This is a genomic window from Enterobacter sp. PGRG2, assembly GCF_030291195.1.
Classification (GTDB): Bacteria; Pseudomonadota; Gammaproteobacteria; order Enterobacterales; family Enterobacteriaceae; genus Enterobacter_D.
Map to the genome: position 1 here is coordinate 4,299,133 of NZ_CP127837.1, position 54,839 is coordinate 4,353,971.

The following is a 54,839-nucleotide window of genomic DNA, read 5'->3' on the forward strand; positions in this document are numbered from 1 at the left end:
ACCGGAACGCATACCGCGCTCGTGACCGCCGCCGTGGATCTGGGATTCGATACGGATACGCGGCTTACGACGCACATACAGCGCGCCAATACCTTTCGGACCGTAGATTTTGTGACCGGAGAAGGACATCAGGTCAACTTTCAGCTGCGTCAGATCAACCGGGATTTTACCCACGCTCTGGGTGGCATCCACGTGGAAGATGATGCCACGCGAGCGGCACAGTTCGCCGATGGTCGCAATATCCTGCACCACGCCGATTTCGTTGTTCACGTGCATGATGGACACGAGGATAGTGTCCGGACGCATCGCCGCTTCCAGCTCTTTCAGGTCGATAATGCCGTTACGCTGCGGGGCAAGGTAGGTCACTTCAAAGCCTTCACGCTCCAGCTGACGACAGGTGTCGAGAACCGCTTTGTGTTCGGTTTTGCTGGTGATGATGTGCTTGCCTTTTTTCTGATAGAAGTTGGCAGCGCCTTTGATCGCCAGGTTATCGGATTCTGTCGCGCCCGAGGTGAAAACGATCTCACGCGGGTCTGCGCCAACCAGTTCAGCGATCTGGTTACGGGCGATATCAACAGCTTCTTCCGCCTGCCAGCCGAAACGGTGGGAACGGGAGGCCGGGTTACCAAAGGTCCCGTCCATGGTCAGAAACTGCATCATCTTCTCGGCAACACGCGGGTCCACCGGCGTGGTTGCGGAGTAGTCGAGATAAATTGGTAATTTCATTGCTTTTAAGCTCCGTACATCACTCTAATGCAAGGAATCAGGCAATCGGCTGGATGTACGACCGAAGGGGCGGAACACGCGGTCCCGGCCTGATTCAGAAATTCTTTATTTTTTATGTATTATCCGAATCGAGTCGGATAACTAGGCGCGCAGCTTAACGTCGATAGCGTCCTGCGCGCGGGTATTACGTTGTGATTCCTGGCTGTGCTGACGATCGGACACGTCCATGACTTCCTGGTTATTCACCAGTTCGCCCAGCGTAATATTGTTTAAGAAGCCGGTCAGACGGTCGCTCAGATCGCGCCACAGCGCGTGGGTCAGGCATTTATCGCCGCCCTGACAGCCGCCTTTACCCTGACAACGGGTGGCGTCTACGGATTCGTCAACGGCGCTGATCACTTCGCCTACGGCAATGCTGTTGGCGTCTTTGCCTAACAGGTAGCCGCCACCTGGACCGCGAACGCTGGCAACAAGGCCATTTTTGCGCAGGCGGGAGAACAGTTGTTCCAGGTAAGAAAGGGAAATACCCTGACGTTCAGAAATATCTGCCAACGGAACCGGGCCAGCTTCGGAGTTGAGTGCAACGTCCAGCATTGCGGTAACGGCATAACGGCCTTTAGATGTTAGTCTCATGTCTTACTTAACCTCAAACGCGCCCCTGCCCGGGGTTGTTATTAAAATATGTAGTGTTGCATAGCAGGCGCAAGTCTGACATTCCCGACTAAAATGGTCAACTATTTACTTGACTGTTTTAGTCAGGTATTTGACCTTCTGTGCCGTCGTTATTAACTTCCCCGGCAAGCCTGTGCCGCCGGGCAAGCAACCGTTACTTCTCTTTATTCTTCAGCTCAATAATCGACGCCAGCATGCCGCGCAGGATATTGAGTTCCTGCGCTTCAGGGCGCGCGCGGGTAAACAGGCGGCGCAGTTTATTCATCACCTGCCCCGGATGGTTCTCGCGGATAAAACCGGTGGTCAGCAGCGTCTGTTCCAGATGACCGTAAAAGCGCTCCAGATCGTCCACCAGCGGATAGGGGATTTCCTCCGGCTGCGCGTCACTGCTTTCCTGGGTGGCAAGCCACGCCATGCGCACTTCATAGGCGATTACCTGCACCGCCATCGCCAGGTTCAGCGAGCTGTATTCCGGGTTGGCGGCAATGGCCACATGATAGTGGCACTTCTGTAATTCTTCGTTGGTCAGACCGACGCGTTCACGGCCAAACACCAGCGCCACCGGCGCATGTTGCCCTTCGCTGACGCTTTTCAGGCCGCACTCGCGCGGATCCAGCATCGGCCACGGCAGGGTGCGGGAGCGCGCGCTGGTACCGACCACCAGGCTACAGCCCGCCAGCGCTTCATCCAGCGTGTCCACAATATTGGCGTTGCCGATCACGTCGCTGGCGCCTGCCGCCAGGGCGATGGCCTGCGAGTCAGGTTTAACCAGCGGATTCACCAGCCAGAGATTGGTCAGACCCATGGTTTTCATGGCGCGGGCGACCGAGCCCATGTTGCCGGTATGAGAAGTTTCAACCAGTACGATACGGATATTTTGCAGCATAAGTTTTCTACGGCTAAAGATTATTCACGCATATTATCATAAACCGAAGACAGATAACGAACTCGCTGCTATACTCTGCGCCGTTTTCCCCCGTTCTTTAACATCCAGTGAGAGAGACCGATGCATCCGATGCTGAACATCGCCGTGCGCGCAGCGCGCAAGGCGGGTAATTTAATTGCCAAACACTACGAAACTCCTGACTCTGTCGAAGCGAGCCAGAAAGGCAGCAATGATTTTGTGACTAACGTTGATAAAGCTGCTGAAGCAGTGATTATCGAAACCATTCGCAAATCTTACCCGCAGCACACCATCATCACCGAAGAAAGCGGTGAGCTTGAAGGCGAAGATCAGGATGTACAATGGGTTATCGATCCACTGGATGGCACTACCAACTTTATCAAACGTCTGCCGCACTTCGCGGTATCCATCGCTGTTCGTATTAAAGGCCGCACTGAAGTCGCTGTGGTTTACGATCCGATGCGTAACGAACTCTTCACCTCTACCCGTGGTCAGGGCGCACAGCTGAACGGCTACCGTCTGCGCGGCAGCACCGCCCGCGATCTGGACGGCACTATTCTGGCGACCGGTTTCCCGTTCAAAGCCAAACAGCATTCCAAATCCTATATCAATGTGATCGGTAAACTGTTCACCGAGTGCGCTGACTTCCGTCGCACCGGTTCTGCCGCGCTGGATCTGGCCTATGTTGCCGCCGGTCGCGTGGATGGTTTCTTTGAGATTGGCCTGAAGCCGTGGGATTTCGCCGCGGGCGAACTGCTGGTGCGTGAAGCAGGCGGCCTGGTGTGTGATTTCACCGGCAACCATAACTACATGCATACCGGCAACATCGTGGCAGGTAACCCGCGCGTGGTGAAAGCCATGCTGGCGAACATGCGTGACGAACTGAGCGATGCGCTGAAGCGTTAATTCGTCTGGTTTTGCCCGGTGGCGCTATGCTTACCGGGCCTACGGGACTGTCTGGTTCTGCCCGGTGGCGCTTCGCTTACCGGGCCTACGGAACTGTGTGGTTCTGCGGGTTTTGTAGGCCGGATAAGCGCAGCGCCATCCGGCGGTATCAAAACGGTCTTAACCCCCGCACCGGCGTTACCGCGCTCATCCACATCACCACTGCCGCTACCACCAGCACCGCCCCTCCGGCCAGCGCCAGCGTGCTCCAGCCGATCTGCCGCCACAATACCGGCGCTTTATTGCCGCCAAGCTTCACTGCTAACTGACGGAAACTGTGCACCAGCAGCGCCAGCGACGAAATGGTCAGCGAGGTGCCTGCCGCCATCGCCATTGCGGACGCCATACCCCAGCCAAACACCCCGATCACCTTACTGAACAGCAGCACCATCAGCGCGCCGGAACAGGGACGCATCCCCATCGACAGCACGATCATCAGCCGCGCCCGCCAGTCATCGCCGCTCTGTAACTGATCCGGCGTGGGCAGATGCTGATGCCCGCAACCGCAGTGCTCGTCATGGACATGATGCGGCGTGAAAGACTTAAAGGTCGGTCGCCGGAGTAAGCGGCGTAACTTTTTCAGCGCGCGAACGCATAACAGTACGCCCAGCACCCCCACCAGCGCATAGCTGGCTTTCTCAAGCCAGGCTCCGCTGATATGCAGTTGCCGTGCGGGAAACTCAAGTAGCGTCAGTACCACCACTACCAGCGCAATCGCTACCAGCCCCTGTAATAAGGAAGCAGCCAGCGTCAGGCCAATACTGGATCGTAGTTTTGACGGATGGGTGGCAAGCCAGGTGGCGATCACCACTTTGCCGTGTCCCGGCCCGAGCGCATGCAGCACGCCGTAGAGAAAACTGAATGCTAACAGCGAGCCGCCTGCCCTTGCCGGATTATCCGCCACAGCCTGTAACAGCCCGCTCATGCGTCTGTTGACATCCCGCTGCCAGCCAACGCTTTCATACAGGATCCATGACCAGTGCTGCCACAGCAAAATGCCGCACACGGCGGCCACCATAATAAACAGCGCCAGCGGCCAGAGCGCCGTCCAGCGTCGCGGGCGTTTCATCGTCTGGCCTGTCACTGACATATGACTGTCACCTTTTGCGCGAACTGTTGTCCCAGCGCCATGTCTTCAGGCGGCGCGTCCTCTTTATCCAGCGACTGCGCGAACTTCAGGGTTTCTTCGCCCGGCGTCGGCGTATCCACCTTCAGCTGACAGCTTTTTTGCAGCGCCGCGGGCAGCGTCACGTCCTGATCCCGGGCATAGCTCATGTCCACATAATAGGTGGGATCGAAGGTGGAAAAGGTGTAGGTCTGTCCGGCGAGCGGCTGCGGCTCGGCCAGCGGCAGTACGAATGTCAGCACCGCCTGATGCCTTTCCCGCGCCATACCGTACTGGCTGGGGCGATTGAGGAACTTCACCTTCTGGCCGTTGTGCCAGAATTCGGTGAAGTAGTGCTGCCCCAGCACATTGGCCATCACTTCGGCGGCGAGTTTTTTCCAGATCTCATCTCCTGGCTTTGCGTCTTTCGCGTCATACAACAGATCCGCTGAAGTGATCTCATCCATCGTCCAGCGCATTTGCAGCCCGGTAAGCTGGCCGTTGTCCGCCACCAGCGCCGTCTGCAGGCCGATAAAGCTGTGCGGATGCGCCTGCGCGGGCAGCGATAAAAGCGCGAGAAAGAGCGCACCGGCGCATTGTTTAACTGTTTGCATGTGTTCCTTACGTGAAAAATTCTGTGATGTTCCCCGGCATTCCTGAGGGAAAGCTCCCCGCTTGCGCTTTCGCCGTCGCATCCTTTAGCTATTCTTAACAAAAACCCCTAACTGGAGCCAACGCAGATGACCCTTGTGATGACCCCTCCATCTGTCCTCTCCAGCCCACAACGTCGCTGCCATGCTTTTCTGATGTTGTCGTTGCCCGGACACGCTCTGACGCCCGAAAGCCTTGGCGAACTGAACGGTGTGGATGGTGCCGTCACCCGGCAAGATATAGCCGACACGGGTCTGGAGATCCAGCGTTATCATCGGCTGAATATTATCACCCAGCCCGATGGCTGTTATCGCATCGAGGGCAGCGTTCTGGATCAGCGGCTGTGCCTGGTGCACTGGCTGCGGCGTGCGCTGCGCCTGTGCCCGCAATTTATCAACGATCATTTTACCCCGGCCTTAAAAACCGCCCTTAAACAGAGCGAGATTGCCCGCCCGTTGTATGACGATACCAATCTTCAGGCGCTGATTAATCTTTGCGCGCGCAATTTGCAGCGCCAGTTTGAATGCCGCGACGTGCAGTTTCTGCGTCTCTATTTGCAGTATTGCCTGCTGCAACATCAGCTTGGCTTTACTCCGGAGTTTAATCCCGTCCAGCAGGCCTGGGCGCAGAGCCGCGCAGAATACCGCGCCGCTCAGGACATTGTGCGTCACTGGCAACGCCGGGTGGCGAAGATGCCCCACGACAGCGAACACCTGTTCCTGGCGGTGATGTTTATGCTGTTGCGCACCCCGGATCCGCTGCGCGACGGGCATCAGCAGGACCTGCGGCTGCGCCGCGCGGTGAACCAGATGATTGGCCGCTTTCATGCACTTTCAGGTATGCGCTTCAGCGATGAGCAGGGGCTGGCGGATCAGCTCTATATCCATCTGGCGCAGGCGCTGGATCGCAGTCTGTTCGGCATCGGCATTGATGACACCCTGCCGGAGGAGATGCACCGCCTCTATCCGCGCCTGATGCGCACCACCACACAGGTAATGGGCGGCATGGAGCAGGAATATGGTCTGCGCTTTAGCCCGGAGGAGACCGGTCTGGTGGCGGTAATATTTGGCGCGTGGCTGATGCAGGAGAGCGATCTGCACGAAAAACAGGTGCTGATCCTCACCGGCGACGATCCGCAGCTTGAGCAGGAGATTGAGCTGCAACTGCGCGAACTGACGCTATTGCCGCTCAATATTAAGCACCTGAGCCTGGCAGCGTTTCAGGAGGAAGGCGCGCCGCGGGAAGTGGCGCTGATCGTCACGCCCTACGCCACCGCCCTGCCGCTGTTCTCCGCCCCGCTAATCCATGCCGCCGGATCCCTGAGCGAGCAGCAGCAGAGCCATATCCGCGTTATGCTTGAGGGCTGATGCGCGGACGCAGCACCATTGCCGGTAAGGCCACCAGCGCCATCACCCAGAAGACGCCCTGGTGCAGATGCTGGAACAGGAATCCGGCGAAGACGGTCATTACCGCGATGCTGCCGCCCATGGCGACGGCGGAGTAAACCGCCTGCAAGCGGATCACTTCAGCGCCCTGACGGGCGGCGATATAGCGCATGGCTGCCAGATGGCAGACGGTGAAGGTGCCGCAGTGCAGGATCTGGATCAGCACCAGTCCCGGCAGCGCCGTCGTCCAGCCCATCAGCCCCCAGCGCACCACCCCGCACACCGCCGAAAGCAGCAGCAGATCGCGGGCGCTCCAGCGGCGGAACAGTTTATTGCTCAGGGTAAAGACCACCACTTCCGCCACCACGCCCAGCGACCAGAGATAGCCCACCGTTGAGGCGGAATAGCCCGCCTCCTGCCAGTAAATGGCGCTGAAGCCGTAATAGGCGGCGTGCGCTCCCTGTAACAACGATACGCAGGCCAAAAAACGCCAGCTCTGGCGGATCAGGCTTTTCCACGCCGGCCAGCCTGCGGCCTCCTGCTGGCGGCTTTGCCCCTGCGGCATTACCGTCGGGCGCAGCAGCATTCCCAGCAGCATGGAGATCAGGCCAAGCGTGAGCATCGCCAGAATCGCCTGATGATCGTACAGACTCACCAGCTTGCCGGTCACCGCCGAGCCAATCACAAAAGCGATGGATCCCCATACCCGCACCCGGCCATAGTCCATGGTGATCTGCTTTTGCCAGGTGTTGGCGAGCGCATCCGTGAGCGGCACCAGCGGCGAGAAAAACAGGTTAAAGCCGATCATCACCACCATCAGCCAGGCGACGCTACGTCCTGCCCAGAATGCCAGCGCAAACAGCAGCGTAAGCAATGCCAGCACCCGCAGCGCGGTAATAAGTCTGGAAGGATCGCTGACGCGCGGGGCGATCAGCAGACTTCCAAGGAAGCGCGCCACCAGGCCTGCGCCCAGTAAAATACCGATGGTTTCCGGCGTTAAACCGGTGCCCTTGAGCCAGACGCTCCAGAAAGGCAGAAAGATGCCGTAGCTAAAGAAATAGGTGAAGTAGGCGAGCGCCAGCCAGCGCGTGGAGTGCAGAACCATGATTTCCTCCTGAATGGTGGCGACAGTCTGGCGATAAACGGCGGTAAACACAAGTGAGCGCTTAACAGGTTTTTAACATCACCGGTAAAAAACCGCCCAGGGCAGGCTTATCGTTTCAGCTCACATATTTGAAACATTCCCGGCGGCTGGCGCGCAGAAATCCGGCAAAAAAGCCGCTTCAACCCATCAAATGATAAATAATTGTTAATTTATAGTTAATAAAAAATCCGAATTTAACAAAGACAGCCTTACTCATTGTGAAGCTAATGTTATTTTTTAACTATAATTTAACTAAATTAGATCTAAAAAATAACAAAAATGGGCAGTCATCACATTTAAAAAATCTACGATTCATCTCCTCTTCCCTTCGTTGTTAATCTCTGTGCGTGACATGCCCGTACCCTACATAAGGTAAAACTATGAAATTCAAACTCGCCTTACTCAGTGCAGCCCTGGTTTCTGTCAGCATGTTGTCCGGTAACGTTGCGGCGGCGGAAAAGTATGAAATTGCCGTGGTGGCGAAAGTCACCGGCATTCCCTGGTTCAACCGCATGGAAACCGGCGTGAACGACGCCGCCAAAAAGCTGAATGTGAATGCGTATCAGACTGGCCCTTCCACACCCGATCCTGCCCAGCAGGTGAAGGTGATTGAGGATCTGATCGCCAAGAACGTCAACGCCATTATCGTGGTGCCTAACGATGCGAAGGTGCTGGAGCCGGTGCTGAAAAAAGCGCGCGACAAAGGCATTGTGGTGCTGACCCACGAATCCCCGGATCAGCAGATCGGCCAGTGGGATATTGAAACCATCGACAGCGAAAAATATGCGCAGGCTAACGTCGATGAGCTGGCGAAAAGCATGGGCGGCAAAGGCGGCTACGCCATTTACGTGGGATCGTTAACGGTGCCGCTGCATAACGCCTGGGCGGACTACGCCATCAAATATCAGAAAGAAAAATACCCCGAGATGTTTGAAGTCACCTCCCGCCTGCCGGTGGCGGAAAGCATTGATAAATCCTACTCCACTACCCTAGATCTGATGAAAACCTATCCGCAGATGAAAGGTATTATCGGCTTTGGCTCCCTTGGCCCAATCGGTGCCGGTCAGGCGGTGCAGAAGAAACGCGCTAAAGAAAAAATGGCGGTTGTCGGTATTGCCATGCCTGCCCAGGCCGCGCCGTACCTGATGCGCGGCGACATTAAAAAGGCGCTGCTGTGGGATCCGAAAGATGCCGGTTATGCGCTGGTTACCGTTGCCGATCAGCTGTTGCAGGGCAAGGAAGTGACGCCGGATCTGACCATCGATGGTTTAGGCAAAGCCGATGTGGATATGGACAAAAAAGTGATCCGCTTTAACAAGATCCTCGAAGTCACCAAAGATAACGCGCAATCACTCGGTTTCTGAGGCACTCCGCCCGCACCAGGGAAACCGAATAACTAAAACAATTCACACTCAGCGCCCGTAAGGGCGCTTGCAGGAGTATTGCCCATGGCAGACACCGCCGCATTTATCTCACTTGAGAATATCAGCAAGCAATTTCCGGGCGTGCTGGCGCTGGATAACGTGAACCTGACGCTGAAAAAAGGCGAAGTTCACTGTCTGGCAGGGCAGAACGGCTGCGGAAAAAGCACCATCATTAAAGTGATTTCCGGCGTCTACCACCCGGAAAAAGGCGCGCAGATTATGCTCGACGGCAAGCTGTTCCATCAGCTGACGCCGCAGCTCTCCGCCCATTACGGTATTCAGGTGATTTACCAGGATCTGTCGCTGTTTCCGAACTTCAGCGTGGCGGAAAACATTGCCGTTAACCGTTATCTGCCGGGGGGCGATATCTGGGTGCGCCGCGAGGCGATGAAAGCCCAGGCGCTGGCCGCCATGAAACGCATTGGCGTGGCCCTCGACCCGGATAAAAAAGTCGAAAAACTCTCCATTGCTGACCGCCAGCTGGTGGCGATCTGCCGCGCCATCGCCGCCGATGCCCGGCTGGTGATCATGGATGAGCCCACCGCCTCGCTGACGCGCCAGGAGGTGAACGGCCTGCTGCGGGTGGTGAATGAACTGAAAGCGGCGGGCATCTGCGTGGTCTTTGTCAGCCACCGTCTGGATGAGGTGATGGAAGTGGCAGATCGCATCAGCGTGATGCGCGACGGTAAGCTTGTCGGCACCTGGCCTGCGCAGGAGCTGGACAGCCACGAGCTGGCGTTCCTGATGACCGGGCAGCGTTTCCACTACAGCCCGCTGCCGGAAAAACCGCCCGCCGATCAGCCGCCGATGCTGGAGTTACGTAACCTGAGCCGCAAAGGAAAATACCAGAACATCGATCTGTCATTACGCAGCGGCGAGATTGTTTCTGTTGTCGGCCTGCTGGGCGCGGGCCGTACCGAGCTGTGCCTGAGCCTGTTTGGCATGACGCAGCCGGAGAGCGGCGAAATACGCATCAACGGTCAGCCGGTGCGCCTGCGTAATAATCACGACGCCATCAGACACGGCATCGGTTATGTGTCGGAAGATCGCCTGACGCAGGGGCTGATCATGGAGCAGTCGATCTATGACAACACCATCGTCACGGTCTTCGACAAACTCCATACCCGCAGCGGCCTGCTCGATCATGCCAAAGCGCAAAAGCTGGTAAGCGATCTGATCCGCGATCTGAACATTAAAGTTTCCGATCCACACCTGCCGGTGAAAACCCTCTCCGGCGGCAACGCCCAGCGTATCGCCATCGCCAAATGGGTGGCGACTAACCCGCGCATTCTCATCCTGGACTCCCCCACCGTCGGCGTGGATATCGCCAATAAAGAGGGCATTTATCAGATTGCCCGCGATCTGGCGGAACAGGGTATGGCGGTGCTGATGATTTGCGATGAGATCCCGGAAGCCTACTACAACAGCCATCGCGTGCTGGTGATGCGCCGCGGCGAGCTGGTCGCTGAATTTAACCCCCATCGCTGTACCGAAGCGGAAATTGCTGAAGTGGTCGAGGTCATCAATGAATAACGTGCGTCTTTCCCGCCTCGTCGGGCAACATGAGTTCTGGCTGGGGCTGTTAGTGATCGCCCTGATCGTCGGGCTGAGCGTCAGCACCGATGAGTTTCTTTCGCTGGGCAACCTGACGGATGTCGCCACCAGCTATGCCATTCTGGGCATTCTGGCCTGCGGACTGTTTGTGGTGCTGATTTCCGGCGGCATCGATATCTCTTTTCCGGCGATGACCGCCATCGCGCAGTATGCAATGGCAAGCTGGATGATCGCCCACGGCGGCAACTTTGTGCTGGCGCTGGCGATGGCTATTGCCGTCGGCCTGCTGCTCGGGCTGATTAACGGCTTTCTGGTCTACTGGCTGCGCGTACCGGCGATCATCATCACCATCGCCACCCTCAACGTCTATTACGGTCTGCTGGTCTACGCCACCAAAGGCACCTGGCTGTACGGCTTCCCGGACTGGTTTATGAACGGCATCAACTGGTTCTCCTTTACCGCTGCCGACGGCTACGACTATGGCCTGACGCTGCCGCTGCTCTGTCTCGCCGCAGTGATAATATTCACTGCCATTCTGATGAACTACACCCGGCTGGGCCGCCAGATTTACGCCATGGGCGGCAACCGTGACGCCGCCTCCCGCCTCGGGCTGAACCTGCTGAAGCTGCACTTCTGCGTTTACGGCTATATGGGCATTCTCGCCGGTATTGCCGCCGTGGTGCAGGCGCAGATCACTCAGTCGGTTGCGCCTAACTCCCTGCTCGGCTTTGAGCTGACGGTGCTGGCCGCCGTGGTGCTGGGCGGCACCAGCATGACCGGCGGCCGCGGCACGCTGACCGGCACGCTGCTCGGGGTGATCCTGCTGGCCTTCCTGCAAAACGGCCTGACGCTGTTAAGCGTCTCCTCTTACTGGCACACCGTGTTCAGCGGCACCATTATCCTGATCAGCATCAGCGCGACGGCGTGGAACGAAAAACGCAAACTTGCAGGGGAACTTTAAGATGAAAACCTTCGCCCGTTATCTGCCTGGTGATGCCATCATTCGCCTCCAGTGCGTGATCATTATTGTCGTCGCCGTGGTCTTCTCGGCGCTGCTGGGCAGTCGCTTTTTCAGCGTGGCGAATTTCCAGTCCATCAGCTCGCAGCTGCCGATCCTCGGCATGCTGGCGCTGGGCATGGGGCTGACCATGCTCACCGGCGGCATTAACCTGTCGATTATTGCCGGTGCCAACGCCTGTTCGCTGGTGATGGCGGCGATTATTGTCAGCCATCCGGATAACCCCCTCTTCTTTATGCTGGCGCTGCTGGCAGGGCTGGCCGTCGCGGTGGCAATAGGCGTGCTTAACGGCGCGCTCATCGCGTGGGTGGGCGTTTCGCCTATTCTTGCGACCCTCGGCACCATGACGCTGATCTCCGGGCTGAACATTCTGTTTTCTAACGGCACGGTGATCTCCGGCTTCCCGGCGGCGATCCAGTATTTAGGTAACGCCACCCTCGCGGGGATCCCCGTCGCCCTGCTGCTGTTTATTCTTGTAGCCGTGCTGCTGTGGGTGTTACTGGAGCACACGACGCTTGGACGCAGCCTCTATCTGGTGGGTTCGAACGAGCAGGCCACGCGCTATTCCGGGGTGAATACCGTGCGGGTGCAGATTTCCGTCTATGTGATTTCCGCCCTGCTCGGCTGGGTGGCGGCCATCCTGATGATGGCGAAGTTCAACTCGGCGAAGGCCGGTTATGGCGAATCCTATCTGCTGGTGACCATTCTTGCCTCGGTGCTTGGCGGCATAAACCCGGACGGCGGCTTTGGTCGCGTCATCGGCCTGGTGCTGGCGCTGGTCGTGCTGCAAATGCTGGAAAGCGGCTTCAATCTGCTGGGGATCAGCAGCTATCTGACGATGGCGCTCTGGGGCGCGGTGCTGATCCTCTTTATTGCCTTACAGAATCGTAAAGCCTGATTTCAGGAGAAAAAAGATGGCGAGTTACTTCATTGGTGTGGATGTCGGAACCGGAAGCGCCCGCGCGGGCGTATTTGACCTGAACGGCAGAATGGTCGGCCAGGCGAGCCGGGCCATTGAAATGTATCGCCCGCAGGCGGATTTCGTTGAGCAGTCTTCTGACAATATCTGGCAGGCGGTGTGTAATGCAGTGCGCGATGCCATTAACCAGTCGGACGTCAATCCGATCCAGGTGAAGGGGCTGGGATTCGACGCCACCTGTTCGCTGGTGGTGCTGGATAAAGAGGGCAAGCCGCTGACCGTCAGCCCCTCCGGGCGCAGCGAGCAGAATATCATTGTGTGGATGGATCACCGCGCTATTACGCAGGCCGACCGCATCAACGCCCTGCACCATCGGGTGCTGGATTACGTCGGCGGCATCATTTCCCCGGAAATGCAGACGCCGAAACTGCTGTGGCTGAAGCAGCATATGCCGAACACCTGGGCCAATGCCGGTTACTATTTTGACCTGCCGGACTTCCTGACCTGGCGCGCCACCGACGATGATACCCGCTCCCTCTGCTCCACCGTCTGCAAGTGGACCTACATGGGCCATGAAGATAAGTGGGACGGCAGCTATTTCCGCGAGATAGGGCTTGAGGATCTCCTTGAGCACGACGCGGAAAAAATTGGCCGCTATGTAAAAACCATGGGCGAACCGCTCGGCCACGGCCTGACGCCGCGCGCCGCCAGCGAAATGGGGCTGATCCCGGGCACGGCGGTCAGCGTGTCTATTATTGATGCCCACGCCGGTACGCTCGGTACGCTGGGCGCCTGCGGCGTGTCAGGGGAAGTGGCGGATTTTGATCGCCGCGTGGCGCTGATCGGCGGGACTTCCACCGGGCATATGGCTATCTCGAAAGCGCCGCGTTTTATCGGCGGCGTCTGGGGGCCGTACTATTCGGCGGTGCTGCCTGGCTACTGGCTGAACGAAGGCGGCCAGTCGGCGACAGGCGCGCTTATCGATCATGTGATCCAGTCGCATCCCTGCTATGAAACGCTGCTGGCGCAGGCAAAAACCCAGGGGCAGACCATTTATGAACTGCTGAATGCCCTGCTGCGTAAAATGGCGGGCGAGCCGGAAAACATCGCCTTTCTGACCCGCGATATGCATATCCTCCCCTACTTCCACGGCAACCGCTCGCCGCGCGCTAATCCGACGCTCACCGGGGCGATCACCGGCCTGAAGCTTTCCCGCACGCCCGAGGACATGGCGCTGCAATATCTGGCGACCATTCAGGCGATTGCGCTGGGCACCCGCCATATTATTGAAACCATGAATCAGACCGGTTACGCCATTGATACCGTGATGGCCAGCGGCGGCGGCACCAAAAATCCGGTGTTCGTGCAGGAGCACGCCAACGCCACCGGCTGCGCCATGCTGTTACCGGAAGAGAGCGAAGCCATGCTGCTGGGCAGTGCGATGATGGGCACCGTGGCCGCAGGCGTCTTCGACAGCTTCCCGGAGGCGATGTCAGTGATGAGCCGCATCGGTAAAACGGTGACGCCGCAAACCAACCGTATCAAGCAGTATTACGATCGTAAATATCAGGTGTTCCATGAGATGTACCTCGATCATATGAAATACCGTCAGTTGATGCAGGAGGTCGAATGAACAGCGCCTGGCGTCAGGCAAACGAGGCCTGGCAAACCTACAGCGACGCGCTGGCCGGACTGGGCCAGCATCTGACCGCTGAACAGTGGGACGCCCTGCTGGCAGAGCTGCGCGGCTGTACGGGGAAAATCGTGGTCACCGGGGTGGGAACCTCCGGCATCGCGGCGCGCAAAATCGCCCATATGCTGGCCTGCGTGGAGCGTCCGGCGATCTATTTGAACGCCACCGATGCCGCCCACGGCGATCTGGGTTTTTTACGGGCGGGGGATCTGATGATCATGCTGTCCCGCGGCGGAAACTCCGACGAACTGACCCGCCTGCTGCCGGGGCTGGCGGCCAGACAAGTGCCGCTGATCAGCGTCACGGAAAACCGCGGGTCGGCGATTGCTCAGGCGGCGCGGCTGGTGATCTCAACGGGCGTGCAGCGGGAAGTGGATCCGCTGAATATGCTGGCAACCACCTCAATCATTCTGGTGCTGGCGATTTTTGATGCGGCCTGCGCCTGTCTGATGAGCGAGAGCGGGTATACGAAGGAGACGCTGCTGGCGGTGCATCCGGGCGGGGATGTGGGTGTGACGCTGCGCGGGGAGCGGTGATAKYGCCCGGCGGCGCTGCGCTTGCACGGGCCTACATGAACTGGTTATGCCCGGCGGCGCTGCGCTTGCGCGGGCCTACATTAACGGCTGGCGGGTTATGCCCGGCGGCGCTGCGCTTGCGCGGGCCTGGATTAACCCGAAGAACCAAAGACAAGTAGGCCGGGTAAGCGCAGCGCCACCCGGCAATAAAAAAGGCCGCTTACGCGGCCTTTTCAGGGTTTATCGCGGATCAGGCATAAACCGGGAAGCGGGCGCAGATTTCCAGCACTTTCTGTTTCGTGCGTTCAATCACCGCTTCATCATTGATGCTGTCCAGCACGTCACACATCCAGCCAGCCAGTTCCTGGGCTTCCGCTTCTTTGAAGCCGCGACGGGTGATGGCCGGGCTGCCGATACGGATACCGGAGGTCACGAACGGGCTTTTCGGATCGTTCGGCACGCTGTTTTTGTTCACCGTGATGTTAGCGCGACCCAGCGCGGCGTCAGCTTCTTTACCGGTCAGGTTTTTGTCCACCAGATCCAGCAGGAACAGGTGGTTATCGGTACCGCCGGACACCACGTTGTAGCCGCGATCGAGGAATACCTGCACCATCGCTTTCGCGTTTTTCGCCACCTGCTGCTGGTAGGTTTTGAATTCCGGCTCCAGCGCTTCTTTCAGCGCTACGGCTTTACCGGCGATCACGTGCATCAGCGGGCCGCCCTGCGCGCCAGGGAAGACCGCAGAGTTCAGTTTTTTGTACAGCTCTTCGCTGCCGCCTTTCGCGAGGATCAGACCACCGCGCGGACCAGCCAGCGTTTTGTGGGTTGTGGTGGTCACCACGTGGGCATGCGGCACCGGGTTCGGGTAAACGCCCGCGGCAACCAGACCGGCCACGTGCGCCATGTCGACAAACAGGTAAGCGCCGATGCTGTCGGCGATTTCACGCATTTTCGCCCAGTCAACCACGCCGGAGTACGCGGAGAAGCCGCCGATGATCATTTTCGGCTTGTGGGTCTGCGCCTGTTTTTCGAGGTCTGCGTAATCAATATGACCGGTCTCATCAATGCCGTAAGGCACGATATTGTAGAGCTTGCCAGAGAAGTTAACCGGGGAGCCGTGAGTCAGGTGGCCGCCGTGCGCCAGGTTCATACCTAGCACGGTATCGCCCGGTTGCAGCAGTGTGGTGTATACCGCGAAGTTAGCCTGCGAGCCGGAGTGCGGCTGGACGTTAGCGTAGTCAGCGCCGAACAGTTCTTTCGCGCGGTCGATCGCCAGTTGCTCAACGATATCCACGTATTCACAACCGCCGTAGTAACGTTTACCCGGATAACCTTCCGCATATTTGTTGGTCAGCTGAGAGCCCTGAGCCTGCATCACGCGCGGGCTGGTGTAGTTTTCGGAGGCGATCAGTTCAATGTGTTCTTCCTGACGTACTTTTTCCTGCTCCATAGCCTGCCACAGTTCGGCATCATAATCGGCAATGTTCATTTCACGTTTTAACATCCGCATCTCCTGACTCAGCTAACGGTAATTACAGCTCTGAAGGGGGGCCCTTTTGGGCAACGGCGACCAGTATAACTGATTCATATCGTGATAACAGGTCTTGACAAAGGATTTTACGCAAACGATTGGCTGCCCGCCGTACAAGGGTTTGATGGAAAAGCCGTAACCCGGGGGATCCGGATTTCTTTTCAGCTTTGTGATGTAAATTTTTCATGACTGTGAGCCGCCATAACTAAAATGCATTAAATCATTTACAAGCGCAGGGTTATTTCTATAAGATGCATATAAAATACAACTTATAGTTCTGCTAAAAAGGAAGCTGCCATGCTAGACGCACAAACCATCGCTACCGTGAAATCCACCATTCCCCTGCTCGTCGAAACCGGCCCGAAACTTACCGCCCATTTCTATGACCGGATGTTTAAACATAATCCTGAGCTGAAAGAGATCTTCAATATGAGCAATCAGCGTAATGGCGATCAGCGTGAAGCGCTGTTCAATGCCATTGCCGCCTATGCCAGTAATATTGAAAATCTGCCTGCGCTGTTGCCGGCGGTGGAGAAGATCGCCCAGAAGCACACCAGTTTTCAGATCAAACCAGAACAGTACAATATTGTCGGTGAGCATCTGCTGGCGACGCTGGATGAGATGTTCAGTCCGGGCCAGGAAGTGCTGGATGCGTGGGGCAAAGCCTATGGCGTACTGGCAGGCGTGTTTGTAAATCGTGAAAGCGAACTGTATCAGGAGCACGCCAGCAAAACCGGCGGCTGGGAAGGCACACGAGCGTTTCGCATCACCGCAAAAAATCCGCAGAGTGCGCTTATCACCAGCTTTGAATTTGCGCCGGTGGATGGTCAGCCGGTGGCGGATTATCAGCCGGGGCAGTATCTCGGCGTATGGCTGAAGCCGGAAGGTTTTCCGCATCAGGAAATTCGTCAGTATTCCCTTACCCGCAAACCCAACGGGAAAAGCTACCGTATCGCTGTTAAGCGCGAGCCGGGCGGTCAGGTATCAAACTGGCTGCATAATGACGCGACTGTGGGTGACATCGTGCATCTGGCGGTACCGGCGGGTGATTTCTTCTTACAGGTGACGCCGGAAACACCGGTGACGCTGATTTCCGCGGGCGTCGGCCAGACGCCGATGCTGGCGATGCTCGATACCCTGGTCAGCCGTCAGCACGCCGCGCAGGTGAACTGGTTCCATGCGGCGGAGAATGGCGATGTGCATGCTTTTGCCGATGAAGTGGCGCAGCTTGGCGCACAGCTTGCTCACTTTAGTTCGCACACCTGGTATCGTCTGCCGACTGACACGGATCGCGCGGGGGCTGGCTATAACAGCGAAGGCCTGATGGATTTGAGTCAGACTGAAGGGTTGTATTCCGATTCGGCGATGCAGTTCTATCTGTGCGGACCTGTGGTGTTTATGCAGTTTGCCGCGCGACAGCTGGTGGAGTCGGGCGTGAATAAAGACAACATTCATTACGAATGCTTCGGGCCGCATAAAATGCTGTAATCGCCCGACGGCGCTTCGCCTGCACGGGCCTGCGAAGAGTTTTGCAGGCCGGGTAAGCGCAGCGCCACCCGGCAAGAATGCTAAATAGCCGCGTCGTCTTCTTCACCGGTACGGATACGCACCACGCGGGCGACGTCGAAGACAAAGATTTTGCCGTCGCCAATTTTACCGGTTTGCGCCGTGCGGATAATGGTATCCACGCAGGTATCAACAATATCGTCGGTGACGACAATTTCAATTTTCACTTTCGGCAGAAAGTCCACCATGTACTCAGCGCCGCGGTACAGTTCGGTATGCCCTTTCTGGCGGCCAAAGCCTTTCACTTCGGTCACGGTCATCCCGGTAATGCCCACTTCGGCCAGCGCTTCGCGCACATCATCCAGTTTGAAAGGTTTAATAATCGCATCAATCTTTTTCATGGTGGTTCCCTGAATTTTTGCCTGCAGGCGGCTACGTTATCGGTTGCTCACACTACCATATTCACTGCGCTTTGCGGATCACTCTTTAAAATCGTTCGCATCAAGTTCATGGCGCGATAACAATTTATAAAATTCGGTGCGGTTGCGCCCGGCCATGCGCGCGGCGTGAGTCACGTTACCTTTGGTGATTTGCAGCAGCTTGCGCAGATAGTTCAGCTCAAACTGGTTTCTGGCTTCGGCGAAGGTCGGCAGCGCGGTGTTCTCCCCTTCCAGCGCCTGCTCCACCAGCGCATCGCTGATCACCGGCGAGGAGGTGAGCGCCACGCACTGCTCGATAACGTTCACCAGCTGGCGCACGTTGCCGGGCCAGCTGGCGGTCATCAGCCGCTTCATGGCGTCGGTGGAAAAGGCGCGCACAAAGGGTTTATGACGATCCGCTGACTGGCGCAGAAGGTGATTCGCCAGCAGCGGGATATCTTCGGCACGCTCCGCCAGCGCCGGGATCTTCAGGTTCACCACGTTCAGGCGATAAAAGAGATCTTCACGGAATTCGCCGCGCTCCATCGCTTTCGGCAGATCGCGGTGGGTGGCGGAGATAATGCGCACGTTGATGTCGATATCGCGGTTGCTGCCGAGCGGGCGCACTTTGCGCTCCTGCAATACGCGCAGCAATTTCACCTGTAACGGAATGGGCATATCGCCGATTTCGTCGAGGAAAAGCGTGCCGCCTTCCGCCGCCTGAAACAGCCCTTCACGGCTGCTGACCGCGCCGGTAAAGGCGCCACGGGCATGACCAAAGAGCTCGGACTCCAGCAACTGTTCCGGCAAGGCACCGCAGTTGATGGCGATAAAAGCGTTTTTACTGCGCGGGCTGGCGTTATGGATTGCCTGCGCGAGGATCTCTTTGCCGGTGCCGCTCTGGCCGTTAATCAGCAGGCTGACGTCCGACTGCGCCACCATGCGCGCCTGCTCCAGCAGACGCAGCATCAGCGGGCTACGGGTAACAATGGTTTCCCGCCAGAGGTCATCCCCTGCCGGGGCGGAGTGCTCCAGCGCGCCGTCGATGGCTTTGTAGAGCGCGTCTTTATCCACCGGCTTGGTGAGGAAGCTGAATACGCCCTGCTGGGTGGCGGCCACCGCGTCGGGGATCGAGCCGTGCGCCGTCAGGATGATCACCGGCATGCCCGGCTGCTGACGCTGGATCTCGGCGAACAGCTGCATGCCGTCCATTTCATCCATCCGCAGGTCACTGATCACCAGATCGATTTTTTCTCGCGCCAGCACGCGCAACCCTTCCTGGCCACTTTCAGCAGTGACCACGCTGTGGCCTTCGCTGGTCAGACGCAGGCCGAGCAGTTTAAGTAAGCCGGGATCGTCGTCCACCAGCAGCAGACGGGCGGGTTTACGGCTTGTCATGGCTGGCATCCTCATTTTTCACGTCAGGGTTGGTGGAAGGCAGATCGTTACCGGCGGGTTTCCGCGTCGATAAACGCCGTTCGATATCGGTCAGGTTTTCCAGTTTGCGCGAGGTGGTTTCCAGCTGTTCACGCAGGTATTGCTGCTGCTGACGCAGGGTATCCAGTTCGCCATCGGCAGACTGCTGGAGCTTGCTGTAGCGGTAGCGCTCTTCTGACAGCTGTAATTGCAGCGCCTGCCCTTCGCGCCACACCTGATACAGCGGACGTACCTGGGCCGGTAGCTGCGGGCTGAGGGTGTCGAGACGGGTAACGAAGGCGCGACGTTCCACCGGCGAAATCTTGGCGCTGGCCAGCAGAATGCCGCGCTTGAAGGTATCCTGCCAGGTGTCATCCGGCCAGCTTCGCGCTTCGGCGCGGGCGGTCGCGGGCGCCAGGCGTTCCGCGCAGTCCATGCCGCGCAGCCAGTACAGCGGGTTAGTATCCACAGATTTTCCGTGCAGCGACCAGATGTCGTTGCAGTCGGTGGACAGGAAATCCGCCAGTTGATGCAGGGGAAGTTTCTCTTCCTGTTTTTCGTTGACGGCGCTTTTTGGCACATGGGCAATACAGCCCGTCAGCAGCAGACAGGGCAAGCCTGCGCGCAGAAGCCCTGACAACGACACCGCGTTAAGCACGCGATTAAAAATGTGCGACATACTCACCAGACGTAGATTCATTTTAGGGATTTTTCCGGCGCACTGAGCGGTAGCTCAATGCGGAAACAGACATCTGACTGGCTGTCGGCCACCAGATGCAGCTCACCTCGCATGCGATGAATACAGTCTCTGGCGATACTCAGCCCCAGCCCACTGCCTTTCACCGCCCCTTTTCGTTGATGACTTCCCTGGAAAAAGGGTTCAAAAATCATCGCCTGTTCCGCTTCGGGGATCGGCGTACCCGTGTTGGCTACCTCAATGGCTAAGCGTGCCCCATGAGTGTAGCTGCGAATATAAATGTTACCGGATTCAGCCCCATAGTGCACCGCGTTCGAGTAGAGATTATCGAGCACGCTCATCAGCAGCATCGGCTCCGCCAGGCAGTGCGTTTCCGGCAGTGAGATGTCGGTATGCATCATTTTAGCCCGTGCCGGTAAACTGTGTGCGGCGATCACCGCCTCCACCAGCGGCGCTAAATCAACCCTTTCCAGTTCGACCGCGCCATCCGCCAGCTTGCGGTTGTAATCCAGCAGTTGCTCAATGAGTTTTTGCAGGTTACGGCTGCTGTCATCCAGAATCGCCACCACCTCTTTTTGCTCCGGGGTGAGCGGGCCAACTACTTCATCGGCGAGCAGCTCCGTGCCTTCGCGCATACTGGCGAGCGGGGTTTTCAGTTCGTGGGAAAGATGGCGTAAAAACTGGTGACGCTGGGACTCAAGCCAGGCGAGGCGCTCGCTGAGCCAGAGAATGCGCTCGCCCACCGAACGTAATTCCCGCGGCCCTTTAAACAGCACCCGCTGCCCGAGCGTGCGCCCTTCGCCAAGACGATTGATCATCCGCTCAATGCCCTTCACGGGGCCGATGATCATGCGGGTAAACAGCAGTACCAGCCCCAGGCTGACCAGAAACAGCACCAGCGCCTGCCAGCCAAAGAACTGCCCGCGCTCGGCGATCTCCTGTTGCAGTTGTTGCCCGCGGGAAAACACCACCGCGCGCGTGGACTGCACCATCATGGTATTAGCGGCGGCAAAGGCCTCCAGCCGCGCTGAGGCGGCGTCGCCGGGGCCGCTGTTATGGCACTGCAACTGCGCCAGATCGTTCAGATCCTGGCGCAGCGCAAGATAGAGTTTTTCATCCGGCAGCACGCCTGCGTGGGCATCCAGCATATCGCTGTAGCGCTTACGCTGGCTCTGGTAGACGCGGGCCAGGGTGGGATCGTCCAGCACGCAATACTGGCGATAGCTGCGCTCCATTTCGAGGGCAACGTTGGTCATCGCCTCGCTACGACGGGCATCAATCAGCGTGGTACGGTTGGTCTGCGCCGCCTGGGCGCTGAGGGTATTAAGGCTCTGCCATGCCTGCCAGGCCAGCACTAACAGCGGCAGCAGGATCAGCAAAAAGGCCATCATAACCAGTTGTCGCAGGGAGCGGGGGAAGCCGGGCCAGGGTTTCAACGCACTATTCTCGTGAAAGCGGATTTTAGAGGATGCTAACTGAGTAACGCGCCGGGGGAAAGTTAAGATTACCGTGGGACAAAAACAACAAAGCCGGGAATTACCCGGCTTTATCTGGAATTAGGCGGTGCCTTACTCGACGTTTCGCCCGGGGTCTGAAATAGCAGCGCTATGATCAGCAGTTGGACGGCAGGCACCTTTTTGTGCGTCATTCTGAGTTTATGTAGCACGTCCCGAAGGGGCTGACATAAGAAGGTGAATGAGCCACTGCCTTATAATATGCACAACCCGTGCCAATGTACAGGGTTTATTATTTAAGCATTGAATTAAAAGGATTTAATTATTTAAACGGTGGTACTTAGCCTGCTCACTTTTACGCCATACTGTCGCCAAAAAGCAACACAGAGGAAGCGCAAAAGTCATCACCAATAAAATCAACGAGTTAAGTGTCGCCAAAAAGAGACAGGAAAATGCACCACTGTCGGCTAAAACCGACAGTGGCGTGTGAGCATTATCCCAGTTGCTTACGGGCGTTACGGAAGATACGCATCCACGGGCTGTCCTCGCCCCAGTTTTCCGGATGCCAGGAGTTGCTGACGGTACGGAATACGCGTTCCGGGTGCGGCATCATCAGCGTTACGCGACCGTTTTCCGAGGTCACGGCGGTGATGCCATTCGGCGAGCCGTTCGGGTTAGCCGGATAGGTCTGCGTCACCCTGCCGGTGTTATCCACGAAACGCAGCGCCACCAGGCCTTTGCTTTCCAGCGCCGCCAGATGGGCGTCATCGCGCACTTCCACACGACCTTCCCCGTGAGAAACGGCAATCGGCATCTGCGAGCCGACCATCCCCTGCAACAGCAGAGACGGGCTTTGCGTCACTTCCACCAGGCTGAAGCGGGCTTCAAAACGGTCGGAGTGGTTACGCACAAAGCGCGGCCACAGATCGCTGCCAGGGATCAGTTCGCGCAGGTTGGACATCATCTGGCAACCGTTACATACCCCCAGCGCCAGCGTCTGCGGGCGATGGAAGAAGGTTTCGAAGGTGTCACGTACGCGGCTGTTGAACAGAATGGATTTCGCCCAGCCTTCCCCTGCCCCCAGCACGTCACCATAGGAGAAACCGCCGCACGCCACCAGCGCCTGGAAATCATCCAGACCGGTACGGCCCGCCAGCAGGTCGCTCATGTGCACGTCGATGGCGTCGAAACCGGCGCGGTGAAACGCCGCCGCCATTTCAACATGGGAGTTCACGCCCTGCTCGCGCAGTACCGCCACTTTCGGACGCGCGCCTGTCGCGATATATGGCGCGGCGATGTCCTCGTTGATGTCGAAGGAGAGCTTCACGTTCAGACCCGGATCGGCATCGTTGGCTTTTGCCTGGTGCTCCTGGTCGGCGCATTCCGGGTTATCGCGCAGACGCTGCATCTGCCAGGTGGTTTCTGCCCACCACATACGCAGCGTGGTACGGCTTTCGCTGAACACCGGCTGTTGCCCGGCGGTAAGCGTAAAGCGATCTCCCGTTACGGCCTTGCCCAGATAGTGCACGCAGTCCGCCAGACCGTGTTTGCTTAAAATGTTTTCCACCGACTCGCGGTCAGCGGCGCGGATCTGGATCACCGCGCCCAGCTCTTCGTTGAACAGCGCGGCCAGACGATCGTCCCCCAGCGCGGCAATATCGGCTTCAATGCCGCAGTGACCGGCAAAGGCCATCTCTGCCAGCGTCACCAGCAGGCCGCCGTCAGAGCGGTCGTGATAGGCCAGCAGCTGGCGTCCCGCCACCAGCGCCTGGATGGCATCGTAGAAGCCTTTCAGCTGCGCCACGTCGCGTACGTCCGCCGGTTTGTCGCCCAACTGACGATACACCTGCGCCAGCGCCGTTGCGCCCAGGGCATTGTGACCTTTACCCAGGTCGATCAGCAGCAGGGCGTTATCGTCGGTGGAGAGCTGCGGCGTGATGGTATGGCGCACGTCTTCCACGCGGGCAAAGGCGGTGATCACCAGCGACAGCGGCGAGGTCATTTCGCGCTGTTCGTTGCCGTCCTGCCAGCGGGTTTTCATCGACATGGAGTCTTTACCCACCGGGATGGTCAGGCCGAGCGCCGGGCAGAGTTCTTCGCCCACCGCTTTGACCGCTTCATACAGCCCGGCGTCTTCGCCAGGGTGGCCGGCTGCCGCCATCCAGTTAGCGGAGAGCTTAATGCGTTTGATGTCGCCAATTTGCGTGGCGGCGATGTTGGTCAGGGCTTCGCCGACCGCCAGACGGGCAGAGGCGGCAAAGTCCAGCAGCGCCACCGGCGCGCGTTCGCCCAGCGACATGGCTTCGCCATAGTAGCTGTCGAGGCTGGCGGTAGTCACGGCACAGTTCGCCACCGGCACCTGCCACGGCCCCACCATCTGATCGCGGGCCACCATACCGGTGACGCTGCGGTCGCCGATGGTGACAAGGAAGGTTTTTTCCGCCACCGCAGGAAGATGCAGCACACGGTTAACCGCCTCCGCCACGGTGATGCTCTGACGGTTAAAGGCCTCGCCTGCCGCTTTTTGCGTCTGCACCGTGCGGGTCATTTTCGGCGTTTTGCCCAGCAGCACGTCCAGCGGCATGTCGATAGGCTGATTGCCGAAGTGGCTGTCGGCAAGGCTTAAGTGCATCTCTTCGGTGGCTTCGCCGATCACCGCATAAGGGGCGCGCTCGCGACGGCACAGGGCATCGAACAGCGGTAACTGATCGGCGGCGACCGCCAGCACGTAACGCTCCTGGGATTCGTTACACCAGATTTCCAGCGGGCTCATGCCAGGCTCATCGCTGAGGATTTTGCGCAGATCGAACCGACCGCCGCGGTTGCCGTCGCTCACCAGTTCCGGCATGGCGTTGGACAGACCGCCCGCGCCGACGTCATGAATAAAGAGGATTGGGTTAGCCTCGCCAAGCTGCCAGCAGCGGTCGATCACTTCCTGGCAACGACGTTCCATTTCAGGGTTGTCGCGCTGTACGGAGGCAAAATCGAGATCCGCATCGGACTGGCCGGAGGCCATAGAGGACGCCGCGCCGCCGCCCAGACCGATGTTCATCGCCGGACCGCCCAGCACGATCAGTTTCGCGCCAACGTTGATCTCGCCTTTTTGCACATGATCGGCGCGAATGTTGCCGATCCCACCCGCCAGCATGATCGGCTTATGATAGCCGCGCAGCTCTTCGCCGTTGTGGCTGTTCACTTTTTCTTCATAGGTACGGAAGTAGCCGTTCAGCGCCGGGCGACCGAATTCGTTATTAAAGGCCGCGCCGCCAAGCGGGCCGTCGGTCATAATATCCAGCGCGGTAACGATGCGATCCGGCTTGCCGAAATCTTCTTCCCACGGCTGTTCAAAGCCCGGTATACGCAGGTTGGAAACGGAGAATCCCACCAGCCCGGCTTTCGGCTTCGCACCGCGCCCGGTGGCGCCTTCATCACGAATTTCACCGCCGGAGCCGGTTGCCGCGCCCGGCCACGGCGAGATCGCCGTCGGGTGGTTATGGGTTTCCACTTTCATCAGGATATGCGTCGGCTCCTGGTGGAAGTCGTAGCGCCCTTCTTCGTGGCTGGCGTAGAAACGCCCCACCTCTGAACCTTCCATCACGGCGGCGTTGTCTTTATAAGCCGACAAGACGTGATCCGGGGTCTGTTCAAAGGTGTTCTTGATCATTTTAAACAGCGATTTCGGCTGCTGTTCGCCGTCGATCACCCAGTCAGCGTTAAAGATTTTGTGACGGCAGTGTTCGGAGTTCGCCTGGGCGAACATATAGAGCTCGATGTCGTTCGGGTTGCGGCCCAGACGGGTAAAGGCATCGAACAGGTAGTCAATTTCGTCTTCCGCCAGCGCCAGCCCCAGACGGAGGTTGGCATCGTTCAGCGCCTGACGCCCCTGCCCCAGCATATCAACGCTGGAAACCGGCGCAGGCTGGTGATGGGCAAACAGCTGCTGCGCGTCATCAAGCGCCGCGAACACCGTTTCCATCATGCGGTCATGCAATTCGTCCGCCACGGACTGCCACTGTTCCGCGCTCAATTCAGCAGCGTCAACATAATACGCCACACCGCGCTCAAGGCGGCTGATCAGCGCCAGCCCGCAGTTGTGGGCGATATCGGTGGCTTTGGATGACCAGGGTGAAATGGTGCCGGGACGCGGCGTCACCAGGATCAGCTTGCCTGCCGGGGTATGGCTGGCGAGCGCCGGGCCGTATTGCAGCAGACGCGCCAGTTGGGCGTGTTCATCGGCAGTTAACGGGGCGGTGAGATCGGCAAAATGGACATACTCGGCGTAAATGTTGCTTACAGGAAGGTCGGCCGCCTGAAAACGCGCCAGCAATTTGTTGATACGGAAGGCAGACAGGGCAGGCGAACCACGCAGAATTTCCATCATAAGTCTCTCGTCTTTAGCGCGTCGGTGACGCTTTACGTATGCGCAAGGTGGGGAAAACGGGCACATTATAGAGAATAGTGAGCGCCGACGAAACCGTTTGCGTGGAAATAAAATCGGCGCATTTTTTGCGCCGCTGCGCCTGCCGCTTTGCGAATTAGTTGCCAACTGCCTTATTGTTAAGCAAAATGCCGCTCATCCTTCATCACGCATTATTGTTATCAGGGCAGCATCTACTCAGGACTCGCGCGGCGCAGAGAATTAACTAATTGAAAAAATTAAAGCTTAATTATCTGCTTATCGGCATCGTTACCCTGCTGCTGGCAGCGGCGCTGTGGCCTTCCATTCCCTGGTCAACTAAAGCCGAAAACCGCATCGCCGCCATCCAGGCGCGCGGTGAGCTGCGCGTCAGTACCATTGTCTCCCCGCTGACCTGGTCTTCTGTGGAAGACAAACCTTCCGGTCTGGATTACGAACTGGCGCAGCAGTTTGCCGATTATCTGGGCGTGACGCTGAAAGTGACGGTGCGCCAGAATATCAGCCAGCTGTTTGACGATCTCGATCATGACCGCGCCGATATGCTGGCCGCCGGGCTGGTGTATAACAGCGAGCGCGTGCGTAATTATCAGGCCGGGCCAATCTACTATTCCGTCTCGCAACAGCTGGTGTACCGGGTGGGCAGCTATCGCCCGCGCTCGCTCGCGGAAGTGAACGCCTCGCAGCTGACCATTGCGCCGGGGCATGTCGCCATCAACGATTTGCAGGCGCTGAAAGCGCAGAAATTCCCGGATCTGAGCTGGACGGTGGATGAAAAACTTGGCACCAGCGCCCTGCTGCAACAGGTGGCGGACGGTAAGCTGGCGTACACAGTGGCGGATTCTGTCGCCATCAGCCTGTTCCAGCGGGTGCATCCGGAACTGGCGGTGGCGCTGGATATCAGCGATGAGCAGCCGGTAACCTGGTTTACTCACAAAGACAGCGACAACACCCTGTCTGCGGCGATGCTCGATTTCTTTAACGATATCAATGAAGACGGTACCCTGGCGCGGCTGGAGGAGAAGTATCTCGGCCACGGCGAGGGCTTTGACTATGTCGATACCCGCTTCTTCCTGCGGGCGGTGGACAATGTGCTGCCGGAACTGCAGCCGCTGTTTGAGAAATACGCGCAGAATATTGACTGGCGGCTGCTGGCGGCAATTTCGTATCAGGAATCCCACTGGGACACCCAGGCCACCTCGCCCACCGGCGTGCGCGGCTTAATGATGCTGACCAAAAATACTGCCCAGAGCCTTGGCCTGAGCGATCGTACCGATGCTGAGCAGAGCATCAGCGGCGGCGCGCGCTATTTGCAGGACATGATGGGCAAAGTGCCGGAGACGGTGCCGGAAGAAGAGCGTATCTGGTTTGCGCTGGCGGCCTATAACATGGGTTACGCGCACATGCTGGACGCCCGCGCGCTGACCGCCCGCACCAAAGGCAATCCGGACAGCTGGTCTGATGTTAAGCAACGCCTGCCCTTACTGAGCCAGAAGCCCTGGTACAGCAAGCTGACCTACGGCTATGCGCGGGGTCACGAGGCCTATGCCTATGTGGAGAATATCCGTAAGTATCAGATAAGCCTGGTGGGGTATTTGCAGGAGAAAGAGAAACAGGCGGCGGAGGCATTGCGTCTGGCGCAAAGCTATCCGATCGTGGAGATGGAGGAACTGGATGCGCCTCAAGAAGGCGTGCTGCCTTTCAGCGCGTTTTCCCCGGCGGAGGTGCTGGGCCATTCCCCGCTGGTGCTACCTCAGGCTCCGGCGCAGCTGCCGCCGGTGCAAAAACCCGCGCCTTAGCGCGCGTCTGTCGCGCCCTTTTTCAACGCTTTTTTCTCGGCCCGCCGCGCCCGGAAAAAGGCGCTCAGCATACCGGCGCACTCCTCGCCAAGAATGCCTTCCATAATCTCCACCCGGTGATTCATACCCGGATGGTGCAGCACGTCGATAAGGGATCCTGCCGCGCCGGTTTTCGCATCCCGCGCGCCGAAGATCAGCCGCCCGATGCGGCTGTGCACCATTGCGCCTGCGCACATCACGCACGGCTCCAGCGTCACATAGAGCGTGGTATCCAGCAGACGGTAGTTTTGCTGTACCAGCCCGCCCTGCCGTAGCGCCATAATTTCGGCGTGGGCGGTGGGATCGTGACGGCCAATGGGCCGGTTCCAGCCTTCGCCAATCACCTGATTATTGTGCACCAGCACCGCGCCGACCGGTACTTCCCCTTCATCCCAGGCGCGCTGAGCAAGCGTAAGCGCATGGCGCATCCAGTATTCGTGGGTCAATTCAGCGTCGGACAAGTTATAGCACTCCAGTGATAAAAGCGGGGCGCATTATACACAGTCGCTATGTATCAGGCACTATTCGAGTTGCTGGAGTTCGCCGCGCGGCGTAACGCGCCAGCGATGCTGGCAGAAGTAAAGCAGGGGGTTGTCCTGTTTGCTGTCGCTGTAACCGCTGTACAGCCGCAGCGGCGTGCCGATTTTGCGCTCCAGCTGCACCACTTTTTCATGGCCGAGGCAGCGCATGGTCAGCACCCAGCCGCCGTAACGGCGATGGACCTGGCTTGCGATCAGATTGACGCGCGGCAGCCAGGGGGTATCGAAATAGACCTGCTCCACCAGCGGCTGCGGCGAACCGGTGATCAGCCAGATGTCGGCGTCGGAGGCGGCAAGATAGTTGGTAAGACGGTCCTGCACCACGGGGAACGCGGTGACTTTGGTGCGAAACCAGGCGACAAACTCCTTTTCCAGCTGTTTCAGGCGCGCTTCGCTGTGCCCCCAGGTACAGCCCCATAACAGCAGACTCATCGGCCAGCGCGCGGCGCGTCCTTTGATCAGTAACGCGCCGCCGATAATGGGCAGCAACGGCAGAACGAGCAGCGCATTCAGTGGCTGACGACGCAACATGTAACGCAAGAAGGTACCAAACATATCCTGCTGATGCAGTGTGCCATCCAGGTCAAAAAAAACGACACGACGCTCGCTGTTAGCCAAACCTTACTCCTCTGGATCGTTGAACCCTAAAAGCCAGGTAAAGAGGAACCCGGCAATAACCGCCACTAAATAGCCTAACAGATAGAGCACGACTTTTCCGGTCACTATCGTTAATGCCAGCGGTAAACCGGAAATTCCGAAGGTGATCACTGTCGCCACTTTAAAGTAGCTGATCAGCGCCCCGCCCACGGCACCGCCCAGACAAGCCCCGAGGAATGGCTTGCCGAGCGGCAGGGTGACGCCAAAAATCAGCGGTTCGCCAATACCCAGCAAACCTACCGGCAGCGCCCCTTTACAGAGCTTTTTCAGGCGGCTGTTACGGGTTTTCATCAGCACCGCGATAGCCGCGCCCACCTGACCTACGCCCGCCATAGAGAGGATCGGCAACAGCGCGTTATAGCCGTGGGCCTGCACCAGTTCGACGTGGATCGGCACCAGCCCCTGATGCAGCCCGGTCAGCACCAGCGGCAGGAATGTCCCGGCCATGATCGCGCCCACCAGGAAACCGCCGCGATCGATAGCCCAGGACGCACCGTGGGCGATGGCTTCGGAGATCCAGCCGCCAAGCGGTTGCAGCGCCACTATGGCAATCGCGCCGGTGATGAGCGTGGTCAGCAGCGGGTTAAGGATCAGCTCAATAGAGCCGGGAAGCAGCGCGCGCAGGCGCTTTTCGATCCAGCACATCAGCGCCACCACCAGCAGCACGGCGATCACCCCGCCGCGTCCCGGCTGGAGCTGTTCCCCGAACAGGGTAATTTGCGCCAGCTGCGGGCTGGACAAAATCCCCGCCATGACGCCGCCCATTGCAAGCGATCCGCCGAACACTTTCGCGGTATTCACCCCCACCAGGATGTTCATGATGGCAAACACCGCGCTGCCGAAAATCGCCAGCAGACCGAGCAGGTTGGGATACTGGGTCGCCACGTCGCCAACAATATCCGGGCGCTTAAGAATATTAATGATGCCGGTGATAAGCCCCGAGGCGATAAAGGCCGGAATAAGCGGAATGAAAACGTTCGCCAGCATGCGCAGCGCATCGCTCATCGGCGCTTTGTATTTGCTTTTGGCCTGAGCTTTGTTGCGCTCAACGTCGTCGGTCACCGGCGTATCGCCTTTATCACCCATCAGCGCTTTCATAGCATCCACTACCTGCGCGGCCCGGCCAGGCCCGACAATCAGTTGGTGCTGCTCCCCCTGCTTCACGTAGCCGCTGACGCCGGGGAGCTGTTTTAAGCCGGCAATATCCAGCAGCGCATCGTCGTGCACTTCGACGCGCACCCGCGTCATACAATTTTCCAGACGCGAAATATTCTGCTGCCCGCCAATGCCCCGCAGGATCTCACTGGCCAGCGTTGTGGTTTTATCCATACCCGCCTCGTTAATTTTCTAATGCTGCGCGTAAAAAGCCCTGGTGCGCCGCGAGTTTTGCCCGCGCGGCGGCGGCATCCAGCCCGCTGAGGATCATCAGGATCGCCGGTTTGACGTCATAGTCGGTTTGTTTGAGGATCGCTTCGGCTTCGCTGCGTTCTGCGCCCGTGGCTTCCACCACCATGCGGCAGGCGCGATCCACCAGTTTGACGTTAGTGGCCTTCATATCCACCATCAGGTTCTGATAGACCTTGCCGAACTTCACCATCGCACCAGTGGAGATCATATTCAGCACCAGTTTTTGCGCGGTGCCGGATTTCAGGCGCGTGGAGCCGGTCAGCGCTTCCGGCCCGACCACCGGGGAGATGGCAATATCGGCGATCTGCGCGATCGGCGAGCCGGGATTACAGGAGATCGCCACCGTAGTACAGCCGAGGGTACGGGCATACTTCAGCCCGCCGATAACATAAGGCGTGCGCCCGGAGGCGGCCAGCCCGACCACCAGATCCTCTGCCTTCAGGGTCAGCGCCTGTAAATCGCCCTCCCCCAGCAGCGGATCGTCTTCCGCGCCTTCCACCGCTTTAAGCAGCGCCCCCGGCCCGCCGGCAATCAGCCCGACCACCAGCCCATGCGGTACGCCAAAGGTGGGCGGACACTCGGAGGCATCCAGTACCCCCAGCCGCCCGCTGGTGCCCGCGCCCATATAAATAATCCGCCCGCCGGACTTCAGGGCGGTGGCGGCGGCATCCACCGCTTTCGCCACCTCGGGTAATGTTTCTTTCACTGCCAGGGCGACCAGCGTATCCTGTTGATTAAAACGGTTAACCAGTTCGATGGTCGACAAGGCATCTAAATCCATTGTCTGTGAATTGCGTGTTTCTGATACCAGTAAGCCAAGATTCATATTTCGACCTCAAGAATTTTTTATTCACTTTAACCGCGGCATGATGGAATATTATATTCATTCATGCGAGCGGAATGTGTAATTTGCAACCATTGTCACATTTTGTCGGGGAGAGCCTATGAACTGTTTGATTCGCATCCGTCAGCGCTACCCTGGGCTGGCGCAGAGCGATAAGAAGCTGGCGGATTTTATTCTGGCGCAGCCGGACGTGGCCCGTCACCTTAGCTCGCAGCAGTTAGCCAGCGAAGCCGGCGTCAGCCAGTCCAGCGTGGTGAAATTCTCTCAGAAGCTCGGCTTTAAAGGGTTTCCGGCGCTGAAGCTGGCGATAAGCGAAGCGCTGGTCAGCCATCCAAACCCGCAGGCCGTGCCGCTGCATAATCGGATCCGCGGCGACGATCCGCTGCGTCTGGTGGGCGAGAAACTTATCCAGGACAATGTGAACGCCATGCATGCGACCCTGGACGTGAACAGCGAAGAGAAACTTCAGGAGAGCGTGCAGCTGCTGCGCGGCGCGCGGCGTATTGTGCTTACCGGGATCGGCGCATCCGGACTGGTGGCGCGGAATTTTGGCTGGAAGCTGCTAAAGATTGGCTTTAACGCGGTGGTGGAGCAGGATATGCACGCGCTGCTGGCAACGGTACAGGCGCTGGGGCCGGGTGATGTGCTGGTGGCGGTGTCCTATTCCGGCGAGCGGCGGGAAATCAATCTGGCGGCGGATGAAACCTTTCGCGTCGGCGGCAGGATCCTTGCCATTACCGGCTTTACGCCGAACACGCTGCAACAGCGAGCTTCCCACTGTCTGTACACCATTGCCGAGGAACAGGCGACGCGCAGCGCAGCCATCTCCTCCTCCAGCGCGCAGATGATGCTAACCGATCTGCTGTTTATGGCGCTGGTGCAGCAGGATATTGAACACGCGCCGGAGCGTATTCGTCACAGTGAAGCACTGGTAAAAAAACTGGTCTGAGCAGAAATTGGGCGTATAATGCCCGCCCTGTTTGTGTTGTTTCTGAGATTTTCCTGATGGCGCTGTTGATCACCAAAAAATGCATAAATTGCGATATGTGCGAACCAGAGTGTCCGAACGAGGCCATTTCGATGGGCGACAGCATTTATGAAATCAACAGCGATCGCTGCACCGAGTGTGTGGGCCACTACGAAACGCCCACCTGTCAGAAGGTGTGCCCGATCCCGAATACCATCTTAAAAGATCCGGCACATAGCGAAAATAACGAACAGCTGTGGGATAAGTTCGTGATGCTGCATCACGCTGATAAAATCTAGCTTTCGATAATCACCGTCGCACAGGCGTAGTGGCGCTCATCCGCCAGCGTAACGTGCATCGATCTGACGCCCATCTTTTCTGCCAGCTTCTGCGCCTCGCCCCATAACCGCAGGCTCGGCTTGCCCAGTTCGTCGTTGTACACTTCAAACTGATTAAAGGCCAGCCCGTTGCGAATGCCTGTGCCGAAGGCCTTTGCCGCCGCCTCTTTTACCGCAAAGCGTTTCGCCAGAAAGCGTACCGGCTGCTGATGCGAAGCCCAGATGGCCCACTCGTTTTCCGCCAGCACGCGTCGTGCCAGGCGATCGCCGCTACGGGCGATCACCGCTTCGATACGGGCGATTTCGACAATATCCGTCCCTAATCCCAGGATCGCCATTAGCGACGCGCTTCCAGCATCAGACGTTTCATTTCGCTGACCGCCTCTCTCAGCCCGCTCATCACCGCGCGACCAATAATCGCGTGACCGATATTCAGTTCGTGCATTTCCGGCAGGGCGGCGATGGCTTTCACGTTATGATAGGTCAGACCGTGTCCGGCGTTCACTTTCAGGCCGAGGCTGGCGGCATAGGTTGCGGCTTTCGCGATGCGCTCCAGTTCCTTTGCCTGCGCGGCTTCGTCTTCCGCATCGGCGTAGCAGCCGGTGTGGATTTCGATGTAGGGCGCGCCCACGTCCGCAGCGGCTTTGATTTGCGCTTCATCGGCGTCGATAAACAGTGAGACCAGGATGCCCGCATCAGCAAGACGTTTGCAGGCTGCGCGCATTTTTTCACGCTGACCGGCGACGTCCAGCCCGCCCTCGGTGGTCACTTCCTGACGCTTTTCCGGCACCAGGCAGCAAAAATGCGGACGGGTGTCACAGGCAATGTCCAGCATCTCATCGGTAACGGCCATTTCCAGATTCATGCGCGTATCCAGCGTCTGGCGCAGGATCTTCACGTCGCGATCGGTAATATGCCGACGATCCTCGCGCAGATGCACGGTAATACCATCCGCGCCCGCCTGTTCAGCGATAAACGCGGCCTGCACCGGATCCGGGTACGCCGTGCCGCGCGCATTACGCAATGTGGCAATGTGATCGATGTTAACGCCTAACAGTAATTCAGCCATGACAGTCCTCGTATGACATGTTCATTTTATTGGGGATCGGGTGCCGCGCGCTTAGGAATGAACTGACGAAACAGTTCGCGACTTTTTAGCGGCTTACCGCCAAGGTACGGCTTTAAGGCCATGCGGGTAAAGCGTTTCGCGGCCTTCAGCGTGTCGGCATCAGGAAACTCGCGCTCCGCCAGCGCCCGCAGATGACGTCCGGTAAAGGTGCGGTTATCCAGCACGACACTGGCGATAAACCCTTTCTCTTCGCGATAGCGGTAGGTCATGGTGTCTTCCACCACGTCGCCGCTGCCCGCGCAGTGCAGGAAATCGATGCCGTACCCCAGGTGACTGAGCAACGCCAGTTCAAAGCGGCGCAGAATGGCCTCCGGCGAACCGTTGACGCCCGCCAGCGCCTGGATACAGTGCAGGTATTCAAAGAAGAGTTCAGAGAAGCGCGTCTCGTGCTCCAGCACGCGCGAAATCAGCTCGTTGATATACAGACCGCTGTAAAGGGAAATTCCGCTTAAAGGCAGCGCCAGGGAGACGGCTTCGGCGCTGCGCAGCGTTTTGACGTTGCCGCGTCCGCCAAAGCGGAGCAGCAGAGGGGTAAAGGGTTGTAGCGCGCCTTTAAGGCTGGAGCGTTTAGAGCGTGCGCCTTTTGCAACAAGACGCACGCGACCGGATTCTTCCGTGAAGACGTCCAGCATGAGACTGGTTTCGCTCCAGGGACGACTATGCAGGACGAAAGCGCGCTGCCAGCCTTCCATAAGGGCTTACTTCAGATCGTCGGTGTAACCGAGACTACGCAGGGCGCGCTCGTCATCGGCCCAGCCGGATTTAACCTTCACCCACAGTTCCAGGTGCACGGGGGCTTCGAACATGTCCTGCATGTCCTTGCGGGCTTCAATACCAATGGTTTTGATTTTCGCGCCCTTGTTGCCGATCACCATTTTCTTCTGCCCTTCGCGCTCGACGAGGATCAGACCATTGATGTCGTAACCACCGCGCTCGTTGGTGACAAATTGCTCGATTTCTACCGTTACCGAGTAAGGCAGCTCTGCGCCGAGGAAACGCATCAGTTTTTCACGGATGATTTCAGACGCCATAAAGCGCTGGGAGCGATCGGTTATATACTCTTCCGGGAAGTGATGGATCGCTTCCGGCAGATGCTTACGCACAATCCCTGCCACGGTATCAACGTTCATACCGGTTTCCGCAGACATCGGCACGATGTCGAGGAAGTTCATCTGGCTTGCCAGGAACTGCAGATGCGGCAGCAGATCGGCTTTCTCCTGCACGTTGTCCACTTTGTTCACCGCAAGGATCACCGGCGCGCGGGCATCACGCAGTTTGTTCAGCACCATCTCGTCGTCCGGCGTCCAGCGCGTGCCTTCCACCACGAAAATAACCAGCTCTACGTCGCCGATGGAGCTGCTTGCCGCTTTGTTCATCAGACGGTTAATGGCGCGTTTTTCTTCCATGTGCAGACCCGGGGTATCCACGTAGATAGCCTGATACGGCCCTTCGGTGTGGATGCCCACGATACGGTGACGGGTGGTCTGCGCTTTACGGGAAGTAATAGAAATCTTCTGCCCGAGCAGATTGTTCAGCAGAGTGGATTTGCCAACGTTGGGACGGCCCACGATGGCAATAAATCCGCAGTATGTTTTTTCTTCGCTCATTCCAGCTCCAGTTTTTTAAGCGCCTGTTCGGCGGCGGCCTGCTCTGCCTTACGGCGGCTGGAACCTGTGCCTACCACCGGTTCGCTCAGACCACTTACCTGGCAGTGGATAGTAAATTCTTGATCGTGGGCTTCACCACGCACCTGCACCACCAGATAAGACGGCAGCGGCAGATGACGCCCCTGCAGGTATTCCTGCAAACGCGTTTTCGGATCTTTTTGTTTATCGCCCGGACTGATTTCATCCAGACGGCTTTGATACCAGTTGAGGATCAATCTTTCGACGTTATGAATATCGCTGTCGAGGAAAATGCCGCCAATCAGCGCTTCAACGGTATCGGCAAGGATAGACTCACGGCGAAAACCGCCGCTTTTCAGCTCGCCCGGCCCGAGGCGCAGGCATTCGCCGAGTTCAAATTCGCGGGCGATCTCAGCCAGGGTATTGCCGCGCACCAGCGTGGCGCGCATGCGGCTCATATCGCCTTCGTCCACGCGTGGAAAACGGTGATACAGCGCATTGGCGATCACAAAGCTTAAAATCGAGTCACCCAAAAATTCGAGACGTTCATTGTGCTTGCTGCTGGCACTGCGATGGGTTAATGCCTGCTGCAACAATTCCTGATGATGAAAAGTGTAGCCCAGCTTCCGTTGAAGCCGATTAATTACGATGGGATTCATGCGATACCAGATAAAATAATGCGTAAAAAATACAGCACACGAAACCGACCTGAGCAAACCAACGCGGTTTCGTGTGCCGTGGCACCTTGCAGCACCAACCTTAAACTTCGGGGGAATATTCTATACACAACGGCGGGGTATGTCGTTAACGGAATAGATTTATCAGAGAAATAATTTGGGTTGCAGCCATGACGACTGCAACCCGACAAATTAATGAATGCCGCCGATGCGACTGAAACGCACGCCGGTTGGCCATTCACCTTCTTGTTTCTCAAAACTCATCCAGATCGCCGTCGCGCGCCCTACCAGATTCGCTTCCGGCACAAAGCCCCAGTAACGGCTGTCCGCGCTGTTATCGCGGTTATCACCCATCATGAAGTAGTGTCCCGGCGGCACGATCCAGGTGGCCAGTTGCTGACCCGGCTGCTGGTAATACATCCCCAGCTGATCCTGCGCGATTGGCACCATCAGAATACGGTGCGTCACATCGCCCAGCGTCTCTTTACGCTCGTTAAGGCGAATACCGTTGTCACGGGTTTCCCCTTTCGGCAGCGCGAAGAAACCGCTGCTCGCCTCACCGCCGTTTTTACGGCCGAAGGTCTGCACAAAATCGCCCGGCTCAACGTTGGAGTAAGTGATCGGCAGCGCGCTTTCGCATGCCTGACCAGAACGACAGCCTGGTTGTACCGTCACCTGCTTGGTCACCGGATCGTAGCTCACCTTGTCACCCGGTAAGCCCACGACGCGTTTGATGTAATCAAGGCGCGGATCGTCCGGGTATTTGAATACGGCGATATCGCCGCGTTTCGGGTGACCCGTTTCAATCAAGGTGTGCTGGTAAATTGGATCTTTGATCCCATAGGCGAATTTCTCCACCAGAATGAAATCGCCGATCAGCAGCGTTGGCATCATGGAGCCAGACGGGATCTGGAATGGCTCGTAAATGAAGGAACGCACCACCAGTACAATGGCCAGCACGGGGAAAACCGATGCCCCGGTTTCCAGCCAGCCCGGTTTCGGGCTGACTTTTTTCAGCGTTTTCGGATCGATTGCATCGCCGGTGGCCGCCTGCGCCGCCGCCTGGCGTTCACGGCGCTTTGGTGCAAAGATAAATTTATCCACACACCATAACAGCCCGGTCACCAGCGTCGCGATCACCAGGATCAGGGCAAACATATTCGCCATGCCAACTCCTTAATTTATTTGCTGTCTTTGCCTACATGCAGAATGGCGAGGAAAGCTTCCTGTGGCAGCTCGACGTTACCGACCTGTTTCATACGCTTCTTACCGTCTTTCTGTTTTTGCAGCAGCTTTTTCTTACGGCTGACGTCGCCGCCGTAGCATTTCGCCAGTACGTTTTTACGCAGCTGTTTCACCGTTGAACGGGCGATAACATGGTTGCCAATGGCGGCCTGGATCGCGATGTCAAATTGCTGACGCGGGATCAGATCTTTCATTTTTTCCACCAGCTCACGTCCACGGTACTGGGAGTTATCGCGGTGGGTGATCAGCGCCAGCGCATCGACGCGTTCGTTGTTGATCAGGACATCCACGCGCACCATGTCAGAGGCCTGGAAGCGTTTGAAGTTGTAATCCAGCGACGCATAGCCGCGGGAGGTGGACTTCAGGCGATCGAAGAAGTCGAGCACCACTTCCGCCATCGGAATTTCATAGGTCAGCGCCACCTGCTTACCGTGGTAAACCATGTTGGTCTGCACGCCACGTTTCTCAATACACAGCGTGATGACGTTACCGAGATATTCCTGCGGCAGCAGCATGTGACATTCGGCGATCGGCTCGCGCAGCTCTTCGATGTTATTCAGCGGCGGCAGCTTGGACGGGCTGTCGACGTAAATCGTTTCTTTCGAGGTGGTTTGCACTTCGTAAACTACCGTCGGCGCGGTGGTGATCAGCTCCAGATCGTATTCACGTTCCAGACGCTCCTGAATGATCTCCATGTGCAGCAGGCCAAGGAAGCCGCAGCGGAAACCAAAGCCCAGCGCCGTAGAACTTTCCGGCTCATAGAACAGGGAGGCATCGTTGAGGCTGAGTTTACCCAGCGCATCGCGGAAGTTTTCGTAGTCGTCAGAGCTGATCGGGAACAGACCGGCGTAAACCTGCGGCTTCACCTTTTTAAAGCCAGGCAACGCTTTGTCTGCCGGGTTACGCGCCAGCGTCAGGGTATCGCCCACCGGCGCGCCCAGGATGTCTTTAATGGCGCAAACCAGCCAGCCTACTTCACCGCAGTTCAGTTCGGTACGGTCGATCTGTTTCGGGGTGAAAATGCCCAGACGATCGGCGTTGTAGACCTGGCCGGTGCTCATCACTTTAATTTTGTCGCCCTTACGCAGGGTGCCGTTTTTCACACGGATCAGCGAGACCACGCCCAGGTAGTTATCGAACCAGGAGTCAATGATCAGCGCCTGCAGCGGTGCGTCCGGGTCGCCTTGCGGGCCAGGAATTTCCTTCACCAGGCGCTCCAGCACGTCACCCACGCCCACGCCGGTTTTCGCTGAACAGCGCACGGCGTCGGTGGCATCAATGCCGACGATGTCTTCAATCTCTTCCGCCACGCGCTCAGGATCGGCGGCCGGCAGGTCGATTTTATTAAGCACCGGTACGACTTCAAGATCCATTTCCAGTGCGGTATAGCAGTTCGCCAGCGTCTGGGCTTCGACGCCCTGACCGGCATCCACCACCAGCAGCGCGCCTTCGCAGGCGGCAAGGGAGCGGGAGACTTCATAGGAGAAGTCAACGTGGCCGGGGGTGTCGATAAAGTTCAGCTGATAGGTTTCGCCGTCTGATGCTTTGTAATCGAGCGTAACGCTTTGCGCTTTAATAGTAATGCCGCGTTCGCGCTCAAGATCCATAGAATCAAGCACCTGGGCTGCCATTTCGCGATCGGACAGGCCGCCGCAAAGCTGGATAATACGGTCAGACAGCGTCGACTTACCGTGGTCAATGTGAGCGATGATCGAAAAGTTGCGTATGTTCTTCATATATGGAGATTTTATGCCTTACGGAAACTAAGAGGCCGCTGTACTGAGCCCACGTCTGTTGTCTGAAACGCCGCATTCTACACTACAACCCTGACGCGGGGAAATGCTCATCCCGCGTACGGCGCGGCAGGCGACGGCGCTGTCTGTTGTACGGTAACGATTAAGGCAAAAAGGCGTGAAATTATTGACTGGCGCTGGAGTGCGGCGTTTCCACTCGCAGCATGTCCGGCGGTAAACCCACGCTCAGGATCACCGGCTGCCAGGCGTCTTTCGCGGCCAGCTTCGGGGAAAGCGCGCGCGCCAGCAAAAAGCCGCCTGCTCCGCCCAGCACCGCGCCGCCCAGCGCTGCGAGATCGTAACCAAACAGGGTCTGGAAAATCCCCGCCACCGCAAACATACCCACCAGCGGCGTCATATACACTAACATTGCGGAGCCAAGCAGACTGCCTTCAGCAATCCCCAGCTCGACTTTTTGACCGGCGACCAGGGGCTGGTCGCAGGGCACCACCAGCGTGTGCGTGGTCTGCGGTCCCAGCTTGTTAAGCACGCGGCTGCCGCAACCGGAACGCGAGGCGCAACTGCTGCAGGATGCTTTCACATCGCAGCTGACCAGGGCTTCGCCCTGTTCCCATGAGACGACGGTTGCCCACTCTTTAATCATTGTGCTGCCCTGAATTTAAGACTGTCCGCAATACGTTTTGCGGTCTGCGGCGGGAGTTCTCCCACTACGGTAATTTCGCTGTTGCCGCGCACGGTGGTATTGAGCGTACGACGCCCGGTACGCAGCATCTGATCGGTACTGTTCTGGTTTGCGGCGTTCACGTTCACCGAGAAGCTGAACAAACCATCTGAATAAAGGCGCGATTCAACGGGTACATCCACCGTGGGTAATTTCCGGCGGCTGCTGGCCACTTCGCTGAAGCCCTGCGGCAGCCAGGACGGAGTCCAGTTGAATTCAATCTTATCGCCCGTCGGCACGGAGAGCAGCGGCGGCAGACTGGCTTTAGCCAATGACTGCATGCTGGTTCCCACCTGGCTGTCCACCGAGAAAGCAATCACGCGGAACTGCTCCAGGGTTTCACCGTCGCGATCCAGCAGGTCAACGCGCAGCGGCAGTTTGCTTTCTGAATCGAGCCAGACGATATAGCTGTAACGCGTGCCGTCCCGCGCCACCACGCGGATCACTTCGCAAAGGCGATCGGCAATGCGCGTACGTCCTACGGAGATGAAATCGTAAATGGCAGAGATGCGTTTGAAATCGGTATAGACCAGCGACGGCAGCGAGTCGACGATGTAATCGCCGTTAAGCGTGAACGGCTCAAGGCCAGGCTCGAAATAGCTGATTTCACTGCCACGCTGTACGACTTCGCGGCGCGGGCCATCCATCTGCAAAAGCTGGGCAAGCGGCTGATTATCGAGACGGGCGTGGCGATAGCGTAATGACTCCACACCCTGCTTGTTGATGCTGACGAAAGACATCTCGTAATTGAGTGACTGGCTGGCCAGATTCATCTGCTGCAACAACGCCCCGGATGATATATCAGCCGAGGCGTTGAAGGAGAGGAACAGGCTACCCGTCACAAAGGACATGGCATACCAAAGTTGCTTCATTACTGCGATTGCGTTCCTAAGGTTTGAGTACCGGGTACCTGGACTGCGGCTTGCTGAGTCTGGGCCTGCTCAAACTGAAGCTGTTCGGAGTGCAGGCGGCGTTGCAGTTCGTAATCCTGCAACATGGCATTGATTCGACGACGCTGTTCCTGCACCTGCTGTTGCTGACCTGCGCCAGGCTGGGAGGCATCAGCAGGAACGCCAAGGCTAACCGGGCTGGCTTTACCCATCATCGGCAGGGTATTGAATACCGGCGCCTCTGGCTGCTGGGTGGCATCAGACTGCCCGTTATAGTGCTGCACGCCGACGATAACTGCAAGCGATACACAGGCGGCCACGCCCATTTGCGTGAGCTGACTTGCCCACGGGCGCACTTTGCTCCAGAACGGCATTTTCTGCCATTGCTGCGGTGCAGGCTGCGCTTCAGGGATCAGCGGCGTCGTCTGGCGTTGCGGTTCGTCTGCAATGGCAGCCATCACGCGGGCTGAGATGTCGAAATGCAGAACATCGGCCGTATCGCCTCGCATTGAATCGCGGATAAGATGATAACTCTGCCAGGTTTTTTGCATTTCCGGATCGCGCGAAAGCTCGCTAAGGAGTTCGCTATCCAGCGTTTCACCATCCATTAAAGCGGAAAGTTGTTCTTTCTGCATGCCTAAATACCTTTTCCAGTATCCCGCTATCGTCAACGCCTGATAAGCGGTTGAACTTTATTATCAATGGCTTCCCGCGCACGGAAGATACGTGAACGAACCGTACCGACCGGACAATCCATGATGACGGCTATCTCTTCATAGCTCAAACCATCCAGCTCCCGCAAGGTGATAGCCATGCGTAAATCTTCAGGGAGCGACTCAATGGTGCGGAAAACAATTTGTCGCAATTCTTCAGACAACATTAAGTTCTCAGGGTTCGAAATTTCTTTCAGCGCCCCGCCACTTTCGAAGTTTTCCGCATCAATTGCATCAACATCGGTAGACGGCGGACGACGCCCCTGAGCCACCAGATAATTTTTAGCGGTATTCACCGCAATACGGTACAGCCAGGTGTAAAAAGCGCTATCTCCCCGGAATGAATCCAGCGCACGATAGGCCTTAATAAAGGACTCTTGTACCACGTCCGGCACGTCGCCAGACGGCACGTAACGTGAGACCAGGCTCGCCACTTTATGCTGGTAGCGTACTACCAGTAAGTTAAACGATTTCTGATCTCCTTTCTGGACCCGCTCAACAAGGACCTGATCCGTTAACTGCTCGCTCATCCGAGGTAATGTCTCCCCAAACCCTGTTTCCACGCGTAATCGAAACGCCACTCCAATACTGCACTATGAGCAAGCAGGTCATTAGAGAATAGGTTTCGTGAATAGTTCCGTTACGCCTTTGTTTTTGTGTATCGTTTCGCAAACTGTTGGTTATAACTCATTATAAGTCTACGGACTTTAAACCACGTACTTTGACCAGCAATAAAGGCATTATTAGCCGCCTGAAGAGTAACGCAACGCGCCCCCGATTTCATCCCTTAATCTGTTGCTAACGCTCTGCTTCGCAAATTAATTTCACTTTTTTTATCTGCGCTGACTGATATAACCTGTTTAGTACCTATAACACAGCCTTAAAAAACAGGTGCTCTGATGGGATTGGCAGTGCTATGCTGCGACAACCTTGTTTAGTAAATTAAACACGAAATGAACACAACACCTGAACACGCCTGTGATGTGCTGATTATTGGCAGCGGTGCTGCCGGTCTGTCGCTGGCCCTGCGTCTGGCTGAACGCCATAACGTGCTGGTACTGAGTAAAGGCCCCGTCAGCGAAGGTTCCACTTTTTATGCCCAGGGCGGCATTGCCGCTGTGTTTGATGAAACCGACAGTATCGCGGCGCATGTGGAAGATACGCTGATCGCCGGTGCCGGTATTGTCGATCCCCATGCGGCGGAATTTGTCGCCAGCAATGCCCGTCATTGCGTGCAGTGGCTTATCGATCAGGGCGTGCTATTCGATACCCACACTCAACCCAACGGCGTTGAGGGTTATCACCTGACGCGGGAAGGCGGGCACAGTCATCGCCGTATTTTGCACAGCGCCGATGCCACCGGCAAAGCCGTGGAAACCACGCTGGTCAGCCAGGCGCTGAGCCATCCGAATATTCGGGTGCTTGAGCGCGCTAACGCGGTCGATCTCATTATCTCCGATAAAATCGGCCTGCCGGGTACGCGTCGCGTGGTGGGTGCCTGGATTTGGGATCGCAATAAAGAAGTGGTGGAAACCTGTAAAGCCAAAGCGGTAGTGCTGGCCACCGGCGGCGCTTCAAAAGTGTATCAGTACACCACCAATCCGGATATTGCCTCCGGGGACGGTATCGCCATGGCCTGGCGTGCTGGCTGTCGGGTGGCGAATCTGGAGTTTAACCAGTTTCATCCCACGGCGCTCTTCCATCCGCAGGCACGTAATTTTCTGCTCACCGAAGCGCTGCGCGGCGAAGGCGCGCTGTTGAAACGCCCGGACGGTTCCCGCTTTATGCCTGATTTTGACGAGCGCACCGAACTGGCCCCACGGGATATTGTCGCCCGCGCCATCGATCATGAAATGAAACGTCTCGGCGCTGAATGCATGTATCTGGACATCAGTCATAAACCGGAAGCCTTCGTGCGCCAGCATTTCCCGACGATCTACGAAAAGCTGCTCGGTCTGGGCATCGATCTGACCCGCGAGCCGGTACCCATTGTCCCTGCCGCCCATTACACCTGCGGCGGGGTCATGGTGGATGAGGCCGGACGCACCGATGTCGACGGATTGTACGCCATCGGTGAAGTCAGCTACACCGGACTGCACGGCGCAAACCGCATGGCGTCGAATTCCCTGCTGGAATGCCTGGTGTACGGCTGGTCTGCCGCTGAAGATATTGCCCGCCGTATGCCCTACGTACGTGACACTGCCGCCCTGCCCGCCTGGGACGAAAGCCGTGTGGATAACGCCGATGAACGGGTCGTGATCCAGCATAACTGGCATGAGCTGCGTTTACTGATGTGGGATTACGTCGGCATTGTGCGCACCACTAAGCGGCTGGAGCGTGCGCTGCGGCGGATACAGATGTTGCAACAGGAGATCGACGAATACTATGCCCATTTTCGCGTCTCCAACAATCTGCTGGAGTTACGGAATCTGGTACAGGTGGCGGAGCTGATTGTGCGCTGCGCGATGATGCGCAAAGAGAGTCGCGGATTGCATTACACCCTCGACTACCCGGCGCTGTTGCCTGCCTCCGGGCCGTCGGTGTTATCGCCAGGCTTACATAAATAAGTAGAACGCCTGGGTCAGCGCCGTATAGCCTTCGGAATAGCGCTGATCGGGACCGCGGATCACCAGCCGGTCGCTAAAGCATTCTCCCTGCGTCGGGGAGAATGCCAGCAGCACACGGTGCGGCAGTCGCCCTTCAGTGTCGGAAATATCGGTGCGCAGGCGCAGATGCCAGCCGCCTTCCAGCGCGTTTTGCGTAAAGACATTGCCGATATTTTCCGGCAATACCACGCAGAAAAAGCCCTCTTCGGTAATGCATTCTGTCGCGCAGGCCAGTAACGCTGCATGATCCAGCGTCGTGGTATAACGCGCCTGCTCACGCTCAGGGCTAGCGCACTCAACGCCTTTCTCAAAATAAGGCGGATTACTGACAATCAGATCGTAACGCTGGGTGCACTGTTTCACCCACTGCTGAATGTCGGCGCTGTGCACCTGAATGCGCGCTTTCCACAGGGATTCATCGACATTTTCCCTGGCCTGACTGGCTGCGGCCTCATCCAGTTCTACCGCATCAATGGCTACCGTATCGCCGGTGCGCTGCGCCAGCATCAGCGCCAGCAAGCCGCTACCGGTGCCGATATCGAGAATGCGTTTAACGCCTGCCACGGGCGACCATGCCCCCAGTAAAACACCATCAGTACCGACTTTCATCGCACAGCGATCGTGCGCGACAAAGAACTGTTTAAACGTGAATCCATCACGACGAAGCAACGTTTTGCCTGGCGACATTCTTTACAACCTTCTTAATGAAACCGGGGTAGCATAGGTGAAAGCGATAAGCCGGGGAAGGCTTATCCACACAAACAGATGAAGATTGCAGCCATAACGTCTATAATCAGCGCCCCACACAGAGGTAGAACATGACTGTAACGACTTTTTCCGAACTTGAACTCGATGAAACCCTTCTGGAAGCGCTCCAGAATAAAGGGTTTACACGCCCGACTGCCATTCAGGCGGCTGCTATTCCGCCCGCGCTGGAAGGCCGTGATGTACTCGGTTCTGCGCCGACAGGCACCGGTAAAACGGCGGCGTACCTGCTGCCTGTGTTGCAGCATTTAATCGACTTCCCGCGTAAAAAATCCGGGCCGCCGCGTATTCTGATCCTGACGCCGACCCGTGAACTGGCCATGCAGGTTGCGGAACATGCGCGTGAATTAGCCGCCAATACCCATCTGGACATCGCTACCATTACCGGCGGTGTCGCCTATATGAACCACGCGGAAGTATTCAGCGAAAACCAGGACATCGTGGTGGCGACCACGGGTCGTCTGATGCAGTACATAAAAGAAGAAAACTTTGACTGCCGCGCAGTGGAAACGCTGATCCTCGATGAAGCTGACCGTATGCTGGAACTGGGCTTCGCGCAGGACATTGAACATATTGCGGGCGAAACGCGCTGGCGCAAACAGACTATGCTGTTTTCCGCCACGCTGGAAGGCAATGCGGTGAAAGAGTTTGCTGAGCGTCTGCTGGAGGATCCGGAAGAAGTTTCCGCCACGCCGTCCACGCGCGAGCGTAAGAAAATCCATCAGTGGTATTACCGCGCCGATAATCTGGATCACAAAGTGGCGCTGCTTCAGCATCTGCTGAAACAGGACGACGCAACCCGCACCATCGTCTTTGTGCGTAAGCGCGAGCGTGTGCATGAACTGGCGGGTCTGCTGCGTACGGCCGGTATTAACAACTGCTACCTCGAAGGCGATATGCCGCAGGCGAAGCGTACCGAAGGCATCAAACGTCTGACGGAAGGCCGCGTAAACGTGCTGATCGCCACCGACGTGGCGGCCCGTGGTATCGATATTCCGGATGTGAGCCATGTGATCAACTTCGACATGCCGCGCAGCGGGGATATTTATCTGCACCGTATCGGCCGTACCGGTCGTGCGGGTCGTAAAGGCACGGCGATTTCGCTGGTCGAAGCGCACGATCATCTGCTGCTGCTGAAAGTCGGCCGCTACGTTGACGAGCCGCTGAAAGCCCGCGTTATTGATGAATTGCGTCCGACTACCCGTGCGCCAAGCGATAAGCTGACCGGCAAGCCGTCGAAAAAAGTGCTGGCGAAACGCGCCGAGAAGAAAAAAGCAGAAAAAGAGAAACCGCGGGTGAAGAATCGCCATCGCGATGCGAAAAACGTGGGTAAGCGCCGCAAGCCAAGCGGTTCGCAGGAGACCACAAACGAGTAATAAAAAAGCCGGGTTAATAACCCGGCTTTTTTTATCGCTGATTTATACGCTTTTTCACAGGCTTTCAGTGAAAGTACGGGCAATCACGTCGCGCTGCTGTTCCGGGGTCAGCGAGTTAAAACGCACCGCATAGCCGGAAACACGAATGGTCAGCTGCGGATATTTTTCCGGATGTTCAACCGCGTCCATCAGGGTTTCACGACGCAGCACGTTAACGTTCAGGTGCTGACCGCCTTCAATGCGAACCTGCGGCTGCACTTCCATCGGCACTTCGCGATATTCAATCTCGCCGAGCTTGCTGACAGCCACCACGTCGTCTTCTGCAAAACCGGCTTTTGCGCATACGCAGCGTGCTTCACCGGTTTCGCTGTCCAGCAGCCAGAAAGAGTTCAGCAGATCGTCGTTTGCGGCTTTAGTAATCTGGATACCTGTAATCATGTTATGCCTCCCGGGCTTCATAATTTGTTTTAACCGGCCTGATGTCGGCCAATTGGTAAAACCATTGTTGCTTGAGTGTAGATATACCAGTCAGCCAGCCGTCATTCTTTGACTTAAATCAATAAAAACCACACTACAAAAGTGCCTATAGATGGAAATAATTGTTTTATATCAATTTTAGCCCTGTGATGAATAAAATTATTTTGTAAGCTTTAAAATTTTTTTGGGCAATGACGCACTATGAAGCCTGGCAATTTTATTCTGGCAGCAGAAGCAGTTAAGCTAGGCATTATTACTTTTCGCTGGAGAGCGGCATGACTACTTCACTGACATGGCACGATGTGCTGGCCGAAGAAAAACAGCAGCCTTATTTTATCGACACGCTTAACGCCGTCGCCGCCGAGCGTCAGGCGGGCGCCACTATCTACCCGCCGCAGAAAGATGTCTTTAACGCCTTTCGTTTTACTGAACTGGGGGACGTGAAAGTCGTTATTTTAGGTCAGGATCCCTATCACGGCCCCGGGCAGGCGCATGGTCTGGCGTTTTCTGTGCGTCCTGGCGTCGCCATTCCGCCCTCGTTGCTGAATATGTATAAGGAGCTGGAGAAATCGATCCCGGGCTTTGAACGGCCGACGCACGGTTATCTGGAAAGCTGGGCGCGTCAGGGCGTGCTGTTGCTTAATACGGTGCTGACTGTGCGCGCCGGTCAGGCGCATTCACACGCCAGTCTGGGATGGGAAACCTTTACCGATAAAGTAATCGCGTTGATTAATGAACATCGTGAAGGGGTGGTGTTTTTGCTCTGGGGATCTCATGCGCAGAAGAAAGGGGCGATTATCGACGGCAAGCGCCATCATGTATTGAAAGCGCCGCATCCGTCGCCGCTTTCGGCGCACCGTGGCTTTTTCGGCTGCCATCATTTCGTACTGGCGAACGAGTGGCTGGAACAGCACGGCGAAACGCCCATCGACTGGATGCCGGTACTGCCTGCGGAAACCGAGTAAAAAAAATGCCAGCGTTACGCTGGCATTTTTGCATCAGGCTTTGTTTTGTCGCCACCATTCCGCCAGCAACACACCCGTTGCCACCGAAACGTTGAGGCTTTCCACTTTACCTGTGCCCTGAATCGAGATGCTCATATCCGCGCTGGACAGCGCGGCATCAGATAACCCGTCACGCTCCTGCCCGAGCACCAGCACCATTTTCTTTGGCATCGTCGCCGCAGATAACGGCGTACCTTCATGGCTGGAAGTGGTGACTATGGTATAACCCGCTTTGCGGAACGCATCCAGCGCGCTGATAATGCTGTCGCCGGTTACCGCCTGCACGTGTTCCGCGCCGCCTTCAGCGGTACGGATCGCGGCACCCGATTCCAGAATGCCCGCGTCATCCAGCAGCACGCCTTTCACACCAAAGTGCGCGCAGCTGCGCATCATCGCGCCGAGGTTATGCGGGTTACCCACATCTTCCAGCGCCAGTACGCAATCTTCTTCGCCAGCCTGGTCTACCCATTGCTGAACGGAGATCCCGCTGCGTTTTTTGATAATAAAGCACACGCCGCCGTGATGTTCGGTGCCGGAAGCTTTCACCAGCTCCGCTTCGTCCACAACGTGGTATGCCTTGCGGTTAGCCGCCATCCAGCGCAGCGCTTCTTTGAAGCGCGGGGTGACGCTTTGCACGAACCAGGCGCGGACGATGCAGTCCGGACGGCTCTGGAACAGCGCCTGACAGGCGTTTTCACCATAAACGCGGGTTTCTTCCGCGCGCTGGCGACGAATGACTTCAGGATCGACAAAGGCTTTGCCGCCTGCGGTCGTGGCCTCCGGCTTCACGCTCGCGTCGACCGGCGGACGGGAAACGGTACGCCATGGCGAAGAGGATTCGCCGTCATAATCACGGTCACGGCTGCGATCGCGATCGCGGCCCGGACCTTTACGTTCATCGCGGGCGGGGCGACGGCCACCGTCTGCACGAGAGGATCCCGGACGCCCTCCCCCTTTCCCGGTACGCGGGTTATGGGTGCGTTTGTCGGAATCATCATCACTGCGGACATACATCACTTTGACCTTGCCGCTTTTATTCTTTAGTTCGTCGTTCATGCTTTTCTCCACCAGCGCTGCGCGAAGCGCGCAGATTACCCGATGTGCAGTCGCATAGCCATTACTTCGTTTAAAAGCCAGCGGCTATCGTACTCATTGAACAAAACGCGTTGTTGTCTGTGTCACCTTCAATGATAATACGTAACATTCAGGAAACATTATTGTCACTACCTGTACCCGTGGTTTACCAGAGGTTAGTTATGAATACCGTATGTGCAAGCTGCCAGGCGCTTAACCGCATTCCCGAGGATCGCGTTAATGACATCGCGAAATGTGGGCGTTGTGGTCATGAACTGTTTGATGGTGAAGTCATTAACGCCACCGGTGAAAACCTGGATAAATTGCTCAAGGACGATCTGCCGGTCGTGGTGGATTTCTGGGCGCCGTGGTGCGGCCCGTGCCGTAACTTTGCGCCAATCTTTGAAGACGTGGCGGAAGAGCGCAGCGGCAAAGTACGCTTTATCAAAGTGAACACCGAAGCCGAACGCGAACTCAGCGCCCGCTTCCGTATCCGCAGTATTCCGACCATTATGCTGTTCAAAAATGGTGAAGTAGTCGACATGTTAAACGGCGCCGTGCCGAAAGCGCCTTTTGACAGCTGGCTGAACGAATCACTCTGATCTGACGGGGCACAACTTGTGCCCCGTATTTTCCTCTGCGACAATAGCGTTTTTTCTGCGCGCACTCATGAAAACTAACGCCGTCCTGCAACTCCGGGCTGAACGTCTTGCCCGTGCCACCCGCCCTTTTCTTGCCCGCGGCAACCGCATCCGCCGCTGTCAGCGCTGTCTGCTGCCCCTTAAACAGTGCCTGTGCGATACCATTCAGCCTGCCGACGCGCGCAGCCGCTTTTGCCTGGTGATGTTTGATACCGAACCCATGAAGCCGAGCAATACCGGGCGTCTGATTGCCGATACCTTGCCGGATACCGCAGCCTTTCAGTGGTCGCGTACCGAACCGCCACAGGCGCTGCTGGATCTGGTGGCCGATCCCCGTTATCAGCCGATGGTGGTGTTTCCCGCCTCCTATGCCGGAAGCGAGCGTCAGGTGCTGGCCGCCCCGCCCGCCGGTAAGCCGCCGCTGTTTATCATGCTCGACGGCACCTGGACCGAAGCGCGTAAAATGTTTCGTAAAAGCCCGTGGCTGGATGCGCTGCCGGTGATTTCCGTCGACTTGTCCCGCGTATCAGCCTACCGGTTGCGCGCCGCCCATGCGGACGATCAGTACTGCACGGCGGAAGTCGCCATCGCGCTGTTAGATCTGGCGGATGATACCGAAGCGGCGCAGACGCTGGGCGATCATTTCTCCTGTTTCCGGGAACGTTATCTGGCGGGAAAACCTCATCATCAGGGCAGTATCACAGCAGAAGATCCAGAAAGCGTTTAAAATCATCGGGTCGCTCTTTTCCGGAGACCTGTATGAGCCAACGAGGGCTGGAAGCGCTGTTACGTCCGAAGTCGATTGCCGTTATTGGCGCATCCATGAAACCAGATCGTGCCGGTTATCTGATGATGCGTAACCTGCTGGCGGGAGGGTTTGCCGGTCCTGTGCTGCCGGTCACCCCCGCGTGGAAAGCGGTACAGGGCGTGCTGGTCTGGCCGGATATACCGAGCCTGCCTTTTACCCCCGATCTGGCGGTGCTCTGCACCAATGCCAGCCGTAATCTGGCATTACTGGAGGCGCTGGGTGAGAAAGGTTGTAAAACCTGCATTATTCTTTCCGCCCAGCCGGAACAGCATGCTGAACTTTTGGCCTGCGCGGGCCGTTACCAGATGCGTCTGCTGGGACCAAACAGCCTGGGGCTGCTGGCTCCCTGGCAGGGGCTGAACGCCAGTTTCTCTCCCGTCCCCATCCGGCGCGGAAAACTCGCCTTTATTTCCCAGTCGGCGGCCGTTTCCAATACCATCCTTGACTGGGCGCAGCAGCGCGAGATGGGCTTCTCCTACTTTATTGCGCTTGGCGACAGTCTGGACATCGATGTGGATGAGCTGCTCGATTTCCTTGCCCGGGATACGAAAACCAGCGCCATTTTGCTCTACCTTGAACACCTCAGCGATGCCCGGCGTTTCGTGTCTGCGGCGCGCAGCGCCTCGCGTAACAAGCCTATTCTGGTGATCAAAAGCGGTCGTAGCCCGCAGGCTCAGCGGCTGCTGCATGCCCATTCCGGCATGGATCCCGCCTGGGATGCGGCTATTCAGCGCGCCGGTTTGCTGCGCGTTCAGGACACCCATGAACTCTTCTCCGCCGTGGAAACGTTAAGTCATATGCGGCCGCTGCGCGGGGAGCGGTTGATGCTCGTCAGTAACGGCGCTGCCCCCGCCGCGCTGGCGCTGGATGAACTCTGGCTGCGTAACGGCAAACTGGCCACCCTCAGCGATGAGGTACTGGCGCGCTTGCGGGACGCCCTTCCGCATTATGTGGAAGCAGGGAATCCGCTTGATTTACGCGATGACGCCAGCAGCGAGCGTTACATTGCCGCGCTGAATATTCTGCTCGACAGCACGGACATGGATGCCCTGCTGGTGATCCATGCGCCCAGCGCAGCCGCGCCGGGCAGCGAAAGCGCACGGGCGTTAATAGACGCGCTGAAAAAGCATCCGCGCGGGAAATATGTCTCGGTGTTAACCAACTGGTGCGGCGAGTTCTCCTCCCAGGAGGCGCGACGACTGTTCAGCGAAGCGGGTTTGCCCACCTATCGCACGCCGGAAGGAAGTATCACCGCCTTTATGCATATGGTTGAGTATCGTCGTAACCAGAAGCAGTTACGTGAGACCCCTGCGCTGCCCAGTAACCTCACCGCGAATACCGCTGAAGCGCATCACCTCCTGCAACAAGCGATTGAGGAGGGGGCGACCTCGCTGGATACCCATGAAGTGCAGCCCGTTCTGCGTGCTTATGGCCTGCAGACGTTGCCGACCTGGATCGCCAGCGATAGCGCCGAAGCGGTGCATATTGCCGAGCAGATCGGTTACCCGGTGGCGCTAAAACTGCGTTCCCCCGATATTCCCCATAAGTCGGAGGTGCAGGGGGTAATGCTCTACCTGCGCACGCCGGTTGAAGTGCAACAGGCGGCAGAAGCGATTATCGATCGCGTGAAAATGCGCTGGCCGCAGGCGCGTATCCATGGCTTACAGGTGCAAAGCATGGCAAACCGTGCCGGGGCACAGGAGCTTCGCGTGGTGGTGGAACACGATCCGGTCTTCGGGCCGTTGATCATGTTAGGGGAAGGCGGTGTGGAGTGGCGGGCAGAAGATCAGGCGGCGGTTGCCCTGCCGCCGCTTAATATGAACCTCGCCCGTTATCTGGTGATCCAGGCGATCAAGAGTAAAAAAATCCGCGGCCGTAGCGCGTTAAGACCGCTGGATATTGCCGGGCTGAGCCAGCTGCTGGTGCAGGTGTCTAACCTGATCGTCGACTGCCCGGAGATCCAGCGTCTGGATATCCACCCTCTTCTTGCCTCGGCGAGTGAATTCATCGCCCTTGATGTGACGCTCGAACTGGCGCCCTTTAATGGCAATAATGACAGTCGGCTGGCCATTCGCCCCTATCCGCAGCATCTGGAAGAGTGGGTGGAGATGAAAAATGGCGAACGTAGCCTGTTTCGCCCGATCCTCCCGGAGGACGAACCCCAGCTACAGCAGTTCATTTCACAGGTCACAAAAGAAGATCTCTACTATCGCTACTTTAGTGAGATCAATGAATTTACCCATGAAGATTTAGCTAACATGACGCAGATCGACTACGATCGGGAAATGGCATTTGTGGCTGTACGCCGAACCGATCAGGGTGATGAAATCCTTGGCGTGACGCGCGCCATTTCCGATCCGGATAACATTGATGCGGAGTTTGCTGTGCTGGTACGCTCCGATCTGAAAGGCCTCGGCCTTGGGCGTCGATTGCTGGAAAAACTTATCAGTTATACCCGCGATCACGGACTTAAACGCCTGAATGGTATTACTATGCCCAACAATCGTGGCATGGTAACGCTGGCGCGAAAACTCGGATTTAACGTCGATGTTCAGCTGGAAGACGGGATCGTTGGCCTGACGCTCCGGCTGGATACGGCAGAGTAATGAAGAGTAAGGTACTGGAAATGTTGATCACTTTGGCTGGCTCTGGTGGTATCATTGCCCGCTTCTGTCGTCTGCTTAGTACAGAGGACCCTTCAATAAACAGAGAAGAAACGCACTGTGATGTTGTCAAAATTCAAGCGTAATAAACATCAACAACACCTTGCCCAACTACCTAAGCTCTCTCAGTCAGTTGATGATGTCGCGTTTTACTACTCTCCTGCGGATTTCCGGGAGACCCTGCTGCAAAAAATCGCCAGTGCCACGCACCGCATCTGCCTTATTGCGCTTTATCTGGAGCAGGACGATGGCGGTAAAGGCATTTTATCGGCGCTTTATGATGCCAAACGGCAGCGTCCTGAACTGGACGTTTGCGTACTGGTTGACTGGCACCGTGCGCAGCGTGGACGCATCGGCGCGGCGGCATCCAATACTAACGCAGACTGGTACTGCCGCATGGCCCAGGAAAATCCTGGCGTAGAAGTACCGGTTTACGGCGTGCCGGTTAACACCCGTGAAGCGCTCGGCGTACTCCACTTTAAGGGTTTCATTATTGATGACAGCGTGCTGTACAGCGGCGCCAGTCTGAATGATGTTTACCTGCATCAACACGATAAATACCGTTACGATCGCTATCAGCTTATCCGTAATCCGCAGATGGCGGATGTAATGCTCGGCTGGGTTAAACAAAATCTGGTACAAGGGCGCGGCGTAAATCGTCTGGATAATCCGGAGCGTCCGAAAAGCCCGGAAATCAAAAACGATATCCGACTTTATCGTCAGGAATTACGCGATGCGTCTTATCATTTCCAGGGCGATGCGGATAACGATCGGCTGGCAGTAACGCCGCTCGTCGGGCTGGGAAAATCCAGCCTGCTCAATAAAACTATCTATCACCTGATGCCGTGCACCGAGCATAAGCTCACCATCTGTACGCCATACTTTAACTTGCCGGCAATACTGGTGCGCAATATCATCCAGCTGCTGCGCGATGGCAAAAAGGTGGAGATTATTGTCGGTGATAAAACTGCGAATGACTTTTTCATCCCCGAAAATGAGCCATTCAAGATCATCGGTGCGCTGCCGTATCTTTACGAGATCAACCTGCGACGTTTCCTGAGTCGTCTGCAGTATTACGTCAATAACGATCAGCTGGTTGTTCGTCTGTGGAAAGATGAAGATAACAGCTATCATCTTAAAGGTATGTGGGTCGATGAGGAGTGGATGCTGCTGACAGGCAACAATCTTAACCCACGCGCCTGGCGACTGGATCTGGAAAATGCGATTTTGATCCACGATCCTAAGCAGGAACTGGCTCCGCTACGTGATAAAGAGCTGGAATTGATCCGTACGCATACTACTGTTGTGCAGCATTATCGTGATCTGCAAAGTATCGCCGATTACCCGGTGAAAGTACGTAAGCTTATACGGCGTCTGCGTCGGATCCGCATCGACAGGCTGATTAGTCGAATACTGTAACTTCTGCGCTTGCCCTGAGCCCCGTCATTGATGGGGCTTTTTAATGGAGATAATAATGCGATACCTCCCCCTTTTCGGTCTTCTTTTCATTAGTGGTTGCAGCCATATGGCCCATGACGAATGGCACGGCCAGGATAAAGCGCAGCATTTCCTCGCCTCAGCCATGCTGGCGGCTGCCGGTAACGAATATGCTCAGCACCAGGGGATTAATCAGGATCGCAGCGCGGCCTTTGGATTTATGTTTTCTGTAAGCCTGGGGGCATCAAAAGAGTTATGGGATAGCCGCCCGGCAGGAAGTGGCTGGAGCTGGAAGGATTTTGCATGGGATGTCGCGGGTGCTACTACAGGCTATAGCGTGTGGCAGCTTGCCCGGCATTAAGCTTTTTTATACGCAGCACAACGCAAAAAGGCCATCCGTGAGGATGGCCTTCTGCTTWATTTGATGCCTGGCAGTTCCCTACTCTCGCATGGGGAGACCCCACACTACCATCGGCGCTACGGCGTTTCACTTCTGAGTTCGGCATGGGGTCAGGTGGGACCGCCGCGCTAGTGCCGCCAGGCAAATTCTTT

The 54,839-nt window shown here is 57.1% G+C and carries 50 protein-coding genes, 1 rRNA gene and 1 pseudogene (1 of these 52 running past the window's edge); 20 read left to right on the forward strand and 32 right to left on the reverse strand.

Annotated elements, in window-relative coordinates; translation table 11 throughout:
• From QRD42_RS19125 to trmJ, 3 genes are all read right to left on the reverse strand, one after another.
• A protein-coding gene (locus tag QRD42_RS19125; protein WP_321987868.1) for an IscS subfamily cysteine desulfurase crosses the window boundary here: on the reverse strand, positions 1-726 show its 5' portion. 489 nt of this gene lie to the left of the window's left edge; only the first 726 of its 1,215 coding nucleotides appear in the window; it begins with the start codon at positions 724-726; its stop codon lies off the left edge, out of view.
• 141 nt (positions 727-867) lie between these two features.
• Positions 868-1,359 carry a Fe-S cluster assembly transcriptional regulator IscR gene (gene iscR, locus QRD42_RS19130; protein ID WP_072569351.1) on the reverse strand — a complete coding sequence of 164 codons (492 nt, stop codon included), beginning with the start codon at positions 1,357-1,359 and terminating at the stop codon, positions 868-870.
• Between the two features lie 193 nt (positions 1,360-1,552).
• Positions 1,553-2,284: a tRNA (cytosine(32)/uridine(32)-2'-O)-methyltransferase TrmJ gene (gene trmJ, locus QRD42_RS19135; protein WP_318362710.1), complete on the reverse strand. Its 732-nt coding sequence runs from the start codon at positions 2,282-2,284 to the stop codon at positions 1,553-1,555.
• 120 nt (positions 2,285-2,404) lie between these two features.
• On the opposite strand from trmJ, the gene suhB reads away from it, so the two are divergent.
• On the forward strand, positions 2,405-3,208 hold the full coding sequence (suhB, locus tag QRD42_RS19140; protein ID WP_321987869.1) for an inositol-1-monophosphatase: 804 nt from the start codon (positions 2,405-2,407) through the stop codon (positions 3,206-3,208).
• A 148-nt stretch (positions 3,209-3,356) separates the two neighbouring features.
• Here the strand turns inward: suhB and QRD42_RS19145 are convergent, their stop codons facing one another.
• A complete protein-coding gene (locus tag QRD42_RS19145) occupies positions 3,357-4,337 on the reverse strand; it encodes a nickel/cobalt transporter (protein ID WP_321987870.1) in 981 nt (326 codons plus the stop codon).
• Positions 4,328-4,966 carry a DUF1007 family protein gene (locus QRD42_RS19150; RefSeq protein ID WP_321987871.1) on the reverse strand — a complete coding sequence of 213 codons (639 nt, stop codon included), beginning with the start codon at positions 4,964-4,966 and terminating at the stop codon, positions 4,328-4,330. Before QRD42_RS19150 ends, QRD42_RS19145 begins: the two co-directional genes overlap by 10 nt.
• Positions 4,967-5,092: 126 nt before the next feature.
• Here QRD42_RS19150 and csiE point away from each other — a divergent pair, with 126 nt between their 5' ends.
• Entirely contained in the window at positions 5,093-6,370 is a 1,278-nt protein-coding gene (gene csiE / locus QRD42_RS19155; protein WP_072569356.1) for a stationary phase inducible protein CsiE, read from the forward strand.
• On the opposite strand, the gene QRD42_RS19160 is transcribed toward csiE, so the two are convergent.
• Positions 6,354-7,493, reverse strand: a complete 1,140-nt coding sequence (locus QRD42_RS19160; RefSeq protein WP_321987872.1) for a 3-phenylpropionate MFS transporter — start codon at positions 7,491-7,493, stop codon at positions 6,354-6,356. The two genes, csiE and QRD42_RS19160, sit on opposite strands and share 17 nt — an antisense overlap.
• 419 nt (positions 7,494-7,912) lie before the next feature.
• Here QRD42_RS19160 and QRD42_RS19165 point away from each other — a divergent pair, with 419 nt between their 5' ends.
• The 6 genes from QRD42_RS19165 to QRD42_RS19190 all read left to right on the forward strand — a co-directional run bounded on the left by QRD42_RS19165 (position 7,913) and on the right by QRD42_RS19190 (position 14,676).
• Complete coding sequence (locus tag QRD42_RS19165; protein WP_072569358.1) at positions 7,913-8,896, forward strand: autoinducer 2 ABC transporter substrate-binding protein; 984 nt, start codon at positions 7,913-7,915, stop codon at positions 8,894-8,896.
• A gap of 84 nt (positions 8,897-8,980) precedes the next feature.
• Complete coding sequence (locus QRD42_RS19170; RefSeq protein ID WP_321987873.1) at positions 8,981-10,489, forward strand: sugar ABC transporter ATP-binding protein; 1,509 nt, start codon at positions 8,981-8,983, stop codon at positions 10,487-10,489.
• Positions 10,482-11,471, forward strand: a complete 990-nt coding sequence (locus QRD42_RS19175) for an ABC transporter permease (RefSeq protein ID WP_072569360.1) — start codon at positions 10,482-10,484, stop codon at positions 11,469-11,471. The genes QRD42_RS19170 and QRD42_RS19175 overlap by 8 nt, the downstream gene beginning before the upstream one ends.
• A 1-nt stretch (position 11,472) precedes the next feature.
• The gene (locus tag QRD42_RS19180) at positions 11,473-12,426 is read left to right on the forward strand and encodes an ABC transporter permease (protein WP_129363183.1); all 954 of its coding nucleotides are present in this window, start codon (positions 11,473-11,475) and stop codon (positions 12,424-12,426) included.
• A 16-nt stretch (positions 12,427-12,442) separates the two neighbouring features.
• A complete protein-coding gene (locus tag QRD42_RS19185) occupies positions 12,443-14,080 on the forward strand; it encodes an FGGY-family carbohydrate kinase (protein WP_072569362.1) in 1,638 nt (545 codons plus the stop codon).
• Positions 14,077-14,676 (forward strand): KpsF/GutQ family sugar-phosphate isomerase, encoded by a 600-nt coding sequence (locus QRD42_RS19190; protein ID WP_321987874.1) that lies wholly within the window; start codon positions 14,077-14,079, stop codon positions 14,674-14,676. Before QRD42_RS19185 ends, QRD42_RS19190 begins: the two co-directional genes overlap by 4 nt.
• A 229-nt stretch (positions 14,677-14,905) precedes the next feature.
• Here the strand turns inward: QRD42_RS19190 and glyA are convergent, their stop codons facing one another.
• Complete coding sequence (gene glyA, locus QRD42_RS19195) at positions 14,906-16,159, reverse strand: serine hydroxymethyltransferase (protein ID WP_072569364.1); 1,254 nt, start codon at positions 16,157-16,159, stop codon at positions 14,906-14,908.
• Between the two features lie 324 nt (positions 16,160-16,483).
• Here glyA and hmpA point away from each other — a divergent pair, with 324 nt between their 5' ends.
• Entirely contained in the window at positions 16,484-17,674 is a 1,191-nt protein-coding gene (hmpA, locus tag QRD42_RS19200; protein WP_321987875.1) for an NO-inducible flavohemoprotein, read from the forward strand.
• An 80-nt stretch (positions 17,675-17,754) separates the two neighbouring features.
• Here the strand turns inward: hmpA and glnB are convergent, their stop codons facing one another.
• The 5 genes from glnB to purL all read right to left on the reverse strand — a co-directional run bounded on the left by glnB (position 17,755) and on the right by purL (position 26,059).
• A complete protein-coding gene (gene glnB / locus QRD42_RS19205; RefSeq protein WP_002438074.1) occupies positions 17,755-18,093 on the reverse strand; it encodes a nitrogen regulatory protein P-II in 339 nt (112 codons plus the stop codon).
• 78 nt (positions 18,094-18,171) lie between these two features.
• Positions 18,172-19,509, reverse strand: a complete 1,338-nt coding sequence (gene glrR, locus QRD42_RS19210; protein ID WP_318362701.1) for a two-component system response regulator GlrR — start codon at positions 19,507-19,509, stop codon at positions 18,172-18,174.
• Positions 19,496-20,227, reverse strand: a complete 732-nt coding sequence (qseG, locus tag QRD42_RS19215) for a two-component system QseEF-associated lipoprotein QseG (RefSeq protein ID WP_321987876.1) — start codon at positions 20,225-20,227, stop codon at positions 19,496-19,498. The genes glrR and qseG overlap by 14 nt, the downstream gene beginning before the upstream one ends.
• On the reverse strand, positions 20,224-21,660 hold the full coding sequence (gene qseE, locus QRD42_RS19220; protein WP_318376228.1) for a two component system sensor histidine kinase QseE/GlrK: 1,437 nt from the start codon (positions 21,658-21,660) through the stop codon (positions 20,224-20,226). The genes qseG and qseE overlap by 4 nt, the downstream gene beginning before the upstream one ends.
• Positions 21,661-22,171: 511 nt before the next feature.
• Positions 22,172-26,059 carry a phosphoribosylformylglycinamidine synthase gene (gene purL, locus QRD42_RS19225; protein WP_321987877.1) on the reverse strand — a complete coding sequence of 1,296 codons (3,888 nt, stop codon included), beginning with the start codon at positions 26,057-26,059 and terminating at the stop codon, positions 22,172-22,174.
• Between the two features lie 266 nt (positions 26,060-26,325).
• Between purL and mltF the strand changes: the two genes are divergently transcribed.
• Positions 26,326-27,891 (forward strand): membrane-bound lytic murein transglycosylase MltF, encoded by a 1,566-nt coding sequence (gene mltF / locus QRD42_RS19230; RefSeq protein WP_321987878.1) that lies wholly within the window; start codon positions 26,326-26,328, stop codon positions 27,889-27,891.
• Here mltF and tadA read toward each other — a convergent pair.
• The 4 genes and pseudogenes from tadA to murQ all read right to left on the reverse strand — a co-directional run bounded on the left by tadA (position 27,888) and on the right by murQ (position 31,359).
• Positions 27,888-28,425, reverse strand: a pseudogene (tadA, locus tag QRD42_RS19235) (tRNA adenosine(34) deaminase TadA). The gene mltF and the pseudogene tadA overlap by 4 nt on opposite strands.
• A 26-nt stretch (positions 28,426-28,451) precedes the next feature.
• Positions 28,452-29,087, reverse strand: a complete 636-nt coding sequence (gene yfhb / locus QRD42_RS19240; protein WP_072569373.1) for a phosphatidylglycerophosphatase C — start codon at positions 29,085-29,087, stop codon at positions 28,452-28,454.
• 3 nt (positions 29,088-29,090) lie between these two features.
• Positions 29,091-30,455, reverse strand: coding sequence for a PTS transporter subunit EIIC (locus QRD42_RS19245; RefSeq protein ID WP_318374041.1), 1,365 nt, complete (start codon positions 30,453-30,455; stop codon positions 29,091-29,093).
• Positions 30,456-30,465: 10 nt separating this feature from the next.
• The gene (gene murQ / locus QRD42_RS19250; protein WP_321987879.1) at positions 30,466-31,359 is read right to left on the reverse strand and encodes an N-acetylmuramic acid 6-phosphate etherase; all 894 of its coding nucleotides are present in this window, start codon (positions 31,357-31,359) and stop codon (positions 30,466-30,468) included.
• A 118-nt stretch (positions 31,360-31,477) separates the two neighbouring features.
• Between murQ and QRD42_RS19255 the strand changes: the two genes are divergently transcribed.
• Both QRD42_RS19255 and QRD42_RS19260 read left to right on the forward strand, forming a co-directional pair.
• On the forward strand, positions 31,478-32,326 hold the full coding sequence (locus QRD42_RS19255) for a MurR/RpiR family transcriptional regulator (protein WP_318362696.1): 849 nt from the start codon (positions 31,478-31,480) through the stop codon (positions 32,324-32,326).
• 56 nt (positions 32,327-32,382) lie between these two features.
• Positions 32,383-32,643 (forward strand): YfhL family 4Fe-4S dicluster ferredoxin, encoded by a 261-nt coding sequence (locus tag QRD42_RS19260; protein WP_318362695.1) that lies wholly within the window; start codon positions 32,383-32,385, stop codon positions 32,641-32,643.
• Here QRD42_RS19260 and acpS read toward each other — a convergent pair.
• The 12 genes from acpS to rseD all read right to left on the reverse strand — a co-directional run bounded on the left by acpS (position 32,640) and on the right by rseD (position 42,022).
• The gene (acpS, locus tag QRD42_RS19265) at positions 32,640-33,020 is read right to left on the reverse strand and encodes a holo-ACP synthase (RefSeq protein WP_321987880.1); all 381 of its coding nucleotides are present in this window, start codon (positions 33,018-33,020) and stop codon (positions 32,640-32,642) included. The genes QRD42_RS19260 and acpS overlap by 4 nt on opposite strands.
• Entirely contained in the window at positions 33,020-33,751 is a 732-nt protein-coding gene (pdxJ, locus tag QRD42_RS19270; protein WP_318374045.1) for a pyridoxine 5'-phosphate synthase, read from the reverse strand. Before pdxJ ends, acpS begins: the two co-directional genes overlap by 1 nt.
• 26 nt (positions 33,752-33,777) lie before the next feature.
• On the reverse strand, positions 33,778-34,503 hold the full coding sequence (gene recO, locus QRD42_RS19275; protein WP_072569380.1) for a DNA repair protein RecO: 726 nt from the start codon (positions 34,501-34,503) through the stop codon (positions 33,778-33,780).
• Between the two features lie 6 nt (positions 34,504-34,509).
• A complete protein-coding gene (gene era / locus QRD42_RS19280) occupies positions 34,510-35,418 on the reverse strand; it encodes a GTPase Era (protein ID WP_072569381.1) in 909 nt (302 codons plus the stop codon).
• Positions 35,415-36,095, reverse strand: a complete 681-nt coding sequence (gene rnc, locus QRD42_RS19285) for a ribonuclease III (RefSeq protein ID WP_072569507.1) — start codon at positions 36,093-36,095, stop codon at positions 35,415-35,417. Before rnc ends, era begins: the two co-directional genes overlap by 4 nt.
• 210 nt (positions 36,096-36,305) lie before the next feature.
• Complete coding sequence (gene lepB, locus QRD42_RS19290; RefSeq protein WP_072569382.1) at positions 36,306-37,280, reverse strand: signal peptidase I; 975 nt, start codon at positions 37,278-37,280, stop codon at positions 36,306-36,308.
• Between the two features lie 14 nt (positions 37,281-37,294).
• Positions 37,295-39,094, reverse strand: a complete 1,800-nt coding sequence (lepA, locus tag QRD42_RS19295; RefSeq protein ID WP_072569383.1) for a translation elongation factor 4 — start codon at positions 39,092-39,094, stop codon at positions 37,295-37,297.
• Positions 39,095-39,275: 181 nt separating this feature from the next.
• Entirely contained in the window at positions 39,276-39,755 is a 480-nt protein-coding gene (gene rseC, locus QRD42_RS19300) for a SoxR-reducing system protein RseC (protein WP_321987881.1), read from the reverse strand.
• Positions 39,752-40,705, reverse strand: a complete 954-nt coding sequence (rseB, locus tag QRD42_RS19305; protein WP_318376219.1) for a sigma-E factor regulatory protein RseB — start codon at positions 40,703-40,705, stop codon at positions 39,752-39,754. The genes rseC and rseB overlap by 4 nt, the downstream gene beginning before the upstream one ends.
• A complete protein-coding gene (rseA, locus tag QRD42_RS19310; RefSeq protein WP_072569386.1) occupies positions 40,705-41,358 on the reverse strand; it encodes an anti-sigma-E factor RseA in 654 nt (217 codons plus the stop codon). The genes rseB and rseA overlap by 1 nt, the downstream gene beginning before the upstream one ends.
• Positions 41,359-41,390: 32 nt before the next feature.
• Complete coding sequence (gene rpoE / locus QRD42_RS19315) at positions 41,391-41,966, reverse strand: RNA polymerase sigma factor RpoE (protein WP_072569387.1); 576 nt, start codon at positions 41,964-41,966, stop codon at positions 41,391-41,393.
• Positions 41,963-42,022, reverse strand: coding sequence for a rpoE leader peptide RseD (gene rseD, locus QRD42_RS19320; RefSeq protein WP_234007236.1), 60 nt, complete (start codon positions 42,020-42,022; stop codon positions 41,963-41,965). The genes rpoE and rseD overlap by 4 nt, the downstream gene beginning before the upstream one ends.
• A gap of 367 nt (positions 42,023-42,389) precedes the next feature.
• Here rseD and nadB point away from each other — a divergent pair, with 367 nt between their 5' ends.
• Positions 42,390-44,003, forward strand: coding sequence for an L-aspartate oxidase (nadB, locus tag QRD42_RS19325; protein ID WP_321987882.1), 1,614 nt, complete (start codon positions 42,390-42,392; stop codon positions 44,001-44,003).
• On the opposite strand, the gene trmN is transcribed toward nadB, so the two are convergent.
• On the reverse strand, positions 43,992-44,729 hold the full coding sequence (gene trmN, locus QRD42_RS19330) for a tRNA(1)(Val) (adenine(37)-N(6))-methyltransferase TrmN (RefSeq protein WP_321987883.1): 738 nt from the start codon (positions 44,727-44,729) through the stop codon (positions 43,992-43,994). The genes nadB and trmN overlap by 12 nt on opposite strands.
• A 131-nt stretch (positions 44,730-44,860) precedes the next feature.
• On the opposite strand from trmN, the gene srmB reads away from it, so the two are divergent.
• Entirely contained in the window at positions 44,861-46,183 is a 1,323-nt protein-coding gene (srmB, locus tag QRD42_RS19335; RefSeq protein ID WP_321987884.1) for an ATP-dependent RNA helicase SrmB, read from the forward strand.
• 54 nt (positions 46,184-46,237) lie between these two features.
• Here the strand turns inward: srmB and grcA are convergent, their stop codons facing one another.
• Positions 46,238-46,621 carry an autonomous glycyl radical cofactor GrcA gene (grcA, locus tag QRD42_RS19340; protein ID WP_321987885.1) on the reverse strand — a complete coding sequence of 128 codons (384 nt, stop codon included), beginning with the start codon at positions 46,619-46,621 and terminating at the stop codon, positions 46,238-46,240.
• A gap of 314 nt (positions 46,622-46,935) precedes the next feature.
• On the opposite strand from grcA, the gene ung reads away from it, so the two are divergent.
• On the forward strand, positions 46,936-47,625 hold the full coding sequence (gene ung, locus QRD42_RS19345; RefSeq protein ID WP_072569392.1) for a uracil-DNA glycosylase: 690 nt from the start codon (positions 46,936-46,938) through the stop codon (positions 47,623-47,625).
• A gap of 33 nt (positions 47,626-47,658) precedes the next feature.
• Here the strand turns inward: ung and QRD42_RS19350 are convergent, their stop codons facing one another.
• The gene (locus QRD42_RS19350; protein ID WP_072569393.1) at positions 47,659-48,720 is read right to left on the reverse strand and encodes a tRNA/rRNA methyltransferase; all 1,062 of its coding nucleotides are present in this window, start codon (positions 48,718-48,720) and stop codon (positions 47,659-47,661) included.
• Between the two features lie 200 nt (positions 48,721-48,920).
• Between QRD42_RS19350 and trxC the strand changes: the two genes are divergently transcribed.
• From trxC to QRD42_RS19375, 5 genes are all read left to right on the forward strand, one after another.
• Positions 48,921-49,340: a thioredoxin TrxC gene (trxC, locus tag QRD42_RS19355; RefSeq protein WP_072569394.1), complete on the forward strand. Its 420-nt coding sequence runs from the start codon at positions 48,921-48,923 to the stop codon at positions 49,338-49,340.
• A 67-nt stretch (positions 49,341-49,407) separates the two neighbouring features.
• Complete coding sequence (locus tag QRD42_RS19360; RefSeq protein ID WP_072569395.1) at positions 49,408-50,106, forward strand: tRNA-uridine aminocarboxypropyltransferase; 699 nt, start codon at positions 49,408-49,410, stop codon at positions 50,104-50,106.
• Between the two features lie 32 nt (positions 50,107-50,138).
• A complete protein-coding gene (locus tag QRD42_RS19365; RefSeq protein ID WP_321987886.1) occupies positions 50,139-52,793 on the forward strand; it encodes a bifunctional acetate--CoA ligase family protein/GNAT family N-acetyltransferase in 2,655 nt (884 codons plus the stop codon).
• Between the two features lie 123 nt (positions 52,794-52,916).
• Complete coding sequence (pssA, locus tag QRD42_RS19370; RefSeq protein ID WP_415877744.1) at positions 52,917-54,269, forward strand: CDP-diacylglycerol--serine O-phosphatidyltransferase; 1,353 nt, start codon at positions 52,917-52,919, stop codon at positions 54,267-54,269.
• 55 nt (positions 54,270-54,324) lie between these two features.
• Positions 54,325-54,648 carry a YfiM family lipoprotein gene (locus QRD42_RS19375; RefSeq protein WP_072569508.1) on the forward strand — a complete coding sequence of 108 codons (324 nt, stop codon included), beginning with the start codon at positions 54,325-54,327 and terminating at the stop codon, positions 54,646-54,648.
• A gap of 65 nt (positions 54,649-54,713) precedes the next feature.
• Here the strand turns inward: QRD42_RS19375 and rrf are convergent.
• Positions 54,714-54,829, reverse strand: a 5S ribosomal RNA gene (rrf, locus tag QRD42_RS19380).
• Positions 54,830-54,839 lie beyond the last annotated feature (10 nt).

Coding starts and splice junctions, on each gene's coding strand:
- iscR (WP_072569351.1), bottom strand. CDS start 1,359: ATGAGACTAACATCTAAAGGCCGTTATGCCGTTACCGCAATGCTGGAC.
- trmJ (WP_318362710.1), bottom strand. CDS start 2,284: ATGCTGCAAAATATCCGTATCGTACTGGTTGAAACTTCTCATACCGGC.
- suhB (WP_321987869.1), top strand. CDS start 2,405: ATGCATCCGATGCTGAACATCGCCGTGCGCGCAGCGCGCAAGGCGGGT.
- QRD42_RS19145 (WP_321987870.1), bottom strand. CDS start 4,337: ATGTCAGTGACAGGCCAGACGATGAAACGCCCGCGACGCTGGACGGCG.
- QRD42_RS19150 (WP_321987871.1), bottom strand. CDS start 4,966: ATGCAAACAGTTAAACAATGCGCCGGTGCGCTCTTTCTCGCGCTTTTA.
- csiE (WP_072569356.1), top strand. CDS start 5,093: ATGACCCTTGTGATGACCCCTCCATCTGTCCTCTCCAGCCCACAACGT.
- QRD42_RS19160 (WP_321987872.1), bottom strand. CDS start 7,493: ATGGTTCTGCACTCCACGCGCTGGCTGGCGCTCGCCTACTTCACCTAT.
- QRD42_RS19165 (WP_072569358.1), top strand. CDS start 7,913: ATGAAATTCAAACTCGCCTTACTCAGTGCAGCCCTGGTTTCTGTCAGC.
- QRD42_RS19170 (WP_321987873.1), top strand. CDS start 8,981: ATGGCAGACACCGCCGCATTTATCTCACTTGAGAATATCAGCAAGCAA.
- QRD42_RS19175 (WP_072569360.1), top strand. CDS start 10,482: ATGAATAACGTGCGTCTTTCCCGCCTCGTCGGGCAACATGAGTTCTGG.
- QRD42_RS19180 (WP_129363183.1), top strand. CDS start 11,473: ATGAAAACCTTCGCCCGTTATCTGCCTGGTGATGCCATCATTCGCCTC.
- QRD42_RS19185 (WP_072569362.1), top strand. CDS start 12,443: ATGGCGAGTTACTTCATTGGTGTGGATGTCGGAACCGGAAGCGCCCGC.
- QRD42_RS19190 (WP_321987874.1), top strand. CDS start 14,077: ATGAACAGCGCCTGGCGTCAGGCAAACGAGGCCTGGCAAACCTACAGC.
- glyA (WP_072569364.1), bottom strand. CDS start 16,159: ATGTTAAAACGTGAAATGAACATTGCCGATTATGATGCCGAACTGTGG.
- hmpA (WP_321987875.1), top strand. CDS start 16,484: ATGCTAGACGCACAAACCATCGCTACCGTGAAATCCACCATTCCCCTG.
- glnB (WP_002438074.1), bottom strand. CDS start 18,093: ATGAAAAAGATTGATGCGATTATTAAACCTTTCAAACTGGATGATGTG.
- glrR (WP_318362701.1), bottom strand. CDS start 19,509: ATGACAAGCCGTAAACCCGCCCGTCTGCTGCTGGTGGACGACGATCCC.
- qseG (WP_321987876.1), bottom strand. CDS start 20,227: ATGAATCTACGTCTGGTGAGTATGTCGCACATTTTTAATCGCGTGCTT.
- purL (WP_321987877.1), bottom strand. CDS start 26,059: ATGATGGAAATTCTGCGTGGTTCGCCTGCCCTGTCTGCCTTCCGTATC.
- QRD42_RS19245 (WP_318374041.1), bottom strand. CDS start 30,455: ATGGATAAAACCACAACGCTGGCCAGTGAGATCCTGCGGGGCATTGGC.
- murQ (WP_321987879.1), bottom strand. CDS start 31,359: ATGAATCTTGGCTTACTGGTATCAGAAACACGCAATTCACAGACAATG.
- QRD42_RS19255 (WP_318362696.1), top strand. CDS start 31,478: ATGAACTGTTTGATTCGCATCCGTCAGCGCTACCCTGGGCTGGCGCAG.
- QRD42_RS19260 (WP_318362695.1), top strand. CDS start 32,383: ATGGCGCTGTTGATCACCAAAAAATGCATAAATTGCGATATGTGCGAA.
- acpS (WP_321987880.1), bottom strand. CDS start 33,020: ATGGCGATCCTGGGATTAGGGACGGATATTGTCGAAATCGCCCGTATC.
- pdxJ (WP_318374045.1), bottom strand. CDS start 33,751: ATGGCTGAATTACTGTTAGGCGTTAACATCGATCACATTGCCACATTG.
- recO (WP_072569380.1), bottom strand. CDS start 34,503: ATGGAAGGCTGGCAGCGCGCTTTCGTCCTGCATAGTCGTCCCTGGAGC.
- era (WP_072569381.1), bottom strand. CDS start 35,418: ATGAGCGAAGAAAAAACATACTGCGGATTTATTGCCATCGTGGGCCGT.
- rnc (WP_072569507.1), bottom strand. CDS start 36,095: ATGAATCCCATCGTAATTAATCGGCTTCAACGGAAGCTGGGCTACACT.
- lepB (WP_072569382.1), bottom strand. CDS start 37,280: ATGGCGAATATGTTTGCCCTGATCCTGGTGATCGCGACGCTGGTGACC.
- lepA (WP_072569383.1), bottom strand. CDS start 39,094: ATGAAGAACATACGCAACTTTTCGATCATCGCTCACATTGACCACGGT.
- rseC (WP_321987881.1), bottom strand. CDS start 39,755: ATGATTAAAGAGTGGGCAACCGTCGTCTCATGGGAACAGGGCGAAGCC.
- rseB (WP_318376219.1), bottom strand. CDS start 40,705: ATGAAGCAACTTTGGTATGCCATGTCCTTTGTGACGGGTAGCCTGTTC.
- rseA (WP_072569386.1), bottom strand. CDS start 41,358: ATGCAGAAAGAACAACTTTCCGCTTTAATGGATGGTGAAACGCTGGAT.
- rpoE (WP_072569387.1), bottom strand. CDS start 41,966: ATGAGCGAGCAGTTAACGGATCAGGTCCTTGTTGAGCGGGTCCAGAAA.
- nadB (WP_321987882.1), top strand. CDS start 42,390: ATGAACACAACACCTGAACACGCCTGTGATGTGCTGATTATTGGCAGC.
- trmN (WP_321987883.1), bottom strand. CDS start 44,729: ATGTCGCCAGGCAAAACGTTGCTTCGTCGTGATGGATTCACGTTTAAA.
- srmB (WP_321987884.1), top strand. CDS start 44,861: ATGACTGTAACGACTTTTTCCGAACTTGAACTCGATGAAACCCTTCTG.
- grcA (WP_321987885.1), bottom strand. CDS start 46,621: ATGATTACAGGTATCCAGATTACTAAAGCCGCAAACGACGATCTGCTG.
- ung (WP_072569392.1), top strand. CDS start 46,936: ATGACTACTTCACTGACATGGCACGATGTGCTGGCCGAAGAAAAACAG.
- QRD42_RS19350 (WP_072569393.1), bottom strand. CDS start 48,720: ATGAACGACGAACTAAAGAATAAAAGCGGCAAGGTCAAAGTGATGTAT.
- trxC (WP_072569394.1), top strand. CDS start 48,921: ATGAATACCGTATGTGCAAGCTGCCAGGCGCTTAACCGCATTCCCGAG.
- QRD42_RS19360 (WP_072569395.1), top strand. CDS start 49,408: ATGAAAACTAACGCCGTCCTGCAACTCCGGGCTGAACGTCTTGCCCGT.
- QRD42_RS19365 (WP_321987886.1), top strand. CDS start 50,139: ATGAGCCAACGAGGGCTGGAAGCGCTGTTACGTCCGAAGTCGATTGCC.
- QRD42_RS19375 (WP_072569508.1), top strand. CDS start 54,325: ATGCGATACCTCCCCCTTTTCGGTCTTCTTTTCATTAGTGGTTGCAGC.